Annotated in this window: 36 protein-coding genes (1 of these 36 running past the window's edge); 26 read left to right on the top strand and 10 right to left on the bottom strand. The window is 44.0% G+C overall.

Annotated elements, in window-relative coordinates:
- Nucleotides 1-186 precede the first annotated feature (186 nt).
- Nucleotides 187-1,014: a hypothetical protein gene (locus ABD894_RS21700; protein ID WP_345213179.1), complete on the bottom strand. Its 828-nt coding sequence runs from the start codon at nucleotides 1,012-1,014 to the stop codon at nucleotides 187-189.
- Nucleotides 1,015-1,511: 497 nt separating this feature from the next.
- On the opposite strand from ABD894_RS21700, the gene ABD894_RS21695 reads away from it, so the two are divergent.
- The 7 genes from ABD894_RS21695 (at nucleotide 1,512) to ABD894_RS21665 (ending at nucleotide 7,860) form a co-directional block, all read left to right on the top strand.
- A complete protein-coding gene (locus tag ABD894_RS21695; protein WP_345213178.1) occupies nucleotides 1,512-2,186 on the top strand; it encodes a hypothetical protein in 675 nt (224 codons plus the stop codon).
- A gap of 109 nt (nucleotides 2,187-2,295) precedes the next feature.
- Entirely contained in the window at nucleotides 2,296-3,165 is an 870-nt protein-coding gene (locus ABD894_RS21690; RefSeq protein ID WP_345213177.1) for a PKD domain-containing protein, read from the top strand.
- A 117-nt stretch (nucleotides 3,166-3,282) separates the two neighbouring features.
- A complete protein-coding gene (locus ABD894_RS21685) occupies nucleotides 3,283-3,975 on the top strand; it encodes a hypothetical protein (RefSeq protein WP_345213176.1) in 693 nt (230 codons plus the stop codon).
- Nucleotides 3,976-4,069: 94 nt separating this feature from the next.
- A complete protein-coding gene (locus tag ABD894_RS21680; RefSeq protein WP_345213175.1) occupies nucleotides 4,070-5,092 on the top strand; it encodes an LLM class flavin-dependent oxidoreductase in 1,023 nt (340 codons plus the stop codon).
- An 84-nt stretch (nucleotides 5,093-5,176) separates the two neighbouring features.
- Nucleotides 5,177-6,655, top strand: coding sequence for a DUF5687 family protein (locus ABD894_RS21675; protein ID WP_345213174.1), 1,479 nt, complete (start codon nucleotides 5,177-5,179; stop codon nucleotides 6,653-6,655).
- 2 nt (nucleotides 6,656-6,657) lie between these two features.
- On the top strand, nucleotides 6,658-7,362 hold the full coding sequence (locus ABD894_RS21670) for an ABC transporter ATP-binding protein (RefSeq protein ID WP_345213173.1): 705 nt from the start codon (nucleotides 6,658-6,660) through the stop codon (nucleotides 7,360-7,362).
- Nucleotides 7,363-7,365: 3 nt separating this feature from the next.
- Nucleotides 7,366-7,860, top strand: a complete 495-nt coding sequence (locus ABD894_RS21665; protein ID WP_345213172.1) for a GNAT family N-acetyltransferase — start codon at nucleotides 7,366-7,368, stop codon at nucleotides 7,858-7,860.
- Between the two features lie 219 nt (nucleotides 7,861-8,079).
- On the opposite strand, the gene ABD894_RS21660 is transcribed toward ABD894_RS21665, so the two are convergent.
- Nucleotides 8,080-8,952 carry a menaquinone biosynthesis family protein gene (locus ABD894_RS21660; RefSeq protein WP_345213171.1) on the bottom strand — a complete coding sequence of 291 codons (873 nt, stop codon included), beginning with the start codon at nucleotides 8,950-8,952 and terminating at the stop codon, nucleotides 8,080-8,082.
- A 282-nt stretch (nucleotides 8,953-9,234) separates the two neighbouring features.
- Nucleotides 9,235-9,921, bottom strand: a complete 687-nt coding sequence (mqnB, locus tag ABD894_RS21655; protein WP_345213170.1) for a futalosine hydrolase — start codon at nucleotides 9,919-9,921, stop codon at nucleotides 9,235-9,237.
- A 77-nt stretch (nucleotides 9,922-9,998) separates the two neighbouring features.
- On the opposite strand from mqnB, the gene ABD894_RS21650 reads away from it, so the two are divergent.
- The 4 genes from ABD894_RS21650 (at nucleotide 9,999) to ABD894_RS21635 (ending at nucleotide 15,938) form a co-directional block, all read left to right on the top strand.
- Nucleotides 9,999-10,415 (top strand): 6-pyruvoyl trahydropterin synthase family protein, encoded by a 417-nt coding sequence (locus tag ABD894_RS21650; protein ID WP_345213180.1) that lies wholly within the window; start codon nucleotides 9,999-10,001, stop codon nucleotides 10,413-10,415.
- Nucleotides 10,416-10,424: 9 nt separating this feature from the next.
- Nucleotides 10,425-11,063: a GTP cyclohydrolase I FolE gene (gene folE / locus ABD894_RS21645; RefSeq protein WP_345213169.1), complete on the top strand. Its 639-nt coding sequence runs from the start codon at nucleotides 10,425-10,427 to the stop codon at nucleotides 11,061-11,063.
- Between the two features lie 168 nt (nucleotides 11,064-11,231).
- Entirely contained in the window at nucleotides 11,232-12,119 is an 888-nt protein-coding gene (gene fabD / locus ABD894_RS21640) for an ACP S-malonyltransferase (protein ID WP_345213168.1), read from the top strand.
- 69 nt (nucleotides 12,120-12,188) lie between these two features.
- The gene (locus tag ABD894_RS21635; protein ID WP_345213167.1) at nucleotides 12,189-15,938 is read left to right on the top strand and encodes a sensor histidine kinase; all 3,750 of its coding nucleotides are present in this window, start codon (nucleotides 12,189-12,191) and stop codon (nucleotides 15,936-15,938) included.
- Between the two features lie 282 nt (nucleotides 15,939-16,220).
- On the opposite strand, the gene ABD894_RS21630 is transcribed toward ABD894_RS21635, so the two are convergent.
- On the bottom strand, nucleotides 16,221-17,624 hold the full coding sequence (locus ABD894_RS21630; RefSeq protein WP_345213166.1) for an MBL fold metallo-hydrolase RNA specificity domain-containing protein: 1,404 nt from the start codon (nucleotides 17,622-17,624) through the stop codon (nucleotides 16,221-16,223).
- Nucleotides 17,625-17,774: 150 nt separating this feature from the next.
- On the opposite strand from ABD894_RS21630, the gene ABD894_RS21625 reads away from it, so the two are divergent.
- The 3 genes from ABD894_RS21625 (at nucleotide 17,775) to ABD894_RS21615 (ending at nucleotide 20,767) form a co-directional block, all read left to right on the top strand.
- Nucleotides 17,775-18,143: a BlaI/MecI/CopY family transcriptional regulator gene (locus ABD894_RS21625; protein WP_345213165.1), complete on the top strand. Its 369-nt coding sequence runs from the start codon at nucleotides 17,775-17,777 to the stop codon at nucleotides 18,141-18,143.
- A gap of 7 nt (nucleotides 18,144-18,150) precedes the next feature.
- Nucleotides 18,151-19,866, top strand: coding sequence for a TonB family protein (locus ABD894_RS21620; protein ID WP_345213164.1), 1,716 nt, complete (start codon nucleotides 18,151-18,153; stop codon nucleotides 19,864-19,866).
- A gap of 115 nt (nucleotides 19,867-19,981) precedes the next feature.
- Entirely contained in the window at nucleotides 19,982-20,767 is a 786-nt protein-coding gene (locus ABD894_RS21615) for a DUF1835 domain-containing protein (protein ID WP_345213163.1), read from the top strand.
- On the opposite strand, the gene ABD894_RS21610 is transcribed toward ABD894_RS21615, so the two are convergent.
- Entirely contained in the window at nucleotides 20,764-22,323 is a 1,560-nt protein-coding gene (locus ABD894_RS21610; RefSeq protein WP_345213162.1) for a glycoside hydrolase family 10-like protein, read from the bottom strand. The genes ABD894_RS21615 and ABD894_RS21610 overlap by 4 nt on opposite strands.
- Nucleotides 22,324-22,567: 244 nt before the next feature.
- Here ABD894_RS21610 and ABD894_RS21605 point away from each other — a divergent pair, with 244 nt between their 5' ends.
- The gene (locus ABD894_RS21605; protein WP_345213161.1) at nucleotides 22,568-23,488 is read left to right on the top strand and encodes a hypothetical protein; all 921 of its coding nucleotides are present in this window, start codon (nucleotides 22,568-22,570) and stop codon (nucleotides 23,486-23,488) included.
- A gap of 189 nt (nucleotides 23,489-23,677) precedes the next feature.
- Here ABD894_RS21605 and ABD894_RS21600 read toward each other — a convergent pair whose 3' ends face one another.
- A complete protein-coding gene (locus ABD894_RS21600) occupies nucleotides 23,678-25,246 on the bottom strand; it encodes a M28 family metallopeptidase (RefSeq protein WP_345213160.1) in 1,569 nt (522 codons plus the stop codon).
- A gap of 108 nt (nucleotides 25,247-25,354) precedes the next feature.
- Here ABD894_RS21600 and ABD894_RS21595 point away from each other — a divergent pair, with 108 nt between their 5' ends.
- Together ABD894_RS21595 and ABD894_RS21590 are read left to right on the top strand one after the other, a co-directional pair.
- Nucleotides 25,355-25,585, top strand: coding sequence for a hypothetical protein (locus ABD894_RS21595; RefSeq protein ID WP_345213159.1), 231 nt, complete (start codon nucleotides 25,355-25,357; stop codon nucleotides 25,583-25,585).
- 2 nt (nucleotides 25,586-25,587) lie between these two features.
- Nucleotides 25,588-25,950 carry a bleomycin resistance protein gene (locus tag ABD894_RS21590; RefSeq protein WP_345213158.1) on the top strand — a complete coding sequence of 121 codons (363 nt, stop codon included), beginning with the start codon at nucleotides 25,588-25,590 and terminating at the stop codon, nucleotides 25,948-25,950.
- A 232-nt stretch (nucleotides 25,951-26,182) separates the two neighbouring features.
- Here the strand turns inward: ABD894_RS21590 and ABD894_RS21585 are convergent, their stop codons facing one another.
- Both ABD894_RS21585 and ABD894_RS21580 read right to left on the bottom strand, forming a co-directional pair.
- The gene (locus tag ABD894_RS21585; RefSeq protein WP_345213157.1) at nucleotides 26,183-26,875 is read right to left on the bottom strand and encodes a response regulator transcription factor; all 693 of its coding nucleotides are present in this window, start codon (nucleotides 26,873-26,875) and stop codon (nucleotides 26,183-26,185) included.
- Between the two features lie 30 nt (nucleotides 26,876-26,905).
- On the bottom strand, nucleotides 26,906-28,759 hold the full coding sequence (locus ABD894_RS21580; RefSeq protein WP_345213156.1) for a sensor histidine kinase: 1,854 nt from the start codon (nucleotides 28,757-28,759) through the stop codon (nucleotides 26,906-26,908).
- Between the two features lie 137 nt (nucleotides 28,760-28,896).
- Between ABD894_RS21580 and ABD894_RS21575 the strand changes: the two genes are divergently transcribed.
- Entirely contained in the window at nucleotides 28,897-29,805 is a 909-nt protein-coding gene (locus ABD894_RS21575) for a T9SS type A sorting domain-containing protein (RefSeq protein WP_345213155.1), read from the top strand.
- A gap of 131 nt (nucleotides 29,806-29,936) precedes the next feature.
- Here the strand turns inward: ABD894_RS21575 and ABD894_RS21570 are convergent, their stop codons facing one another.
- A complete protein-coding gene (locus ABD894_RS21570; RefSeq protein WP_345213154.1) occupies nucleotides 29,937-30,299 on the bottom strand; it encodes a DUF3127 domain-containing protein in 363 nt (120 codons plus the stop codon).
- 83 nt (nucleotides 30,300-30,382) lie between these two features.
- On the opposite strand from ABD894_RS21570, the gene ABD894_RS21565 reads away from it, so the two are divergent.
- The 4 genes from ABD894_RS21565 to ABD894_RS21550 all read left to right on the top strand — a co-directional run bounded on the left by ABD894_RS21565 (nucleotide 30,383) and on the right by ABD894_RS21550 (nucleotide 33,354).
- Nucleotides 30,383-31,558 carry a THUMP domain-containing class I SAM-dependent RNA methyltransferase gene (locus ABD894_RS21565; RefSeq protein ID WP_345213153.1) on the top strand — a complete coding sequence of 392 codons (1,176 nt, stop codon included), beginning with the start codon at nucleotides 30,383-30,385 and terminating at the stop codon, nucleotides 31,556-31,558.
- A complete protein-coding gene (locus ABD894_RS21560; RefSeq protein WP_345213152.1) occupies nucleotides 31,559-32,053 on the top strand; it encodes a hypothetical protein in 495 nt (164 codons plus the stop codon).
- A gap of 369 nt (nucleotides 32,054-32,422) precedes the next feature.
- Nucleotides 32,423-32,662, top strand: a complete 240-nt coding sequence (locus tag ABD894_RS21555) for a helix-turn-helix domain-containing protein (protein ID WP_345213151.1) — start codon at nucleotides 32,423-32,425, stop codon at nucleotides 32,660-32,662.
- A gap of 32 nt (nucleotides 32,663-32,694) precedes the next feature.
- Nucleotides 32,695-33,354, top strand: coding sequence for an HD domain-containing protein (locus ABD894_RS21550; protein WP_345213150.1), 660 nt, complete (start codon nucleotides 32,695-32,697; stop codon nucleotides 33,352-33,354).
- A gap of 149 nt (nucleotides 33,355-33,503) precedes the next feature.
- On the opposite strand, the gene cphA is transcribed toward ABD894_RS21550, so the two are convergent.
- A complete protein-coding gene (cphA, locus tag ABD894_RS21545; RefSeq protein WP_345213149.1) occupies nucleotides 33,504-36,122 on the bottom strand; it encodes a cyanophycin synthetase in 2,619 nt (872 codons plus the stop codon).
- Nucleotides 36,123-36,273: 151 nt separating this feature from the next.
- On the opposite strand from cphA, the gene ABD894_RS21540 reads away from it, so the two are divergent.
- The 4 genes from ABD894_RS21540 to ABD894_RS21525 all read left to right on the top strand — a co-directional run.
- Nucleotides 36,274-37,197: a cyanophycinase gene (locus ABD894_RS21540; protein WP_345213148.1), complete on the top strand. Its 924-nt coding sequence runs from the start codon at nucleotides 36,274-36,276 to the stop codon at nucleotides 37,195-37,197.
- Between the two features lie 48 nt (nucleotides 37,198-37,245).
- Entirely contained in the window at nucleotides 37,246-38,088 is an 843-nt protein-coding gene (locus ABD894_RS21535) for an isoaspartyl peptidase/L-asparaginase (RefSeq protein ID WP_345213147.1), read from the top strand.
- 82 nt (nucleotides 38,089-38,170) lie between these two features.
- Nucleotides 38,171-38,785 (top strand): hypothetical protein, encoded by a 615-nt coding sequence (locus ABD894_RS21530; protein ID WP_345213146.1) that lies wholly within the window; start codon nucleotides 38,171-38,173, stop codon nucleotides 38,783-38,785.
- 202 nt (nucleotides 38,786-38,987) lie between these two features.
- A protein-coding gene (locus ABD894_RS21525; RefSeq protein ID WP_345213145.1) for a carboxy terminal-processing peptidase crosses the window boundary here: on the top strand, nucleotides 38,988-40,416 show its 5' portion. The gene runs 704 nt beyond the window's last position; only the first 1,429 of its 2,133 coding nucleotides appear in the window; its start codon is at nucleotides 38,988-38,990; its stop codon lies beyond the right edge, outside the window.

Below are 40,416 nucleotides of genomic sequence, written 5' to 3'. Positions count from 1 at the left end.
CTTTCAAAAGTAAAAAAGGAGTATTAGCCTCTTTCGTCAACATCGTTTTAAATACGTGTCATGAGGGCCCTCTATGTTTCTCCTTTTCTTCTGATCTATTATATTACAAAGATATGAGAGGGTCGACAAGCGAAGCAATGTCGGGGTGAGTTAAAATGAAGTGCAGATCGGCTTTACATCCTCCCGCTAAAAAGTAGTCGTATAACCCTGCTTTATAAATACTGCTTCGTCTATTCCGCTGCCGGTAATTAAATATTGGGCGTATTGTGGTTGATATACTGCTTTGTGTAATATCCGCTGGTAATTATTAATGAGCTTTACCCTGCCAATAATTGTGGGGTTTTTATCCTTGCACCTTATTTCGCTCACTATCTCATCGTTTTTCAGTGTGCGGCTGATTGTGCAATCATCTGAAGTAATATAGCTCGATTCGATATGCACTATATCGGCAATCTCCATATTTTGCTTTAACTCGAAAATATGATCGATAACGGCATTGTAGGTAGTGCCGTTATTTCTGCTTTCGTTTATAGCTATAGCTTTTTTGCCGTTAACCATTATAAAGCGTATCAGCGGCGTTTTCGAGGTCTTGGCGCTGCTCTCATTGGCGTCTATCCATTTACCATCAATAACCTGAGGGGTGCTGCTCACCTGGTTTAACGATGTGCTGTAAGCGACTAAATTGTAGCAAACGCGTTTTGCCGAACGGATTTTGATCACGTATAGGGCCACATCGGTATTATAGCTTATTTTAAATATTAGCGGTTGCGATACCGCCTTGCCGTCGGTTAGTATCCTCCTTATTTTATTCTCTACCTGCTGCGGTATAGCTTCTTCGGGGCTTGTTATATCATTATAGGTTACAAAACTATTATCGGGTCGTTTTATGGCCAGTAATGCATTCGTTTTGTTTTGCGCTGTAGCTAAGTTAGCAATAAGGCACAGCCATATAAGTGCAGCTATCTTTAAGGGGAGCCGGTGGGTTTTTAACAGATCAATAGTTTTGTACAGCATGATGAAATTGTAAAAGGTTAGGGGGGACCGGTGCAGAAATTGGTGCTTAAAATTACTAAAAGCCTTGCAAAGCACCTGTGTATTTACTACACATATTAGGTACAATTTATAGTGGTATTGTGTGGTGCTAATGGCAGTGCTTCTCCGGCACTATCTTTTGCTTTTGGCGGGTGTTTTAATCATCGGGAAGAGGCGTTGATACACAGCCGCGACAAATAAATCTTAATTTTTTTCAAAAATTTTCAATACACTAAGTCCTGCTTAAAACCGGTGCTTTCTTAATAAGTATTTTTAAGCGGCGTAACCATGTTGTAACACTTACACACTAAGCCGGTAATTCTTAAAAAAGTTTTATACCCTGTTGTAACGCCGGGCAAAAAAAATCCGTCATGGCTTTCAAATCGCTGTAAATACAGAAGGTACCCTGATTGGCAGCAATAAACATTAACACAATTTATCAATACCCGGGTGTAACAACCCCACAAACTTTACACAAAATGAAAAAATCACTCTTAGCTCTTGTAGCAATAACCACCCTGTTTTTTGGCGCTTGCAAAAAAGACAGCAACAAACCAGGCGATAGCAACAATAACGGTGGCGGCGGCGATACCTACCAGCCATTCACCACAGGTTCTGTTTGGAAATATCGCTCAACCTTTTTAGGCGGCGAAGCTCCTGAACTGGATACCACCATCAGCACCATGACTGATAAAACAAAAACCTTCGAGAACAAAAAGTTCCACATTGTTAACTCAACAGATGGCACCGAAAACTACGAAGAATACCTTGGCCTTAACGATCATGTATACAGCACTTACATGTACGATGCCGGTTTGGGTGAAAGCATTGAGTTCGCTTACCTTAACGATAGCAAAGCAAAAGGCGATAGCTGGGTAGTTGCCAAAACCTATGAAACCGAAGAAGGCAATATTGACGCGCAGATAAAAACCACTATTGTTGAAAAAGGCATCAACAAAACCATACTTGATAAACAATACAGCAACGTAATTCAAACCAAAGTAGAGGTACAGTACAAAGTACAAAACAACTGGGTTACCTTAACCTCTATTGATTTTTACGCTGCGAAAGGTGTAGGCGTTATCGGTATCTACAGTTCAATACAAGGCGAGCTTACCTTCAAATCAGAGCTGTTTAACTATACCATCAAATAATATCACATAACCGGTACGCAAGCATTACCAACGGGCGTACCGGTTATTCATCTGCCTTCCACCTAAACATGCTCCTGAACTTAATACAGGCGCATCACCTCTAATCACCATGAAATCACTAAAACACCTACTATATATAGTGTACGTAATGCTCATTTCGCTGGCATTATTCTCGTGCAAAAAAGATAACAAACCCTCAAAACCCGCAGACGATAATAATACTGGCGGCGGAGTTGTACGCTCATCATTCAGCTGGACAGGCGAGCAACGCATAAATGCCGAAATCACCTTCGTTAACGAATCAAAGAACGCCGATACCTATAAATGGGATTTTGGCAACGGCGAAACATCAACCGAAAAAAATCCGGCTAAGGTTAAATATACCGGCGATGGCCCATATAATGTTATACTAACGGCCACCAAAGCAGGCAAACATTCGTTTTCGCAGCAAACCATTTTAATAGCAGCCGATAACAAGCCGCTCGCGCATTTTTCTTTTACTTATGAGGGGCAAAGAAATGCCGCCCCGGCAGTGGTTGTGTTCAGCAACGAATCGGTTAACGCTGATAGCTACAAATGGGTTATTAACGGACAAACCCTTTATGATCACAACCCCAAATATACCTTTACAAAGGCCGGCGATTATGTAGTTACGCTTACCGCTAAAAAAGGGAACAATGAAGCTTCATTCAGTGATGTGGTAAAGGTGGAAGCCAATAACGACCCCATAGCGGGCTTTGTACTGGCCTATCATCCATATCCGTATACGGTTAATGAGGAGATCCAACTGGTCAACATGTCGAAAAATGCCGATACCTACCTTTGGCGCTTTGGCACCAGCGGGCCGCCAAACTCAACCGACGAACATCCGGTAGTAAAGTTTTCGGCATCGGGAACTTATACCATATCGCTTACCGCCAGCCAAAAGGGCGCAGATAAAGCAGCAGGAAAATCAATTAATTTAAAGATAAACCCTTAATGAGTACTTGTCGTATAAGGGTGGTATAGCCACAATCAATAATCGGGATATTTAAATATTTTAATTACTTTTTGGGGTTAAAGAAATTACATATATTTAAATTCCTGATTAATTGATATGAAACATCGTTTACCCATCCTTTTTGCCCTTTGCCTGCTGGCATTATCGTCATGCAAAAAAGATGAGCCCATCTTTACAGGTTATGATCTTACGTTTAACAACCAATTTCAATCGTTAAAGGCAGGCGAGTATTGGGAGTACGAATCTGTTAGGGATACCCTTGATGTTGTTACCATTGCAACCGTGCGCAATACCATAACAGGCGGCACTACACTTATCGACGACAGGTTATACCACAACGTTAATACAACAATAGAATTTCCCGACCGTACCGAACGTTACCCGAGATATTTCCGGGTGATTAACCACGAGTTCAGCATACGGGAAATAGCCGCTATAAAATCAGCCAGTCCCGAATATTTATACCTTATTGATACCGCCAAAGTAGGCGCCAGCTGGAGCACGCGCATTACCGATAATGGCCTGGCCAACGGTTTGCCGGTACGTTTGGTAGGTACCCTGCTCGAAAAAGATGTAGTTAAAGAAGTAAACGGTACGGTATACGCGGGCGTATCACACACGCATTTACAGGTATTGCTTGACCTGGGTACAGGTACCGGATTAAACGTAGCCGGTACTTATGATTATTATATTGCCAAAGGTGTAGGTATTATACAAATGGAATACGAAACCCTCGGTGGTATTAAAGAAACCCAAACGCTTACCGCTCACGTAGTCCCACTTAAATAATAGCTGCCTGTAATGGCAATGCCATAATACGCGGGTTTGCCATCTGCGCAAACCTTCCTGCTATACATTTGTGGTCTTAATATATTGATTTATAATGAGCACAAAGAAAATACGCCTGAGCGTGCTTGACCAGTCGCCGATACGCAAAGGCGCTACTGCCGAACAAGCCGTACAGGAAACCATAGCTTTAGCAAAACTGACCGATAGCCTGGGTTACTCGCGCTATTGGGTATCAGAACACCATAATACCGGTATACTGGCCGGTTCAACGCCCGAAGTACTGATAGCGCACCTTGCAGGGCAAACCAAAAATATCCGTTTAGGTTCGGGCGGTATTATGATGCCTAACCACAGTACCTTAAAGGTGGCCGAAAACTTCCGGATGCTGGAAGCGCTGTTTCCGGGGCGGATAGACCTGGGCATGGGCCGGGCGCCGGGCACCGACAGGATAACCGCCAGCATGCTTAACCCGAGCAACCAGTTCAGGGAGCAGGATTTTATTGAACAGCTGGACGACCTGGTGAATTACTTTCATGATACAGGCGCTCCTGGTACCATACAAGCAAAAATCAGGGCCATACCGCAAATACAAACCGTGCCATCCATGTGGCTGCTAAGTTCCAGCGGGCAAAGCGGCTTATTTGCCGCGCATTTCGGCATGGGTTTGGCTTACGCGCACTTTATTAATCCTTATGGCGGACCCGAAGCGGTAAAGCTGTACCGCGAACGCTTTCAGCCTTCGGCAGATCTGCCCCGGCCCGAAGCCAATGTGGCCCTGTTCGTTTTTTGCTCGGAAGATGAAGAAAAGATAAAGCAGCACCGTGCCGTAATGGAGCACCGCTTTTTGCAGTTTGAAAAAGGCGGACCAATAGTACCACTGGCTTATGAAGATGTTAAAGATATTGTATACACCCCATCCGAGTTGGAGCGCATTGCCCATAACCGTCCGCGGGTAATAACCGGTACACCCGGCGAAATCAAACTGCGGTTAAAATGGATAGCCGAAGATTATGATGTGGATGAAATAATGGCCGTAACCATTACCGAAGATTTTGAGGACAGGATACGATCATACGAGTTACTGGCCGGGGTTTTTGAGCTGGAAGCTAAGGCGTAAGACTTTTGCGGGCTTGTTGTAATTTTTTTGTGGTAGTTTGGGTAACAAAATTGTCATTATTGTATCTTAACAAAAAACTACTAAATGACCTCAACTTTTATAAGCCACGAATTAAAAGCGTTTTGGCGCACAAAAAACAAAGGGAAGTCTATTGCTGTAAAAATTATAATGGCCCTGCTGATATTGTATCTGCTTGCCTGCGTATTTATAGTAGGTTTCGCCCTTGATAAAATATTAGAAAAAATGTTCCCGAAGGATGAATTAGTTGCTTCCTTTAGCGGCATATTGATCCTTTATTATCTTTACGACCTGCTGCTGCGCCTGCAATTACAGGAACTCCCGACTTTAAGGGTACAGCCCTATTTGCATTTGCCTATTAAACGGAACTCGTTGGTGAGCTATCTGGCTGCAACATCGTTGCTTTCGGTATTTAATCTGTGGCCATTTATACTGTTTTTCCCTTTTATATTTAAGGTGATCATATTTGATCATAGTGCCTTGGTTACGCTGGCCTTTATAGCCGCTATTATCGCGCTGGCGGTTTTTAACAACTATCTGGCCCTGTACATTAAGCGTAAAGCCAACCTTAACGGCTGGGTGTTTTTGGTTGCCGTAGGCACAGTAATATTGCTTACCATGGGCGATTTTAGCTGGCACTTGTATTCAATCCGCGGTATTTCGTTCGCGTTCTTCGGTAAACTGATCACTCAACCGGCTTTGGCGCTGGTTCCTGTGCTTATCGCGGCGGCCATGTATTACCTCAATTTCATCTATCTTAAACAAAACCTGTACCTCGAAGATCTTAACTCGTCAAAGGCCTCTGCCTATAAAAGTAGCACCGAATATCCTTTACTCAACCGTTTTGGTAGTGTTGGCGATCTGGTAGCTAACGAGATCAAGCTGATATTGCGCAATAAACGTTCGCGTTCGGCACTTACCATGGGTTTGCTGTTCATGTTTTACGGGTTGATATTTTATACTAATCCAAAGGCGTATGGCGAATGGTCGAAAGTATTTGTGGGCATGTTCATGACCGGGATATTCATCATCAACTACGGGCAGTTTATGTATAGCTGGCAGGCCTCGCATTTTGATGGCATACTGGTAAGCAAGGTAAACTTTACCGACTTTTTGAAAGCCAAATACATGCTGTTCACCATGGTATCAACAGTGGCGCTGTTACTTACTACGCCTTATGTTTATTTCGGCTGGCGGGTACTGATGATCCATTGTATTATGTATGTATGGAACCTGGGCGTTAATACCACTATTATACTATACTTCGCTAACCGCAACCACAGGCGTATCGACCTTTCGAAAGGTGCATCGTTCAACTGGGAAGGTGTGGGCGCTACGCAATTTCTGGTTTCGTTCCCGCTGCTTGTTACGCCATTTATTATATATATACCGTTTAGCCTGTTGGGGCATGTTGATATCGGCCTGGGCATTATTGCCGCCGTGGGCATACTGGGTATTTTAACCCGCCAATTCTGGATAAAAAAATTGGTAGAAGATTATAACACAAAAAGATACACCTTAGCCGAAGGCTTCAGAAATAAATAATTATGATAGAAGTAAAAGACCTTATTAAAGCTTACGGCGGTAAAACCGTTGTAAACGTACCTCAACTTACTATAAACAAAGGCGAAAGCATTGGCCTGGTTGGCAACAACGGCGCGGGTAAAACTACCCTGTTCCGTATGGTGCTCGATCTTATCCGTCCTGAAAGAGGCGAGATCCTGTCGAAAGGCGAAGCAGTGGCCGGGCAAGAACATTGGAAAAATTACACGGCCTCGTATCTTGACGAAGGCTTTTTGATAGATTACCTTACTCCCGAAGAATACTTGTACTTTATAGGTGGCTTGCACGGGCAATCAAAAGCGCATGTTGATGAGTTTTTGCTTACGCTTACCGATTTCTTTAACGACGAGATCATTAAAAAAGGTAAATATATCCGCGACTTGTCGAAAGGTAATCAGTGCAAAGTAGGTATAGCCGCTTGTTTATTGCAAAAGCCCGAACTGCTGATGCTTGATGAGCCATTCGCCAATATCGACCCAACTACACAGATCCGCCTGAAGAACCTGCTGAAAGAACTGAACAGGAACGGGGTTACCACCATTGTATCCAGTCATGACCTTAACCACATTACCGATGTGAGCGATCGTATCATTTTGATGGAAAAAGGCGTTATTATTAAAGACATCGCCACCAGTTCGTCAACACTGGCCAATCTGGAAGATTATTTCGCGGTGGGGCAAAATATTTAATAGATGTACTTTATACGAACTGCTACGGTTAACAACGTAGATACTATTATCAAACTGGCCGAAGATACCTGGTGGCCTACCTATTCGCCGATACTGGAGAAAGAGCAGATCAGCTTTATGCTGAACGAAATATACAACGCGGATAAGCTAACGGATTTGATCGCCAGCAATAAGCAAACATTTTTGCTGCTTATTGAAGATGAAAAACCGGTAGCTTTTGCCGCCTACTCGCCGCGCGAGGAGGATGCTGATATTTACAAGCTGCACAAACTATACTGCCTGCCCGCCACCCAGGGCAAGGGTTATGGTAAGGTGCTGATTGATGCCGTTACTGAAAAAGTAAAAGAAGCCGGTAAGTCAGTCCTCGATCTTAACGTGAACCGCTACAACAAATCCACAGGCTTTTACCAAAAAATGGGCTTCGAGATAGTATACGAAGAAGACATAGCCATTGGCCCTTACTGGATGAATGACTATGTAATGCGGAAGGTTATTTGAGGTTCGAGGTTTCAGGTTCGGGGTTCCAGATTTGAGCTGTGAACAGGCAATTTCAAATTTCCCCTCCTCGGAGGGGGCGCATAGGGCAATGTAGTGGCAGGGGTGGGTTTCTGCACCGTACTCTACTACATCTAAAGTTTAGAAACTAATCGCATAAACCCACCCCTGCCTTCGCGCAATTCCTGCCCGCCCCTCCAAGGAGAGGAAGAAAAAAACCTTCTAAACCGCAGTCAAAAACAAATCCTTCTTAATCTCCGGGATTACATTTTTCTCTGTAGCGGTATCAAAAAGGAGCTTGATCGCTTTTCTGCCTTGCTCGCCTAAATCAACCGAATATTGGTTTACGTATAGTTCGATGTGTTTGTACATTACTTCTTCGCTCATTTCCTGAGCGTGCGAGCGTATAAACTCCAGTCCGGATTTTGGATTGGCAAAGGCGAACTCTACCGATTTGCGCAAAACTCGATTTATTTTATGCTGTACATCAACAGGCAAATTGCGGTTAGCCACAATGCCCCCCAACGGAATTGGGCAGCCGGTGCGTTTCTCCCAGTAATCTCCCAGATCGATGATCTTCTTCAGGCCTTTATCCTGATAGGTAAACCTGTTCTCGTGGATGATCAATCCGATATCGATCTTTTCCTGCAATAAAGAATTCTCGATCTCCGAGAAAACGATCTCTTGTTTATTGGTCGCTTCCGGGAACGCCAGTCCGAGTAAAAAGTTGGCCGTAGTGTATTTGCCGGGGATACCTATTTTAAGATTGGAAATTTGAGAACTAAGATTTGCAATAATTTCGTCAACCGATCCCTGTGCGGCGTAATCCTTTTTAGAGATCAGCATGGGGCCAACACCAAAACCCAGCGCGCTGCCTGCATCCAGCAGAATATACTTATCGGCCACGTAGGCAAATGCATGGTAGCTTAGTTTGGTAATATCCAGTTCGCCACGCAGGGCCTTTTGGTTAAGGGTTTCTACATCATCATAAAATACCTCAAACTCCAATCCCTCGGTATCAATTTTATGGTGAATAAGGGCATCAAAAATAAAGGTATCGTTAGGGCAGGGCGAAAAGCCAAGTGTTAGTTTCATAGTTCGTTTGTTTGAAGGTTGGAACGTTTGAAGGTTGTAATGTTGAACAAACAGGGCTTGTCATTGCGAGGTACGAAGCAATCTCGTAGCTATGCAAATCGGCTCTGTATTGTTCGCGATTCCTTCGTACCTCGCAATAACAGTTTTTAAACGCGTGCTTGTAAAAACGGGTCATCCTGAGCTTGTCGAATGAGCGTGCGCAGAGGCTTTCACCCACCCTTCGACAAGCTCAGGGTGACGATCCGTGGCACGCACTTGCTGCACTATTCGCAAAGGCTATCTCTAAACACTCTTCAAATATTCCACAGCAAATGTATTCAGATTTTTTATGGCCAACCCTATCTTCCAGGCTTCGCGGTTACGCTTTTCCACGTAATTTGACACTGCCCTGATTTGCATGCAGGGAACGCCCATCTGCCGGCAGGCATAAAAAAACGCGGCCCCTTCCATGCTTTCAATCTGCGCGGTTATACGGCTGCTTAATTTTTGTATGGATGCCTCATTGCCATGAACGGTGTTTACAGTAATGGCCGTCGCCTGTGCAATACCCGCATTGGCAGGTAGTGTATAGGTAGCGTTGAATGTTCCCTCGCCGAAACCCAGTTGCGCTATCGGTATAAATTCCTCGTCGTCTTCGGCACCCAGTTCAGCAAGGGTGTCTTCGGTAATGTTTACAATATCGCCAAGGGCGATTTCGCGGTCGAAACTACCTGCTATACCTAAATTAATAGCCAGATCATACCGGTTAGCAGCTAAGTGTTGGCCTAAAGCAAATGCAGTGGGTACCATGCCTGCGCCGGTGATAAGGGCTGTGAATTGGGTTGTGAGTTGTGAGTTGTGAGTTGTGTGGGGTGAGGTTCCGGGTTCGGGGTTTGGGAGGCCGGTGGTGTGATCGTGAATGGTAAATGGGAGGGTGGTGATCAGTTCGTTTATCTCTGGCCTGGTGGCCGCTACTATCAATATCCGCATAAGGGCAATATTTTGACTGCTAAGATAAAACAACTCGGCTGTTTTTGTTTTGTATATTTGCACCCACAATAATTATGATGATTTATATAACGCGCAGAGAACATTTTAATGCGGCCCACAGAATGTACCGAGAGGAGTGGAGCGAAGAGAAAAATGCCGAGGTATTTGGCAAATGCGCAAACCCAAACTGGCATGGCCACAATTACAACCTTTTTGTAACCATTAAGGGCCATGTTACGCATGCAACAGGTTATCTGATGGATTTGAAAGATCTTAAAGTGATCATCAACAAATACGTTGTTGATAAGCTCGATCATAGCAATATTAACAAGGATGTTGATTTTATGCAAGGTAAAATGGCATCAACCGAACTGCTTTGTATTGAGATATTCAACCAGTTAAAAGGCCCTATTGAAGAAAACGAAGGCGTGTTTTTACATTCGGTGAAATTGTTTGAAACCGAAAATAACTCCGCGGAATACTTTGGCGACTAACCCTGCATCATGAATAACGAAAACCATATACCTGATCGCGATGATGATATTGGCGGTTACGAAAAAATAGACCGTTACAATCCCGAGCTTATTCAAAGCCTATCTGGCCATTACCGTGAGGTGCTTAAGCAAATAGGCGAACACCCCGACCGTGAAGGCTTGCTGAAAACCCCCGAGCGTGTGGCAAAAGCCATGCTGTACCTTACCCATGGCTATGATCTGGATGCTAAGGAAATCCTCAATTCGGCTATGTTTAAAGAGGAATACAGCCAGATGGTGGTAGTAAAAGACATTGAGGTATACTCTATGTGCGAGCATCACATGCTGCCGTTTTTCGGCAAAGCGCACGTAGCCTACATACCTAACGGGCATGTGGTTGGCTTAAGTAAAATACCGCGTATTGTTGACGTTTTCGCGCGCAGGCTGCAAGTGCAGGAGCGCCTTACCAACGAAATACGCGATTGTATCCAAGATACCCTTAACCCCATAGGTGTAGGTGTTGTTATTGAATGCCGCCACCTGTGCATGAGCATGCGCGGTGTGCAAAAGCAAAATTCGGTAACTACCACATCGGCATTTAAAGGTGAATTTTTGAAGGAAAAAACGCGTACGGAATTTTTAAACCTGATAGCATCTAAATTAAGTTAAACGGTAAAACAGCGGTTGCAGAGTGGCGATCTTTAAGGTGATTAATATTTGTTTGGCACGCAAACAAATATTGAACAAAAACCTTTAAATAAGCTAAGCTGTTATTGCTGACTGAACCGTTTGCTATACATAAACCGATCTTTGATCAATAACTAACAAATTATTAATTTGAAAGCATACATTTTCCCCGGACAAGGTGCGCAGTTTGTAGGTATGGGTAAAGACCTTTACGACCAATCAAACGAAGCCCGCGAATTATTTGAAAAAGCTAACGCGATACTGGGCTTTAGCATTACCGATATTATGTTTAACGGTACCGATGAAGGCCTTAAACAAACCAACGTAACACAACCGGCCATCTTTTTACACTCGGTAATTTTGGCTAAGGTTTTAGGCGATGATTTTAAACCTGAAATGGTAGCCGGTCATTCATTAGGTGAATTTTCGGCACTGGTTGCCGCCAAAGCCTTAAGCTTTGAGGACGGACTTAAACTGGTAGCCGCACGTGCGAATGCCATGCAGAAAGCCTGCGAATTGCAACCATCAACCATGGCGGCAATTTTAGGCCTGGATGATTTTACTGTAGAAGATATTTGCCAGCAATTAACCGATGTGGTTGTGCCGGCCAATTATAACTGCCCGGGCCAGCTGGTAATTTCAGGAACTATTGCCGGTATTGATGCTGCTTTAGAGAAGCTGACCGCCGCAGGTGCCAAGCGTGCTTTAAAACTAAATGTAGGTGGTGCTTTCCACTCGCCGTTAATGGAATCGGCAAGGGTTGAGCTTGAGGCGGCTATTGTGGCTACCGATATTACCGCGCCAATTTGTCCTATCTACCAAAATATTGATGCCAAACCGTATACCGACCCGGCAAAAATTAAAGAGAACTTGATAGCCCAGCTTACCGGTGCCGTACGCTGGACACAAACCGTACAACACATGCTGGAAGACGGTGCCACTTCATTTACCGAAGTAGGGCCGGGCAGTGTGCTACAGGGCCTTGTTAAAAAAGTAAACAGGGCGATACCAACCAGTAGCGCCGAATTACCATCATAATTTTACAGAGCCATCAACCGATGGCTTTGTTTTTTTATCTTAATTTTATACCATCTACACGAAAACAAATTGAGTTACCGGGCGAAAATACGTTTACTGCTGGCCTTATTAACCGTCAGCTTGCTCATCACGGCTATTATTGTGCCGCGGTCGTACACGCCTGTTAACAGTTTAGAGCAAACCGCTCATATACTCGAAAGTAACGTAAACAAAAAGGAGCGCTACATTGCCGGCCTGCTGAATGATAAGGATTGGTACAGCAAGCTAAAAACGGCAGACGTAAACCAGCAAACCGGACTCAAATATATACAGGATGTTACGGTAGACCATCGCGTATGGTTTGTTATACTGCGTAACAACAAACTCACCTTTTGGAGTGGCGTTAAGGTATTACCGCCGCAACCCGAGCGTATAAAAGAAGGCTACTCCTTTACGCGGCAGCCCAATGGTTACTATGAAAGTTTCCGCAAAAATGATGGTGATTTTTCGGTCATCTTCTTTTTTCCGGTGAAGATCAGTTACCAGTTTCAAAACAAGTACCTGCATAACGGTTTCGACAAGGATATTTACGATGAAGATAATATCCAACTGGCCGAGTTTACCGATACCGAGATCTATTCGGTACACAGTATCACCAATGCCTACCTGTTTTCGGTTAAGCTGAAGCCCGATACGGTTAATTACCGTTTCCTGTACTCCGAAATTACACTGTGGATTTTAACGCTGATCACCTTTTGTGTACTGGTTCATGATCTTTGCGGTTATGTGGCTTACAAAGGTTTCGGCCTGCTCTCGGTGCTGCTGCTGGCCTTGTTTATTGTGGGCGTACGGTATATAAACCTGCGCTATCAATTGCCCGATTTTACCCTCCGGCTCGATCTTTTCAAGCCCATCCTGTATGCATCGAGCAAGGTAAATCCCTCCCTTGGCGATTTCTGTATCAACCTGCTGGGTATATGCTGGCTGGTGGCTTATGCCTACACGCAGCGTAACAGGCTGGTGCGTAATGTAAAAAGCCGGGTATTGAGCTATATAATACTCGTTAGCTGTATTTTGATCATGATAGGGGTATCCACGGCCTTGCTTAACCTTTTTTATGGCCTGGTAATTAATTCGCATATCAATTTTGATGTAACCAATGTGCTTAACCTAACCGGGTTTAGTGTTATTGGGCTCGTTATGCTTTGTTTTGCGTTCCTGATATTTTACCTGCTTAACGATACCTTCCTCAATATTTGCATAAAGCTGCCGATATCAAACTCGCATAAATTCTTCGTGTTCAGCATAGCTGTGATATTGGCAACGACGATATATGCTTATAATAACCAGTTTACGCTATTCTACTTTTTAATGGCTACGCTGGTATTTATACGGGGCTACTCGTTCAGGTATAAGCATGGTAAGTTATCATCATCGTCATTATTGCTTATCGTACTGGTATGCGCGCTCATGTCTTCACTCGAACTGGTGAGTTTTGGCGACATAAAAGAGGGCGAAACCCGCAAGGCTTTAATACAAAAATTGCTGGTACCCGATGATGGCACGGCAAACCTGATGATCAAAAAAATCGAAAAGAAGATCATCAATGACCGCCGTGTACGGGAACTTTTTAATGATACGAACCGTGTTAACAGTTTAAAAACCCGGCTCGAAAAGCTGTATTTCGACGGCTATCTTTCTAAATACAGTATCAGTGTGCATGAGTTTGACGCGAACGATAAACCTTTATCGGGCGATCAGAATTATTCACTGGATGTTTTTAACGATATGGTGCTGTACAGTTCGTTCAAGGTATCCGATTATTTTTTCAGGGAGAACGAATCTTTCGGTTCGCAAAACTACTTTGCTGTTATCCCGGTTAAAAAGCGGGGCAAACACGCGGGTACTATCGTTATTGAATTACGGTCGAGAGATCCGCGGCAGAGCAATAAGTTCCCCGAACTATTAACCGAAGGCTTTGGTACTTATCATGATGAATTTAAAGAGTATTCGTACGCATTTTATACCGACGATAAGTTGGTGAACCAAAACGGTACATTCGTATACGACTTGGTGAACCACTACTTTAAAGCGCCCGAACAAAAATATGCCTTTAAAACATCCGCCAGTATTTATCCCGAGTGGTACCGTCGCTTTACTACTTATAACCACCTGATATTTAAGCCTGCTAAACGTAACCTGATAGTGGTGAGTAAAGAGGAAAACAAACCTTTTTATGTGATCACTTCACTTACGTTCTTCTTTGTGATGCTGCTATTGTTCAGTATGCTGGTCATATTGGTGCAATGGCTGTGGCTGCGTATCAAAATACTCTCCATCAGCGAAAATAAGATCCGCTGGAATTTCCGGATCAATTTTGATAACGTATTGTACAAAACCCGTATCCAGTTCTCCATGATTATGGCCGTGGTGGTTACGCTGGTGATGGTTGGTTTTATCACTTTCCTGTTCATCAGTACGCAGTATAATACCCAGCAGGAAAAAATGATCCGTGAGAAGATTAACCGCATTACCGACGCGTTTGAGGAGGGGCTGTTCAACAAGTATATCAACAATATACAAAAGGAAAGTATGGTTGATTTTGATGAACTGGCCAATACTTACGCTGCCGATCTCACTTTGTTTGATACCAGCGGCATCCCGATCATTACCACACAGCCCAAGTTTTACGAATATGGCCTGCATGCCCGCCGTATGAATGCAAAGGCCTTTATTCAGCTTAATAAACTGCACAAGGCAGAGGTAGTGAATGATGAAACTATTGGTGAACTGAAATACAAATCGGTTTACGCGCCGTTGAAGGATAGCAAGAGCAAAACCGTGGCTTACCTGCAATTGCCCTACTTCTCTAACGAGGCAGATTATAACGAGCGTGTTGGCTCTTTGCTCAACGCCATGATCAATGTGTACGCGCTTATCTTTATCGCTATAGGTTTGTTTGCCATGGCGATAGCACGACAAATTACCTCGCCGCTAAACTTTATACAGAGCAAATTGAGCGGTATAATTTACGGCAAAAAGAACGAACCCATTAAATGGGGACGGGATGATGAGATTGGTTCCCTTGTAAAAGAATATAATAAAATGATTGCCGCGTTGGAGAACAGCGCTCAAAAGCTGGCGCAATCTGAAAGGGAGAGCGCCTGGCGCGAAATGGCCAAACAGGTGGCTCACGAAATCAAAAATCCGCTTACGCCACTAAAACTGGGTTTGCAATTGCTCGATAAATCGTGGAAGGATAAAGACCCTAAATTCGATCAAAAATTTGAGCGTTTCAGCAAATCGTTTGTTGAGCAGATTGAGAGCTTGTCGTCGATAGCGTCGGAGTTTTCGGCCTTTGCCAAAATGCCAGATACCAAGCTGGAGCAGATCAACGTATTTGAAATGCTTAACCAGGCTGTTACCATATTTAAGCAGATGGATAACCTGCAAATTATGTATCAGCCACCCGAAAAGCCATTTATTATACTGGCCGACCGCGACCAACTGCTCCGTTGCTTTAACAATCTGCTTAAAAATGCCATTGAAGCTACCCCTCCCGACCGGACAGGGCTTATAGAGATCAATGCGTTAATAACCAGCAAAAATATTTTGTTAAGCATCAGGGATAATGGCAACGGCATCCCCGAAAATATGCGCGAAAAGATCTTTGAACCCAACTTTACCACCAAAAGCTCGGGTACAGGCTTAGGCCTCGCCTTTATCAAAAACTCCATAGAGAACGCAGGCGGCAAAGTATGGTTTGAAACGGTTATTGGTACAGGCACCACCTTCTACTTGAGCCTGCCTGCTGCTGCGGGCACGGAGGAAGTAGTTTAAGTTGTAGGTTGTGTGTTGTAAGTTGTGTGTGTTAGGATTTAGGTTCGGGGTTGCGGGTTCAAGGTTTCAGGTTTGGGGTTGCGGGTTTGGGTGTGTTGAGAGTTTGGACTTTAATTGAGTGTTTTGCTTACTGTTTATCGAAGAGCCTCTTTATAAGTACTCTAAAAATCACGTTATTGCGAGGCACGAAGCAATCTCTAAGCTATACAGAGCAGCTCTGTAACTCGGGAATTGCTTCGTTCGCAAAGACGATATTTTGCCATTGAATTTAGATACTAAAAACTACTCCAAGTCAGCCCTGCTATGCTGTGCCGGGATCTCTACATTTTTGAAGCCTTTTTCTTTTATCTTTTCTGCAAAGTTTTGCTGTACATCGTATTCGCCATGCACCAGGAAGATCTTTTTTACTTTGGCCGGATCCTGATTGGATATGAAATGCAGCAGATCTTCATAGTCGCCGTGGGCGCTCATTGATTTGATAACTTCCACCTCGGCCTTAACCTCATATTGCTCACCAAATATATACACCTCGCGTTCGTGGCGCATCAAGTGCCCGCCTAACGAATTGGGTTCGCAATAGCCTACTATTAATATGGTGTTCTTTTGGTTGCCGATGTTGTTCTTAATATGGTGCTTCACCCTGCCCGCCTCGGCCATACCCGATGATGAGATGATTACGCAAGGACGCGGGTCGCTGTTCAACGCGATAGATTCTTCGGTTGATTGCACAAACCGCAGCCCCTTAAAAGCGAAAGGATTGGCATCTACCTTTAATACCTCGTTCACATTATTATTGTATACTTCGGGATGGTCCATTAATACACGGGTAGCTTTTTCAGATAACGGACTATCCACAAAATAAGGTAGATCAGGTAATACGCCTTTTAATTCCAACGAATTTAACGCATACAATAACTCCTGCGTACGCCCAACGCTAAACGCGGGGATGATCACTTTACCCTTCTTTATCTCGCAGGTTTGTTTGATTATTTCCAGTAGTGCATCCTCAATTGGCGCAAGGTCTTTATGCAACGAATCACCATAGGTAGATTCCAGCAAAATATAATCGGCCTGCGGAAAAGTTTCGGGGCTTTTAAGCAGCATATCACCATAGCGGCCAACATCGCCGCTAAAAGTAATGCGGGTTTCCTTGCCGTCTTCCAGCACGGTTAAATGTACTGCCGCGCTGCCCACCACGTGCCCGGCATCGGTAAACTGAAACTTTACACGCGGGGTTATCTCATGTTCTTCGTGGTAATCTACAATTTTAAATAAGCGCAGCGCTTCCATCACCTGTTCTTCGTTGTATAAAGGTTCAAGCAGTGGCTGCCCTTTACGCTGCCTGTGGCGGTTGCTGTATTCGGTATCCTGCATTTGTATATGTGCCGAATCCATCAGCAGTATCCGCACCAGGTCCATAGTGGGTGCGGTGCAAAATATTTGTCCGTTAAAGCCTTCGGCCACCAGGCGGGGTATTAAACCGCAATGGTCAATGTGCGCATGCGAGAGGATCATATAGTCCACATTGTTCGGGTTAAAACCAAAGTGCTCATTCATATCTTCGGTTTGCTCGCCCATGCCTTGAAACATGCCGCAATCAAGCAATATACCGGTACCATCATTTAAACGGATCAAATGTTTACTGCCCGTAACGTTGCGCGCAGCACCATGAAAAACTATGTGCATATATTATTTTTAAGCTGTGTAATATCAAACTAAATTGAGTGATAAAAGTTCATTATAAAAAATAAACTAAAAAATTAGTTGCAAATATCATTTATAACTAATACCTTAGTTCAACAATCACTAACAAACCAGAAATTAAGCCGGTACAATATGGAATTTAAAGAATTAACAAGAGCGGAAGAACAGATTATGCAGGTATTATGGCAGTTGGGAAAGGGGTATGTTAAAGATGTACTTGAACTTTTGCCCGAACCAAAGCCTGCTTACAACACGGTATCAACCATTATCAGGATACTGGAAACTAAAGGATTTGTAGATCATGAGGCATTCGGCAAAAGCCATGAGTATTTCCCGGTGATCAGCAAGGAGCAGTACCAGGATTTCGCGTCGGACAAGTTGCTGAGCGGATACTTTGATAATTCGGTTAACCGCATGCTTTCTTTTTTTGTGAAGAAAGAAAAGATTGACCTGAAAGAGGCCGATGAGATTATGAAACTGATTGAAAAACTAAAAAAATAAAATAGCAATGACCTGGTGGCAATATTTATTACTGGCAAACCTGTATCTGGTATTATTTTACGGGTTTTACGCGCTGCTGCTTCGCAAAGAAACATTTTTTCAGCTTAACAGGATCTATCTTGTGGCGGCAGCTTTGTTATCGTTTTTGATACCGGCCATTCAGGCCGACTGGGTGAAGAATTTGTTTATTACCCGGCAGGTTAAGTATGTTATTTATAACAGCCCGGTATTTACCATAAAAGCGCCGCAAGTGCCCGATACCCAACTTATGATTGGCGATGTGCTGGGCATGCTATACGGGGCAGGCGTGGTCTTCCTTATTATAAGGCTTGCATGGCAGCTCATTAAGCTTAACCGCATTATAAAACAGCCGGAAGCTGCTACTTCTTACTCTTTCTTTAACAAGATAAAGCTGAGCGAAACCGTGCACCATGATGATGCCGAAGCCATTACATCGCACGAGGAAGTACATGCCAAACAATGGCACTCGGTAGATGTGCTGCTGATTGAGCTGATAATGATCTTCAACTGGTTTAACCCGGTGGTATACCTGTACCGCAGCGCCATTAAACACATACACGAGTTTATTGCCGATAGCCGCGTAATTGCAACCGGTATTGATAAGGCCGGTTACGCCATGCTGCTATTAAAACAAACCTTTAATAACCCTTCACATACCTTAGTAAACCCATTTTTTAATCACAGCCTTTTAAAACAACGAATTATGATGTTACAGAAGAACAGATCGCAGCGCATAAAGCTCATAAAATATGGGTTATCAGCACCCCTGTTTGCCCTCATGCTTGTACTTTCATCGGCAACGGTGAACGAGAGCAAAGCCGTAGAAACCATTAATAAAACAGCCGAACAGGTATTTGCCACACCGGCAACGCCTGTGGTTATATCGAGAATAAGGTCAGTTAATAACGATGTTGCCAAGGCTGTTTTAAAAGAAATAGATAATGCCCGCGAAAACGCGGTAATGCCCGCCACAGTAATGGAAAAAGCAATAGTATCTGAAAGACAAATGCAGACTGTTGACACCGTGCCCGATAGAAAAAGTGAAATATTTACACAGGTTGAAGAACCGCCTCACTTTCCGGGCGGAATGGAAAAACTGTACCAGTTTTTAGGTAAGGTTGTAAATTATCCGAAAGCTGCTGTAGAAAAAAACATACAAGGTAAAGTAATAGTAAGCTTTATAGTGGAAGACGATGGCCAAATAACCCATATAAAATCGTTAAGGGCACCGAGCCCGCTACTTGCTGCCGAGGCGGTACGTGCCATGTCGTTATCACCTAAGTGGTCGCCGGGCGTGCAAAACGATCACACGGTGAGGGTACAGTATACTATGCCTATCAATTTTACACTAACTGATGCCGATGGCGGTAAAAAGGTTAACAAAACAACCAAAAAAGCTGTCGTTATAGATCCGAAAAAGATAAAAGGCAAAGTAAGCGGTATAGTTGTAGTGGGCTATCCTGCAACTCCCGACTCTTTAAGTAAAAGTCTTAGCAACGTTGTTGTTAGAGGATACAAAACAGATGGCACCAAAGCTACTTTAGATGATGTAACCATTACCCTTAACGGTAAGGAGATCACTAAAAAAGAAATGGACGCCCTTGACCCTAAAACAATTGCCAGTATCGATATTACTAAAGATGCCGAAAAGAAAACCGGCGAAAAAGGATACAGTACCATAGCTATTACCACAAAAAAATAAATACCAAGGCTTCAACCAAACCGCGAGCCCGCTGCACTGTGCAAGCGGGCTTTTTTAATGAAATGACAGTACAGGTAAAACGATAGCCATAGCTTTGCGTTAGCAAAGCAACCTTATGGCAAACATACTGCATGTACTTAACGGCGACTCTACCTGGAACGGGTTTAAACAAACCGGTATTGATGGCGATACGCTTATTTGGCGCGAAGTTTTTTCGGAAGGGCCATTGTTTAATGACGTTAGTTCGGCAGCCTTTTGGGAAGCACGTAAAGCCTGGATAACCGAAACATTTAATACCACGCCCGAAGCTTATCAGCACGATGTGGTAGACCAATTGGGTAAGCTTAATGAACCGTATGATGAGATCAACCTGTGGTTTGAATTCGATTTACATTGCCAGGTGAACCTGCTTGGGGTGATGATGCTACTGGAGCAAATGACCAACATGTCGGCCCCGGCGGTTTACCTGATCAGTCCGGATAGCTTCCCGGGTAAGGATGACTTTGCCGGCATGGGCGAGCTCAATGGCAGCCAGCTGGAATTCTTGTACGATAACATACGTGTGCAACTTACCGAATACGATTTTTCTTTAGCTACCGAGGCTTGGCAAACCTACCTGAGCGGCAATGCCGCGCTGTTAACCGAATGGCTGGATGGCATTAGCTTTTGGGGTAACCTGCACCTGTTGGGCCCTGCCCTGCAAGCACACCTAAAACGCCTGCAACTTAATAAAAGCGGGCTCAATTATATTGAGCAAAAGCTGGTTGGTATTTACCACAGCGGCATCACTACCAAACCCGAAATTTATAAAGCCTTTTGGATAGCCGAAAAAATATACGGCATGGGCGATACCGAGCTGGACATTTACCTTGATAGCCTTGGTAAACGTAACCTTATTTAATACGATGCCGCTATGGCAGGCGTACGGTCACTTTCGTTCTTGATGCGGTCGAGCGCGGTAACTATGTAGAGGTAGTTTTTACCCTTTTCGGCCGTGGTATCGGTATAGAACAAATCGGTACTGTACTGTATCTTCAGTATGTTCTTCGGATCGTTCAAATCTGTCTTTTCGCCTTCATCAAACCGGTAAACCACATAACCGAATACCGGTTCTTTATCCTCTGCCGGCAAAGGCATTTGCCATTTAAGATAGATGCCGTTAGCCCCACCCTTGGCCGTTAGCTCACGCGGGGCGTTAGGCGGAATAGAATCGAGCCAAAGCATTGGTGGCGGCAAAGCCGGATGCTTATAATAATTATTTTTAAGCGAATCGGTAAAGCCAAGCGGATTGCTCAGCAAGGAGTTGGAGCTGAAGTATACACTGCCCTGTACCCGTGGGTTCTCGCGCAGGTATTGTATTTGCGACGGCAACTGGTTAGGATCGCGAAAGGCGGCCAGCTTGCGTTCAAGAACCCTGTAAGCCGCTATACCGATATATAAGTGCCTGTTATAGGTATTATCGCTCCACCAATCCAGCAGCGTATCAAACGCCGCCGATCGGTTGCCTATTTGCCAATATAGTTGCGGGTTGATATAATCTATCCAGCCCTCCTGTACCCATTTACGGGTATCGGCAAATTGCTCATAGTATGATGAACCGCCATGTGTTTCTGATCCTTCGGGGTTTTGCCCTTTGTTGGCCCATATCCCAAACGGACTGATCCCAAACTTCATGCTCGGCTTATGCTTGTGAATGCTATCGCCCAGCATTTTTATTAGTTGGTTCACGTTATCGCGGCGCCATTCTTTAATATCGGTAAAGTTACCGCCATATTTGGCGTAAGCGTCGGAGTCGTTGATGCGCTGCCCGGCAATTTGGTAGGGATAAAAATAATCATCAAGATGGATGCCGTCCACATCATAATTATCCACCACGTTCAATATCACACGTACTATATATTCGCGCACTTCGGGTATACCCGGATTAAACAATTTGATACCGCCATATATAAAAAACCATTCGGGTTTCAGCTTGGTGATATGATCGCTGGCCAGGGCCGCGAAGTTACCGTCAAACGTGGCACGGTAAGGGTTGAACCAGGCGTGCATCTCCATGCCGCGTTTATGAGCCTCGGTAGTGGCAAACTCCAGCGGATCAAAATCCGCCCCCGGTGCCTGTCCCTGTTTACCGGTTAAATATTTTGACCATGGCTCAAAACTTTTAGCATAAAGCGCATCGGCCGCAGGCCTTACCTGTAGCATAATGGCGTTTATACCCGTTTTTTGGTGCGCGTCTAACTGGCTTAATAATTCTTTTTTCTGCCTGTCGGGCCCAATTCTTGAGCTCGATGGCCAATCAATATTTACTACGGTAGCAATCCAAACACCCCTAAACTCGCGCTTGGGTTCCGGCTTGTAAGCATCCTCTATATCTATTTGGCTATCAGGCTGTGCCTTGGTGGTAGCAAAGGCAAACAGCAGTATCAGCAGGGGTATAAGCTTTTTATATAAATGCATTAATAAATCGGTTTATTGAGCAGGTGCAAAGATATAAACTCATTACAATGCCCATTTATTATTACCAATAATAATTGCCTGCATTTTGTGTTTAACCATATTGTACTTACTTTAGCAGTGATACAACGCTATATTTTAAATTAAAAAAATTATTACCGTTTATCATATTTCTGTAGTTTTTACGTATATATTATACCTATAAGGCTTGTATTAGCTATTATTTTTACCACAAAAAGAGTTTATAATGGAGAATAATTATCAACCTGAGCAGCAACCGGCTAAAAGAAATTCAAATGTAATTTACTTTCTTATTATAGTTGTGATAGCTCTGCTGGGAACAGATGTTTACCTGTACCTGCAAAAAAACAAGTCGGACACTAAGATAGTATACCAAAACGACGAGAAGACCCGCTTACAAACCGAGCTTGACAGTCTGGAAGCACAAATTGAGCAGGTAAACAGCGTTAAAACCAAAATGACTGCCGAATTGCAGGCTAAAAACGATTCGCTGGTAGCCAAGATCAGAACCTTACGGGTAGCGCTGGCTAAGGGGAAACTAACTAAAGAAGAGCTTGCCAAAGCACAGGAAGACGTAAAACAACTGCGTTATTTCGTTACTAAATATACCGCCGATATTGAGGAGCTTAAAAAACAAAACACCTCACTGATCACCGAAAGGGATACTTTAAAAACCAACCTGCAAACTGTTAGCGAAAAAGCTACTACTCTTGAAAAACAAAACCAAGACCTGAGTGCTAAAGTACAGGAAGCATCGGCCCTTAAAGTGGCTACATCTGAAGTAATTGCATATAAAATAAAAAGCAGCGGAAAAGAATCTGACGTAACTAAAGCTAAAACGGCTAAAAAATTGAAGATCAGCTTTACACTCGCGGCCAATTCTGTTGCTGATAAAGCACTGCATGATGTATATGTACGCGTGATAGATCCATCGGGCAACCTGTTAACCCAGGATGACTCAGGTAACTTTACTGCCGATGCCCAGGAGCAGCAATACACCTACAAAACATCTATCGACTTTAGAGATGACGGCAGCGCCTACACTATCGACTGGATCAACCCTGCCCCGTTCACCAAAGGCAATTATACCGTGCTGCTTTACGCCGATGGTTTCACTATGGGTAAAACAAGCATCACATTGAAATAACAGCTTCGCAGAAGCTAAAGCGATTCGCAAAAAAAGAAGAAATCCCAACTTTATCAGTTAACGCTGTATAGTTCGGGATTGCTTCCTTTTTTGTAGAGATATTTTGATATCCTCCCAAACAAAAAGGCTGAATAACAAGGTGCGTTGCAGTCCGTTATTCAGCCTTTAAAATCAATATTAAAACCTAACTTACTTTACTTCCGGTGCTTTAGGCAACACTTTACGCGGAATCATATCCTTGCGTTGAGCCGTGTTGTAAACAAATGAAGCGACGATGGTTGCTGCTTGTTTCAGGTCGTCTTCAATCAGTTTATCAAAGGTATCCATATTGGTGTGGTGGGTGCGGGTACCGTAATCTAACGGATCTTGTATGAATTGGAAACCCGGGATTCCCAGCGCGTCGAACGAAAGGTGATCTGTTCCGCCGGTATTGCCTGCGGTAACGGTAGCCGCGCCAAGGTCCTTAAACGGATCGAGCCAGGTTTGGAAGATCGGTCCGGCAGCCGAATCGCCTTGCAGATAGATACCACGGATTTTTCCTGTACCGTTATCTAAATTATAATAAGCCGATATTTTACTTTGCTCCGGTTTAAGCACCATTGTTTTAGGATCGCCAAGGTGGTTAAGCACATAGTTGCGTGAGCCATGTAAACCCTGCTCTTCCGAACTCCAAAGCGCTATGCGAATGGTGCGTTTCGGTTTAAAGCCAACGGCTTTTAAAATACGCATGGCTTCCAGCATTACCGCGCTGCCCGCCGCGTTATCAGTAGCGCCGGTAGCAGCATGCCACGAATCGAGGTGACCACCTATCATTACTACCTGCTCTTTCAGTTTTTTATCGGTGCCCGGTATTTCGGCAACTACGTTATAACCTTGTAGGTCATCAGTAAAGAATTGGGTTTTTATATCAGCTTCGATCTCTACTTTTTGCCCGCCTTTTATTAAACGCAAAATGCGCAGGTAATCTTCGCCGCTGGTTTCCAGTTCGGGAGCTACGGTTTGCGCGGTATCGGCATACGACGCGCCGTTGGTGGTAAATACCGTTCCGTCAGATCCGCGGGACATGCTCAAGATCAGGCCTGCATTTTCATTTTTCAGGAAAGTATTGATAGCAGTACGCATAGCCCTTGCTTTACGCATAGCTGCAAATTGCGGCGAATTGGCAAAATCTGCCGGGCGTTGTTGCTGACGGCTTGCCTGCGGTTTGGTATTGGCCATGGCAGTTAAGGCACTATCAGTATAGCGGGTTGCATCGGCCTTAAAGCTTTGTTTAATAGTGATGGCCACATCAAATATTACCGCTTTGCCTTGCAGTTTGCCTTTGTATTTATCTAAATCGGTAATAGTATCGGCCTTAATTAATATTACTTCGCTTTTCAACAGGCCGTTGGTGCCGGGTGTCCATGCTTTTGGTATGGCTATAATGGCATGATAGTAAGGTACGGTGATGGCGGCATAGTTCTTTTGCACTTCCCAGCCTTTACCAAATTTGCCCCATGGTTCGCGTTTAGCGTTTGCCATTCCCCATTTGGTAAGCTGGCCAACAGCCCATTCCTGCGCGCGTTTTAAACCGGGTGAGCCTGCCAATCTTGGGCCGGATACATCGGTAAGATAAAAAGCGGTTTCCATAACCTTGGAGTTTTTCAAACCCTCTTCACGAATTTTTTGGGTCATGGCGGCATCCACGGGTTCCTGTGCATACACAGAAGTGCCTATGCCTGCTAAAAGAAGGCACGATAGGAGTAAGTGTTTTTTCATTTGTCAGTCAGTTAAAAATGATCAGTTGCTCAAATCTATCCAAAAATAAACTGAGTAACAGGTTTTAACAAAGTTGTTACAGGTGGCATAATTGAGTTATATTTGGGTATGAGTTCCTACAGATTGGATAGAACGGCATTTAAAGCACATACAGCTAAAGAGGCCTCGGATTATCATGCAGAATATTATAAGACATTGACATGGCAGGAACGCATGCGGATAGCTAATTATTTAAACAGTGTAGCGTACAATTATCCTGAAAATGAACCGCCGCGTTTAGATAAAACAGTGTTTAAAGTAAGAGCCAGACCTGATACCAACAATGCTAAAAACAGATAGCCATGCTGAAATACGCCATCCCCATTTTAGCCTCGTTAAATGAGGACGAAACGGTGAAATTCTACACCGAAGTACTGGGTTTCACGTTTCACTCCGGTTGGGAGGGATATTTGATATTTAGCAGAGAGGGCGTACAGATTCACCTGTGGCCATGCCAAAACCCAGACATTCCTAAAAATACGGGCTGCTATGTAAACGTAACGGAAGTTGATGCTTTGTACGAAGAATATAAAGTGCACAACATCATTCACCCGAACGGCGCGCTAACCGATATGCCATGGAATATGCGTCAGTTCTCGATATTGGATAACAACGGTAACATTATCCATTTTGGTGAAGACATTGGCGAGGATGACGAAGAGTAATGCTCTATAGTCCTGTCATGCTGGGGAACGAAGCATCTACCACAGGCTTAGCAGCGCGAAGACGATTCTTCACTGCGTTCAGAATGATAGCGGGTATATAGTGGTAAAGGAGTGTTCTTTCTCCACCTGTCATGCTGAGGAACGAAGCATCTGTCGCATGCTTAGCTGCGCGAAGAAGATTCTTCACTGCGTTCAGAATGACAGGAAGGGAGATGCCGAAATAGGCTATGTGTTAGTTAATCAATAACTTATACCCCCTGCCGTGCACATTGATGATCTCCACAGTCGGGTCATTCTTTAAATACTTGCGGATCTTGCTTAAAAAAACATCCATGCTGCGGCCGTTAAAGTAGTTATCATCGTGCCAGATGTTCAGCAGGGCTTCTTCGCGGGTAAGTACCTCGTTTTTACGGATGCAGAGTAAACGCAGCAATTCGGCTTCTTTGGTTGAAAGCTTTTGCTGGTGTTCGCCTATGTTGATCTGCTGGGCTTTATAATCAAAATCGTACTTGCCTATTTTAAACTGGGTTTGTTGCTCTTCGGCTTTTTTTTCACTGCTTTCCGACCGCTTCAACAACGCGTTAATACGCAGCAGCAGTTCTTCAATACGGAAGGGTTTGGTAATATAATCATCGCCGCCGAGGTTGAAAGCCTGTGTTTTATCCTCTATCATACCCTTGGCGCTGGCAAATATAATAGGCACATGCTCGTTGATCTTGCGGATATCCTTACCCAGGGTAAAGCCATCCTTTTTCGGCATCATTACATCCAGTATCACCAAATCGTATATTTGTTTGGTGAACGCGCGCAAACCTTCATCGCCATCTTTACATAAAACCACGTCAAACTTGCCTTTTAGTTGCAGGTAATCCTGTAACAGTAAACCAAGATTGGGGTCGTCTTCAACAAGCAGTATTCTCTTCATCAGGGGCTATAAAAGGTAATTAATTATGGATCAGGCTAAGTTAAACTTAAGTTCAAACTCTGAGCCCTTTTCTTTTTCAGATTTAACGCCAATGGTGCCGTTAAGCCTTTTTACTATCGTATTCACATAACTTAAACCAAGCCCAAAGCCCTTCACATCGTGCAGGTTGCCGGTAGGTATGCGGTAAAATTGTTCAAATATTTTTGCCTGCTGTTCGCGGCCCATGCCTATACCCTTATCGGCTACCTTAATAATAATGTGGCCGCTTTTATTGGTAGTGGTAATGGTTATTTCGGGCGGCTGGTTGCTGTATTTAATAGCATTATCCACCAGATTATATATCACGTTAGAAAAATGGAGCTCATCGGCAATGATCATCGGCCTTTCGGCATCGAGGTGTAATATGGTTTGGGCTTCGCATTTTTGCAGCTTAAGCGCCATGCTATCCAGCACCACGCTGATCATCTCATTTACGTCGAGCGGTTTGGTATCCAGCTTAAAGTCGTTCTTTTCAATACGGGCAATGTTGAGCACCCTTTCAATATGGCTGCCCAAACGAAGATTCTCTTCATATATAATATTGGCCAGGCGCGATACCCGGCTTTTATCCTCCGTTATTTCATCATCTTTTAAAGCCTCGCTGGCAATCATGATGGTTGATACCGGGGTTTTAAACTCGTGGGTCATGTTGTTGATGAAGTCGATCTTCATTTCAGATACCTTTTTCTGTTTCAGTATCGAAAATATGGTATACCCGAAGCAGAAGATCAGCACCAGCAATAAACCGGCAGTGGTACCCATGCTGGCCGTCATGCGGCTCAATATTAAGGAGTTTTTTTCGGGGAAAGCGATCTTGATCTTCCCCGGGTCGTTAATTACCTCGTTACCGAAGATAGAGGTTTGATAAGTATTGGCCTCGATAAATACCGGTTTGGCGCCGCCCTGCATATCCATAGCATTGGCGAATATCAGCGAGTCGCTGTTGGCGGTAAGCACCTCGTAGCTAAAGGGCAGGTATATACCTTTATTATGCAGCTCAAAACGCAGCAGCGAATCAATCCAAAAAGGGTTAACACGTTTATTAAGCGGCTCGCCCGATTTGCTGTATTCTTCGGCAAGGTTTTCAATAACGTTGGGTTTCTTTTTGCCGGCCTGCTGTTGCGCCAGGTTCTCAATAGAATCGGCCTCCAGTAATTTCTTTACCTGTTGCAACTGGCGCTCTTTACGCAGGCGCTCCTGTTCCAGTTTCCACTGCGGATTAATACGCGGGTATGATATTACCTGTTGGCCAAATTGCGGATCGGCATAAGTAAAATGCAGGGTGTCGTATTTTTTAGGCCGGCCGAGTCTTTTGGCTTTCGGCTTCAGTGTGCGCACCACTTCGGGTATCATACGGCCATGTACCTCGCCATACTCATCGGTAAACTCCTCAATACGGATCCTGAAATTTAACGATCCCTCTTGTGTAAGGGCGTCCATCTCTTCATCCATTTGTTTTTGCATCACCATGCGGCGCAGGCTATCGCGCAATAAAGCCAATTTGCGCTGCCGCGGCGAAAGTTTTCTTTTGATGGAATTTTCGTTAAACGGTTTATGGTTTACTGTTATCTGCGTTTTTTGCGTAGTAGTGGTAATGGTAGTTATGGCATCGTGCAACGGGGTTACCGATGTGTAGGTGCGCTGTGCCTTATTATTCAAAAAGGTCATGGCATCCTGCTTGGCCACTTTGCTGGCTACTTTACCCAAGGCCTCGTTAACATCGCGGTCGAAAAGTTCCGACTGCATAATGTACGATTGGCGCAGGAAATAGAATTGCATAGCCATTACGCCCAATAGCGCAAACCCCATCAGCCCAATAATCAATCTAATGCTTCTCTTCTTCATCCTTTCAACAAAAATATTTTAAATAAACGCATAACCATCGCTTTTAACAATTTTTAACAATTTTAAAAAATCATTTAACATCTTGGTATTTAGTAGTTTGGTATTTTTGATAATTGTAAATACTTAAATCACTAATCATGAAGAAACTAATATTAAAACCGTGCTTCGAGAGCGTGTTCGCTTTAAGCATCATCAGTATTATGTGCCTGCCTCCGTTGGTGCTTGCACAAAATAAGAAGGAAACAGTAGTAAAGAAGAATATTGATATAAGTATTACCGATGGCGACACCGTTATAAACGGTAAAAACCTGAAAGACCTTAAAGGCAGCGACCGCGAAAATGCCCTGCGCGATTTGCAGGAAACCAGCCGTAACATCGCATTTGATATTATTAAAGATAATAGCGGCAGAGGGCAGGTTTTTGTTCAGCGCAGCACCACTAACGATAAAAACGGCAACCGCCGCATTATTATCAGGAGCGGTGGCGATACCGACAATGAACTGGCTATGGTTACCGACCGTGTGATTTATAAAGACAGCCTGGGCAAAGTAATAGAACTGCGCAGCGGTAAACCCGGCGACAAAAAAGAAAACTTCGCGTTTAATTATAAAATGAACAACGGGTCCGACAACCAGGTGTTTTTACGCCGCGCGTTTGATGGCTTTGACGTACGCAATACGCAAAACTTTAACTATACCAGTACCGATAATGATGGCATAAGCACTCATATCAGCTATAGGGTAAGTGACGCTTCAAAAGAAAAGGTTACCAAAATTGCAGGTGTTGATAAAGCGGAGCTGGGTCTGAAAGACCTTAACCTTTCGCCGGAGTTTTCTACAGGAAAAACAACCTTGACCTTTAACCTGCCGACGAAAACAAATGCCGAAGTACAATTTAAGGATAGCGAAGGCAAACTGCTTTGGAGCGATAAGGCTAACGCGGGCGCTTTCAGCAAAACATTTACCCTGGCTTTAAACGGTATATACTACCTGCAAATTAAACAAGGCGCCGCTACTGCGGTAAAGCGAATTGTTAAGGAAGATTGATAGGATTAAAAATCGCTAAGACAATGCTCTTTGCATAATAAGCTACCTATAAGTAAACTCAATATATATGTAAAAACCCCTTTCTTGTGTGTCAGAAAGGGGTTTTCTTTTTATATCTGTAAATGTTTTTATTAAAATGGCAGATCGTCATCATCCGGGGCTGCGCTCAGGTCAACCGGTGGGGCGTATTCAGGTGTAGCGCTTGCGCCGGCACCGCTTAATACGTTAACTTTCCATAACTGCAATGAGTTAAAGTATGATTTTTTACCCGTTTTATCAGTCCACGGGCGACCTTTTAAATTGAAGAATACTTCAACGTCATCACCTGTTTTAACAGTGTCAAGCAGGTTGCAACGATCTTGTATAGCTTCAAATTTAAGGTATTCAGGGTATTGCGGGTTCTCTACGTATTCTATTATCAGTTCTCTCTTTTTTAGCGAGTCAGTAACCTGTACGGTTGGTGACACTTCGTGTACTTTGCCTTTGATGTCCATAACTACAAATATATTAAAATGTAAAGTTAATGGTAACAAATTAAAATTGAGGTGTATTTAATTCATAAATTCGCAGAAATATTATGCAAGTTTTCCACAACGAAAGTAAAATCATCATAACCTGTAACAAAAGGTTATCGCCCTACCTGCAACAAGAAGTTGAGGAACTGGGCTTTACCCCAACCCGCGTTTTTCAAACCGGTGTTGAGTTATTAGGTACTGTTACCGATTGTATACCGCTCAACCTTAACCTGCGCTGCGCAAGCCAGGTGCTGTACTCATTAAAAACATTTACCGCAAATGATCCGCAGGAGTTGTACGACAACCTGGTTGAGATTGAGTGGGAATTACTGATAGACTTTGCCGGTTATTTCTCGGTAACGTCAAATGTTAATAACGAGCATATCCGCACGCCGCTTTTTGCCAACGTTAAGGTAAAAGATGCCATTGTTGACCGTATTAAAAAAGTAAAAGGCATCAGGCCTAACTCGGGTGCCGATAATAATAAAACCGTAGTGCACCTGTACTGGCAGGATGATAAGGCCGAAGTATTTATAGATACATCGGGCGAAACACTGGCTAAACACAGCTACCGTAAAATACCGGGCAAAGCCCCAATGCTGGAAGCGCTGGCCGCATCAACCATTATGGCTACCGGTTGGGACAGGAAGAGCACCTTTATTAACCCTATGTGCGGTTCGGGCACGCTGGCTATTGAGGCGGCCCTGCTGGCTACTGATAAACACCCGGGCCTGTTCCGGATGAATTATGCCTTTATGCACATTATGGGTTATGATGAGCAGGTGTTTTTTGTAGAGCGCCGTAAACTGAAAGATAAAGCGAAGAAAGAAACCGGCTTTAAAATTATAGCTACCGACCTCTCTGCCGACGCGGTTGAAATTGCACGCCGCAATGCCAATACCGCCGGTGTAGAACATTTGATAGATTTTAACGTTTGTGATTTTGCGGATACCGAAGTACCCGAGCAACCGGGCGTAGTAATGTTTAACCCCGAGTATGGCGAGCGTTTAGGCGTGCACACCAAGCTGGAGGCTACCTACAAACGTGTGGGCGACTTTATGAAACAGGATTGCAAGGGTTATAAAGGATATATATTTACCGGTAACCCCGATCTGGCTAAGAAGATAGGGCTGAAAGCATCGCGCAAAATTGAATTTTATAATGGTAAGCTGGATTGCCGTCTGCTCGAATACGAGCTATACGATGGCAGCAAACGCGAACCGAAAGCAGAAGAATAAATGAGAAAAATAATAATTGCTATTTGTATCCTCCTGGCATCACGCGCAGCAATGGCGCAGCAGGAACTCGCCTTCCCGTTTCAGGGAGGCAATAAGGTAATGGGCAAGTTTTTTAAGGATAGCCTGATGGTTACGCCCGAGATTATAAAAAAACGGGCTACCGGTACAGCTGTATTTAAGTTTACTGCCGATGAAAAAGGCAGCATCAAAAAAATAATAATTTATTATGCCGATGATTATGTGCTTACCATACCTATTATAGAGGCCTTAAAAAGATCGAACCATAAATGGATCATCCCTGATAAGGAAAAAGTACACGACTTTATTTTGCCGTTCTCTATCAACTTTATTCCGCCGCCAACCGGGGCTGATAAGGTAGAGAAAGAAGCTTATGATTATTATGTAAAGCGTAAACCCATCATGTCATTTGATCAGGTTCCGCTGGATATGGCAACGCTGTTGCCTACGGTAACTATTAATTATAGCTTGAAGTAAGCACACTATCAGTTTTCGATATTCAGACTTACGAAGTTTTAAAAACTTCGTAAGTCTTTTTTTTGTTCCCACCGCCGTCGCTCCGGCTCCAGCCGGGTGACAACTATCCCACGACCTCCGGCCGTTCTAAGTAAGACATCGCTATACTTTATACACATCTGCAAAGTGCTTAATATGTTTTTTGCAAGCACTTCGCTTTTATCACATAATAACTTTACTTAAGCCGATTTAGCTAATTATTGTACATCTATATTCACAATTTCTCGCTTATTATCAATGTATTATAAATTATTTGTACATAAAGTTATTATTAAAAAATCCGTGCTTGAAAATTTCTCGTTAGTACTGCAATTAATACGCGATGAGACTATGAAAGATTCACTGAGCCTTAAGATAAGAAGTGTTGCAGCTAACATCAGGAAACAGCGTGAGTCCAAAAACTACACACAGGAGTATTTGGCAGCCAAGCTGAAGATATCGCAAAATGCATATAGTAAAATTGAACTGGGTTATACGAAAATAACCCTCGAACGACTTTTTCAAATTGCTGACGTGTTGGGCGTAAGCAGTATAGATCTTATAAATATTGATCAGTTTGAGGCAGCGTAGTTAACGCTGTTTCAAACTGCTATATTTGCCTGATGTTGACACAAGAGCAGGCATCACTAATAGAAAAAACGAAAGCGTTTGTACGCGATACGCTTCAAAATGCCGAGGGCGGCCACGATTGGTGGCACATTAACCGTGTTTGGAATAATGCCAAACTAATAGCCCGCGGCGAGCAAGCCAATCAATTTATTGTTGAATTAGCAGCTTTGCTGCATGATATTGCCGATGCCAAATTTCATGGCGGTAATGAAGATATTGGTCCGCAAGTGGCCGGCGACTGGCTGAGCAGCATCCATGTTGATGAAGAAACGGTGCGCCATGTTCAGCAAATTATAAGGTATATGTCGTTCAAGGCCAGTTTTGGTGAGCAGGTGTTTAGTTCGCCCGAAATGCTGATCGTTCAGGATGCCGACAGGCTGGATGCCATTGGTGCCATAGGTATAGCGCGGGCATTTAGTTACGGAGGTTTTAAAGGCAGGGCAATGTACGATCCTGAAATAAAACCCAACCTCAACATGAGCAAAGAGGAATACAAAAATACCACAGCCCCAACCATCAACCACTTTTACGAAAAGCTTTTGCTGCTGAAAGATAAAATGAACACCAACACCGGCAAAGAATTAGCACAAGAAAGGCACGCCTTTATGGAAAGCTACCTGCAACAGTTCTTTTTAGAATGCGGAGAAGAATAAACGGAATAAAAGAAAATAAAAGCCGGTTAGCAAAAACTAACCGGCTTTCTTATAATACTCAAGCAGGAATCTTATCTCCTGATTCTCAACTCTTGTCTCCTGATTCTTTACTCTTGTATCTCTCACTCCCCCTTGAGGGGGCCGGGGGCTTAATTGTCTCTTTCTTTTTCCTGGAAACTTTGCACTATCGCTATAGCGCCATCAACGGCATCGCTTAGGGTAGTTACAAAAGCGCCGGGTTGGGCCAGGCCAATTACATAGCCTACAGCCTCGGTATTGGTTAATCCTATCACCTCGAATGATTGAGATGGATTTACTTCCATCATACCTTCGGTCATCAGGCCGATGATATTCTCTTTGGTGCGGCCGCGGGTATGATTTTCCTGGCGTATAACAATATGATCAAACATGGTAGCCGCTAAACGGCCCAGTTCGCGCAGGTCATCGTCGCGCCTGTCGCCGGTACCGGCTATCAGTCCAATTTTTTGAGGCGAATCAACATGCTTTAAAAATTCCCTTACACCAATGTATCCATCCGGATTATGCGCGAAATCGATCATGAAGCGGAACTCCTTAAAATCGAAAATGTTCATCCTGCCCGGCGTTTGCGCAGCCGATGGTATAAAGGTTTCCAGCGAAATACGGATATCCTCGGTTTTAAAACCGCACAGGAAGGTGGCCAATGTAGCCGCCATCACATTATCAATCATAAACGGTACGGTGCCGCCAAAAGTTAACGGGATGGCAATAGTGCGTTGCACACGAATCTTCCAGTCGCCTTTAATAATGGTAATAAAGCCGTTTTCGTAAACGCAGGCAATACCGCCTTTTTTACAGTGTGCCTTAATTACAGGGTTCTTTTCGTTACGGCTAAAATAGGCGACATTGCAATGCGCGCGTTTGCCAATACGTACGCAATATTCGTTATCGGCATTTAATATACCCCAGCCGTCCGTTTTTACCGAATCAATAATTACGCTTTTAACACGGGTAAGGTCGTCCAGGTTGTGTATATCGGCCAGGCCAAGGTGATCTTCCTGAATATTGGTGATCACGCCTATATCACTTTTGCCAAATCCCAATCCCGAACGTAAAATGCCACCGCGGGCAGTTTCCAGCACCGCGAAATCAACTGTAGGATCTTTCAATATAAACTCGGCGCTTACCGGGCCGGTGGTATCGCCTTTCAGCAGCATAGTGTTCTGCACGTAAATACCATCGGATGTGGTGAAGCCCACTCGGTGCCCGTTGTTTTTTACAATATGGGCGATGAGGCGGGTAGTGGTCGTTTTACCGTTGGTGCCGGTTACCGATATAATAGGAATCCGTGCCGATTTACCTGCCGGATACAGCATATCGATCACATGCCCGGCCACATTACGCGGCAAGCCCTCGCTTGGCGCTACGTGCATACGGAAACCCGGCGCGGCATTTACTTCCAGTATTACACCGCCGGTTTGGGTTAATGGCTCGGTAAGGTTTTCGGCCATTATATCAATACCGCAAATATCCAGACCGATGATCTTCGAGATGCGTTCGGCTATAAAAACATTGTCGGGGTGCACATGGTCGGTAACATCTACCGATGTACCGCCGGTACTCAGGTTAGCGGTCGATTTTAAAAATACCGTTTCACCTTCCGGCGGAACGCTCTCTAAAGTATACTCCCTTTTTTCAAGCAGGTCTAAAGTGTCACGGTCGACAGATATTTCGGTAAGCACATTCTCGTGCCCGTAGCCACGGCGTGGGTCGGTATTTTCCTTGTCAATGAGTTGCTGTACGGTAAGCACGCCGTCGCCTTTAACATGGGCAGGTACACGCAATGCGGCGGCAACCATTTTATTATCTATCACCAGTACCCGGAAATCGTACCCGGTAACATAGCGCTCCACAATTACCCTGCGCGATATTTTGGCGGCAAACTCATAAGCCGCGATAGAGTCTTCACGGGTTTTTACATTGATACTGATGCCCCGGCCATGGTTACCATCCAGCGGTTTAAATACAAGCGGAAAGCCTACTTTACGTATCACCTCGTCAACCTGATCGGTCGAGGAAATGGTCATGCCCTTGGCAACAGGTATAGCTTGTTCCTGTAACAGTCGCTTGGTCTCTTCCTTGTTGCTGGCAATATCAACTGCGATGCTGCTGGTTTTTTCGGTCATGGTGGCGCGAAAGCGTACCTGGTTTTTGCCGTAGCCCAGTTGTATCAGCGATTGATTGTTCAACCGGATCCACGGGATATCGCGCGCTATGGCTTCATCAACGATGGATCCGGTGCTTGGGCCAAGGCGGGTGTTCTCGCGTATTTCGCGCATCTGCTGTATGTCGTGCTCCAGATTATATTCTTCGCCATCAATTAAAGCCTGCGCTATACGAACGGCAGCTTCGGCAGCATAAACACCTACTTTTTCTTCAATGTAGTTGAAAACAACATTGTAAATGCCGGTGGTTTTGGTTTGGCGGGTGCGGCCAAATCCGGTATCCATGCCTGCCAGGGTTTGAATTTCGAGGGCGATGTGCTCAATAACGTGGCCCATCCAGGTACCGGCAATTACGCGCTCAAAAAAGCCGCCCGGTACGCCCGGCGAGCAGCGGTGCTCGTATAATGAGGGAATGAGTGCTTTCATGCGTTCATAAAACCCCGCAATTTCATTGGTGGGTTTATGCTCAAGCTCCTGCAGGTCTAACCGCATTTGAATTAATTTTTTACGTCTGATGCTCCATATGTTAGGGCCGCGTAACACTTGTATATTCTCAATCTTCATAAGTAAGGTGCCGGAGTGTGATTTTTTGTTCCTAAAACTAAGAAACGTAACAATGGAAAGAAACTTTTGATGTGCAAATCCGTCACTTTTTTAAAAATACCCTATTGTTTCTGAGCTATTTTATCTTAATTTGTATTAAGCGATATAAAATATGGGTGTCCCGAAAGGTAAATTGATCATAATAGGCGGTGCAGTTGATATGGGCAGCAACATAAGCGCCCAGGAACATATAATGCAGCCCAATTATATCAAGTTTTTTGAAAAGGGGATATTAAGGCGCATTATCACCGAATCTGCCAATCATGAAGCATCGGTAGTGGAGGTAATTACGACTGCCTCGCAAATTCCTGAACTGGTGGGCGATGAGTATATCAAATCGTTCGGGCAGTTGAATGTTACGCATGTAAATGTAATGCACATTAAAAGCAGGGAAGATGCCGGCCGCAAAGAATACCTCGACCGCCTTAACAAAGCCGATGTAGTGATGTTCAGCGGGGGCGACCAGCTACGCCTTACCGCTATTTTTGGCGGTACCGAGTTTTTGCAGATTCTGAAAAGGCGTTATCAGAAAGAGCATTTCGTGATAGCCGGTACATCGGCAGGCGCGGCCGCGGCTTCCACTCACATGATCTACCGCGGGCAAAGCAACGAGGCCCTGGTAAAAGGCGAAGTACAAATTACCGCCGGACTGGGTTTTGTTGACGGCGTTATTGTAGATACCCACTTTGTACAGCGCGGCCGCATAGGCAGGTTACTGTACGCGGTAGCCAGTAACCCCGGCATATTAGGCATAGGTTTGGGTGAGGATGCAGGTTTGCTGATCACCGAAGGCAGTATGATGGAAGCCATTGGCTCGGGCCTGGTGATATTGGTTGACGGTAAATCAATGGTTGAAACCAATATATACGATGTAGAAATAGGCGACCCGGTATCTATCGAGAACCTTAAAGTGCACGTAATGTCTATATTTGATAAATACGATTTGCAACAGCACAGGCTGTTAATAAAAAAGGCCATAAAGGTAGAGGATGGTGTATTCCTGAACATGCCCGGCAATGACGATCTTTTACAATGATCGTATCATAAAAAACACAATCGTCCGTTATAAACTAATTGTACCCAAATGAAGTTAATTATCCACGGCGGTTTTTTCAGCGAGTCGCAAACTAACCAGGAGGTTAAACAGGCCAAGCAAAATGCTTTAAAGGAGATTGTAGAGGCCGGTTATAAATATCTGGAAACCCATACTGCTCTCGAAACTGTGGTACGCACCGTAGGTTTGCTGGAGGATTGCGAACTGTTTAATGCCGGTACCGGTTCCCAAATACAAAGCGACGGTAAAATAAGATTGAGCGCCTCCCTCATGGATGGCAAAACCCAGCGATTTTCGGGCGTTATCAATATTGAGGATGTAAAGAACCCTATTTGCATTGCCGAAAAATTATTGGCTTATGAAGACAGGGTGCTAAGCGGCAAAGGTGCGCAGGATTTCGCGCGCGAGAACGGCTTTAAATATTACAGCCCCGAAATACCGCAGCGCCGTAAGGAATACGAAAAAAAATTAAGTGACTCTATCCGTTTAGGTACCGTTGGCTGTGTGGCGCTTGATGTTTACGGCAACATTGCCGCAGCTACATCAACAGGCGGAAAAGGCTTTGAAATACCCGGACGCGTGAGCGATTCGGCAACTACTGCCGGTAATTACGCCAACGCTTTTGCAGGTATATCATGCACCGGTGTGGGTGAGGATATTGTAAGCGGATCAATTGCTACTAAGATAGTTACACGCGTAAGCGATGGTTTTTCGCTGCATGCGGCATCTGATAAAACCCTCGACGAATTAAAACCGTATAATGGCTTCGCGGGCATAATCGGTATTGCTGCCAATGGTGATATTTACCACGACGATACCCATCCCTACATGGTTTGGGCATTGTGCGACGGCGAAACCGAGGTGTTTGAATAACCCGCGCAAACTATTGTATATCTGGTAATTAATAATTATGTTTGAGTACCAGTTAATTTATTAAACCCGGGCAAATAAATACATGAAATATTTTGTACTTGTTCTCTTTTGTTCAATAAGTTTTTCGGCATCGGCACAGTGGTGGAGGATTGGCCCTTTAAAGGGGAAGCGCTTTCCGCCTATAGCTAACACGACAAACCATTCCGTTGAAAAAATAAAGTTTGAGGCCGTATCGTGCCCCAAAATCATAAGCAATGAGTTGATAAGCTGGTACCGCCTTAATATGGCCGAGTACAAAACCATGCGTAATGCCCAGCATAATATGCGCTTTAGGGAGTACAGCACGGCAAGCTATAACTTTAGCGATCTGGCAAATATTTATATCAAACAAAACCGCCTTTCCGAAGCCAAATGGTACCTGTTGCAAAGCATCCTGATATCGCGCCGCGAAAATAACAGCAGGCATACCCTTGCCAATTTAATAAGCCTTGCCAATGTTAAAATTGATATGGGCGATGTTAACCTTGGCCGACAGGATTTGTTGGAAGCCAGGCAGATAGCCAGCAGTAACGGTTGGAAGGCAGATGAAAAAGTAATAGTTAAAAAGCTGGAAAGCATACAGGGAATTAACTCGCAAGCCCCCAAAAGCGAATTAAAGTATGCCGACAATGTTGACCCGGTTGCAAAATCAAAGTAGTAATAATTATACTTTTTTGTAACAATAGCGTAAAATGCCGAGTCATATACAATACAAGTAAAACATTATCGTAATATTGTTATTCAATTAATAAGTAGATGGACAGCATAATATGCTGTCTTTTTTTACATTAGCAAATAAATAAAAAGAGGCACAAGTATTGATGTTGAACATAAACCTTGAATTAAAGACGGTAAAAGATATGCTAAAGAAACTATATGTAGTGTTGGTGGTTAGTGCTGCGCTTGCCTGCCAGGCCTCTCCCTCTAAACCGGCGAAAGTAGCCGGCTCTAATGATCTGCAACCAGATGAGCAGCAAAGCATAGTGGCCAAAAAAGTGGCCGAATTGATATCAAAATACAATTATAAGAAGGTAACCCTTAACGATTCTATCTCAACAGAGGTGTATAACCGTTACATCAAATCGCTTGATGTTAACCATAATTACCTGCTGGCATCTGACATAAAAGAGTTTGAAAAATATAAAACCGTTTTAGATGACGACCTGAAAGCTGGTAACCTGGCCAATGTATTCTACATTTTTAATGTGTACCAAAAAAGATATAACGACCGCATTAAGTATTCGCTTACGCAGATCAATACCAATTTTGATTACAGCAAAAACGAAACGTTTACTTTTGAGCGCGACGACTTGCCCTGGGTAAACAGTGAAAGCGAAATGAACACCCTTTGGGGCGAACGTGTAAAATACGACCTGCTTAGTTTAAAGGTAGCCAATAAGGATATGGCTAAAAATAAAGAGGTACTGAAAAAGCGTTATGATAACCTGTTGTCGCAATCGAACAAGCTGACTAATCAGGACGTATTCCAGATCTTTATGGATGCCTTTACTGAAGCTGTTGATCCGCATACCAATTACTTTAACCCGGCCAATGCCGCTAATTTCAATATTGAAATGTCGCGTTCGGTACAGGGTATAGGTGCATCACTATTGTCAGAGAACGAGTATGTAACTATCAAATCGGTAGTACCGGGCGGTCCGGCTGATAAAAGCAAGCAAATTAATGTTGACGACCGCATTGTAGGTGTTGCACAAGGCAAAACCGGCGAGTTCCAAAACATTGTGGGCTGGAGAACGGAGAACGCTATTTCGCTTATCCGTGGAACTAAAGGTACAACTGTACGTTTAGAGATCTTACCGAGCGGTGTGAACACTTCAAGCAAGCCTAAAATTGTTGAAATGGTGCGCGAGAAGATCATCCTGAAAGATCAATCGGCCAAAAAAGAAATAAGAACTTATAATAGCAATGGTAAAACATTTAAAGTAGGTATCATCTCTATCCCGGCATTTTACCTTGATTTTGATGACTACCGCTCAGGTAACCCTAATTACAAAAGTACCACTCGCGATGTTAAACTGATATTGGATACCCTGAAACAGGAGAAAGTAGACGGTGTAGTGATCGATCTTCGCCAAAATGGTGGTGGTTCATTAACCGAAGCTATTGAACTTACCGGCTTATTTATTAAAACAGGCCCTGTTGTACAGGTAAAAGACGCTGCCAGCCAAATTGAGGTGAATGATGATGAAGATCCAACGGTAACCTACGCTGGTCCGCTATTGATCAATGTTGACCGTTTCAGCGCTTCGGCTTCCGAAATTTTCGCCG

It is taken from the genome of Mucilaginibacter gynuensis (assembly GCF_039541195.1).
Classification (GTDB): domain Bacteria; phylum Bacteroidota; class Bacteroidia; order Sphingobacteriales; family Sphingobacteriaceae; genus Mucilaginibacter; species Mucilaginibacter gynuensis.
Note: the sequence above shows the minus strand (reverse complement) of the source record. Positions and strands in the feature narration are given on the sequence as shown.

What these genes read in the sequence shown, in the direction of transcription:
- ABD894_RS21700 (WP_345213179.1), bottom strand. Translation starts at nt 1,014, where the DNA reads ATGCTGTACAAAACTATTGATCTGTTAAAAACCCACCGGCTCCCCTTA.
- ABD894_RS21695 (WP_345213178.1), top strand. Translation starts at nt 1,512, where the DNA reads ATGAAAAAATCACTCTTAGCTCTTGTAGCAATAACCACCCTGTTTTTT.
- ABD894_RS21690 (WP_345213177.1), top strand. Translation starts at nt 2,296, where the DNA reads ATGAAATCACTAAAACACCTACTATATATAGTGTACGTAATGCTCATT.
- ABD894_RS21685 (WP_345213176.1), top strand. Translation starts at nt 3,283, where the DNA reads ATGAAACATCGTTTACCCATCCTTTTTGCCCTTTGCCTGCTGGCATTA.
- ABD894_RS21680 (WP_345213175.1), top strand. Translation starts at nt 4,070, where the DNA reads ATGAGCACAAAGAAAATACGCCTGAGCGTGCTTGACCAGTCGCCGATA.
- ABD894_RS21675 (WP_345213174.1), top strand. Translation starts at nt 5,177, where the DNA reads ATGACCTCAACTTTTATAAGCCACGAATTAAAAGCGTTTTGGCGCACA.
- ABD894_RS21670 (WP_345213173.1), top strand. Translation starts at nt 6,658, where the DNA reads ATGATAGAAGTAAAAGACCTTATTAAAGCTTACGGCGGTAAAACCGTT.
- ABD894_RS21665 (WP_345213172.1), top strand. Translation starts at nt 7,366, where the DNA reads ATGTACTTTATACGAACTGCTACGGTTAACAACGTAGATACTATTATC.
- ABD894_RS21660 (WP_345213171.1), bottom strand. Translation starts at nt 8,952, where the DNA reads ATGAAACTAACACTTGGCTTTTCGCCCTGCCCTAACGATACCTTTATT.
- mqnB (WP_345213170.1), bottom strand. Translation starts at nt 9,921, where the DNA reads ATGCGGATATTGATAGTAGCGGCCACCAGGCCAGAGATAAACGAACTG.
- ABD894_RS21650 (WP_345213180.1), top strand. Translation starts at nt 9,999, where the DNA reads ATGATTTATATAACGCGCAGAGAACATTTTAATGCGGCCCACAGAATG.
- folE (WP_345213169.1), top strand. Translation starts at nt 10,425, where the DNA reads ATGAATAACGAAAACCATATACCTGATCGCGATGATGATATTGGCGGT.
- ABD894_RS21630 (WP_345213166.1), bottom strand. Translation starts at nt 17,624, where the DNA reads ATGCACATAGTTTTTCATGGTGCTGCGCGCAACGTTACGGGCAGTAAA.
- ABD894_RS21625 (WP_345213165.1), top strand. Translation starts at nt 17,775, where the DNA reads ATGGAATTTAAAGAATTAACAAGAGCGGAAGAACAGATTATGCAGGTA.
- ABD894_RS21620 (WP_345213164.1), top strand. Translation starts at nt 18,151, where the DNA reads ATGACCTGGTGGCAATATTTATTACTGGCAAACCTGTATCTGGTATTA.
- ABD894_RS21615 (WP_345213163.1), top strand. Translation starts at nt 19,982, where the DNA reads ATGGCAAACATACTGCATGTACTTAACGGCGACTCTACCTGGAACGGG.
- ABD894_RS21610 (WP_345213162.1), bottom strand. Translation starts at nt 22,323, where the DNA reads ATGCATTTATATAAAAAGCTTATACCCCTGCTGATACTGCTGTTTGCC.
- ABD894_RS21605 (WP_345213161.1), top strand. Translation starts at nt 22,568, where the DNA reads ATGGAGAATAATTATCAACCTGAGCAGCAACCGGCTAAAAGAAATTCA.
- ABD894_RS21600 (WP_345213160.1), bottom strand. Translation starts at nt 25,246, where the DNA reads ATGAAAAAACACTTACTCCTATCGTGCCTTCTTTTAGCAGGCATAGGC.
- ABD894_RS21595 (WP_345213159.1), top strand. Translation starts at nt 25,355, where the DNA reads ATGAGTTCCTACAGATTGGATAGAACGGCATTTAAAGCACATACAGCT.
- ABD894_RS21590 (WP_345213158.1), top strand. Translation starts at nt 25,588, where the DNA reads ATGCTGAAATACGCCATCCCCATTTTAGCCTCGTTAAATGAGGACGAA.
- ABD894_RS21585 (WP_345213157.1), bottom strand. Translation starts at nt 26,875, where the DNA reads ATGAAGAGAATACTGCTTGTTGAAGACGACCCCAATCTTGGTTTACTG.
- ABD894_RS21580 (WP_345213156.1), bottom strand. Translation starts at nt 28,759, where the DNA reads ATGAAGAAGAGAAGCATTAGATTGATTATTGGGCTGATGGGGTTTGCG.
- ABD894_RS21575 (WP_345213155.1), top strand. Translation starts at nt 28,897, where the DNA reads ATGAAGAAACTAATATTAAAACCGTGCTTCGAGAGCGTGTTCGCTTTA.
- ABD894_RS21570 (WP_345213154.1), bottom strand. Translation starts at nt 30,299, where the DNA reads ATGGACATCAAAGGCAAAGTACACGAAGTGTCACCAACCGTACAGGTT.
- ABD894_RS21565 (WP_345213153.1), top strand. Translation starts at nt 30,383, where the DNA reads ATGCAAGTTTTCCACAACGAAAGTAAAATCATCATAACCTGTAACAAA.
- ABD894_RS21560 (WP_345213152.1), top strand. Translation starts at nt 31,559, where the DNA reads ATGAGAAAAATAATAATTGCTATTTGTATCCTCCTGGCATCACGCGCA.
- ABD894_RS21555 (WP_345213151.1), top strand. Translation starts at nt 32,423, where the DNA reads ATGAAAGATTCACTGAGCCTTAAGATAAGAAGTGTTGCAGCTAACATC.
- ABD894_RS21550 (WP_345213150.1), top strand. Translation starts at nt 32,695, where the DNA reads ATGTTGACACAAGAGCAGGCATCACTAATAGAAAAAACGAAAGCGTTT.
- cphA (WP_345213149.1), bottom strand. Translation starts at nt 36,122, where the DNA reads ATGAAGATTGAGAATATACAAGTGTTACGCGGCCCTAACATATGGAGC.
- ABD894_RS21540 (WP_345213148.1), top strand. Translation starts at nt 36,274, where the DNA reads ATGGGTGTCCCGAAAGGTAAATTGATCATAATAGGCGGTGCAGTTGAT.
- ABD894_RS21535 (WP_345213147.1), top strand. Translation starts at nt 37,246, where the DNA reads ATGAAGTTAATTATCCACGGCGGTTTTTTCAGCGAGTCGCAAACTAAC.
- ABD894_RS21530 (WP_345213146.1), top strand. Translation starts at nt 38,171, where the DNA reads ATGAAATATTTTGTACTTGTTCTCTTTTGTTCAATAAGTTTTTCGGCA.